The sequence below is a fragment of the Aeromonas sp. R5-4 genome, from assembly GCF_040908215.1.
Lineage (GTDB): Bacteria > Pseudomonadota > Gammaproteobacteria > Enterobacterales > Aeromonadaceae > Aeromonas > Aeromonas veronii.
This window is the reverse complement of sequence record NZ_JBFODG010000003.1, coordinates 1-57,671: the sequence shown is the minus strand read 5'-3', so window position 1 is coordinate 57,671 and position 57,671 is coordinate 1. Positions and strand designations below refer to the sequence as shown.

Sequence of the window (57,671 nt, the reverse complement as noted above, 5' to 3'; positions counted from 1 at the left end):
TGAATGAAGAGCTGCTGCGCCACCATCTGGCGATAATCGAACAGCGTTGGCCACGGCTAGCAGCCCACCTCACGGTGGCACAGCTGGGCGATCTGCAGGTGGAGTTGTGTGAAGGCCTCAGCAGCACACTGCTGGTCAATGGCATCCAGCTCACCAGCCGGCACGACCGGGTGAAAGAGGCCGAACTGCAAGCGGCAACTCTTCCCGATGTACCCGTGCTGCACCTTTATGGCACCGGACTCGGCGATCTGCAGAAGGTGTTGCTGACACGCCCCCGGTTAGAAACCCTCCATGTCCATATCATGCACCACAATCTCTTCACTCTGGTGCTGGCCTTGCTCGAGCACGACGAGTGGCTGCAAGACCCCCGGGTAGAGCTGAGCCTCGCGGCCGATGAACAGGAGATTGTCCTCCCCTTCTTCGCCCTCCCCAGCGAACTGGAGCTGGCCGAAGATGCGGCCTGCCGCATTCGTGGTCGACTGGTGAGCGAAGTGATGGCGACTTACACCAAGCAACGCTTCGTCCCCGACTTGCCACGCATTACCGGGCGACTGACCGAGAATCTGCCACTTGTGGGTGAAGATGGCGATGTTGCCACACTTTTTGGCTCACACCCGGATGCTATTGCACTGGTCATCGCCAGCGGTCCCAGCCTGCAACACCATCTCCCTCGCCTTGCTGGCTTGTTGCAGCAACATCCAGAGTGGAAGGTACTCTGTGTCGATACTGCGCTCGCCCCTCTGCGACAATACGGCATCAGTGTGGATCTGGTCGTAACTATCGACGACGCTCTGACTCCGGATCGACTGGCCAGCCAGGGGCTGACTTCGGTTCCTCTGGTATATGCCCCCATGGTACCCCATGAGACGCTCGCAAGTTGGCAAGGACCGCGTTTTACCGCCTACTCCATCAGCCCCGTGTATGAACAACTTCGTCACACTCATCCCAAAGGGTTACTCCATCAAGGAGGCAGCGTGATCCATCCCACCGTCGATCTCGCCGTCAAGATGGGTTGTCGAGAGATCATTCTGCTCGGCTGTGACTTCGCCTTCCCCGGTGGCCAGACCCATACCGGCTGGGATGATGGTGCTTTGGGTCCTGTTGCCAGCCAAGCCCTCAGCTGGGTACTGGATGGCCATGGTCAGCGCGTCAGCACCAACCCCAATTTCACCACCTATCAGATCGAGCTTGAGCGCTATATGGCAAGCCACCCAGAAGTCAAATTCTGGAACAGCAGCCGCGACGGTGCGGCCCTGCTCGGTTGTGACTATCATCCGGAGCTGATGCCATGACCATCACAGAGCAGTGCATTGCACTGGCACACCATTTTCGCCTTGGCCTTCATGTTGAAAGTGCGCTGCAGCTACCGGCTCTGGTAGAGCAGGCATTGCATGCTCTACCTCCGGAGCACCAAGGCGATGCCGTGACCATAGTGAGTGCCCTGCTGGCTTGCCAGGAGCGCCATGACTGGCTGGGATTGGCAGACTGGCTTGAAGTTGAGTTTGCAACTCTTCTTACAACGCCAGAGAAATAATAATGCTGAGCGGGTGAAACGAAGGGAATCTCATATGCGAGCATGATAAACAAGCTTGCTCGCAATAACACCCCAAACGCATGTCACGTTTGGGGCTAAGGTTTCTAAATAATGACTGATAATTTCTTTAGAACACAACGTGTATAACGTGACAATAGATACACGTTATAATAGGCTGCTACTTAAATATATTGAGGCCTATAAAATAGGCAGTGTCATGTCTTTCCAATGCGCTAGCATAAATATGTTTGGCATCAGTAAAAAACTGTTCCAATATAGTGATTATAGCATTCAAATTTTCTGTCAGCGCATCATCAGAATCATTGATATGAGCCATCATCAAACTGATGATATTGGCATAGAAATAATTTATTGATCCTATCAATACACGGTAAAGATGGCTATCACGACTCATGAACAAATACAGCAGATAATCATGATGGCGTTGCATCATCGATTGAATTGCGTTGCGTTCACGAGGAACTGCTTTCCAATCATCAAGCAGTTTATTAACTACATCATTAAAAAACGGCACATTAATGGCAGATTGGAAATCAATACTGGCTACATTAAATGGTTTGAAACAACGTGATAGCAAATCATCAATGAAGGCTCGCTTATTAAAATCTGGCCAAGTGGGGTTGAGATGCTCAACCCGACGAGGTTCGGCACCAGCAACATAAGCACCATCACTACTATTGACACAACGTATTTCAGGATTATTTTCCAAAACCTGAACCATATTGTGAATAGAGAGACCAAATAAATGATTGATACGGACTTCACCACCAAAGTTACCACGAGCTGGAAATGTCTCGTTCAGATCCTGATGGTATTTTGCCTCCTGCTTTTCATTATAATAAAGGCTCAAACTAGAATGATGCTTATCAGCAAACTTATACCCATTGTCAATCCCAAACAGATAGATATCCTTAAAGCCAAGCAACGCTGCGTAATTAAGACCGGTATTTCCAACAAATGGATTTGAATACTCGATTGATTCAAACTCAAACTGTTCACCAAAATTAGTAGTCAGCAGTTTATACATAGGTTCATTTGGTTTGAATGCCAACCCGGTTTTACGGAAAAACGTCTTACACTCAGGATGAATCACATCCACGCTTAAAAAAACACTATCCTTGAGAAACTCCCCTGCATCCAGAATATGCAAAAAATCTGCTGAACTTTTGGTACGCTCAACAGCAACATAAATATCTGGCTTGATCCCAGCTTTATAAAGTGCACTGACTGCAGTGCCACAGGCAATGATAATAGCCTGACGTTGATGATCTCGAATAAAATCAATGCTCTGATCTAACGATGGCCCATTGCCAACAACAAATACAGGTATAGCCTCAGATGAAGACGTATCACGTTGGCGCAGAAGAAATGGTGTGCCATCTTGCAGATGAGTATGGCTATGAGCTAGAGCAAAGACATTATCATCAAAAAAACCCCACCCCGTACGCAGCAGATAGAACTCATTTTCAACCTGGTTAATAAGCGAATGCAACTTTGGCGAATGATAATGGCAGAATGAGAAATATGCTGCAGACCAGAATGCACCTTTACGATGAAGCGCTTCCATCATATCGGCTGCTAATAATTTTTCGTCAACCCCTATAAATAAATGTAAGCTTAATGACTCTTGCTCCATATAATCCAGCAAAGAGCACCAGTCAAAACAATATAAAGATGCATAAAACATATCAAGATCTGGTTCGAAAGCGAACAGATTCTTTACTTTGCATCGCTCGTATAAATAGCCAAGTTGATAACCCAAACCTATTCCATACATCAAGGATAATGGGATATCCATTGATAGTGCACTCTTGAGTGATAACCCTTCGAGCGTTGATTGTTGTTTAAGCTTGGATATTTCGTTGTTATATTTTATATGTATTTGATCATCAAAATACCATTGTGGTGCAAAATCAATACATTGCAAAATACTTTGTTCAATTACTTCATCAATTTGTGATTCAGTATCTGCGAATGGATTGTCACCGTATAACGAAACTTGCTCATCAAGCCACAATATATTAGGGATGCCATTTTCATTGCAAAAAAAACGGAATGGCCGTACTGGTTGATATGATTCAAAAAAATCATATATACTTGGCATGAATTTTTTAAAGGCATCCATGTTCATTGCAAAACGAACAGGCAATACCTCCAACATAGCAATTTCCTGTTGCTTTTGCCTCTCAAGGCGAACAAGTTCACTCTCGATATTTGTAATTTCTTGTTTAATATCCATGTATGCCTAACCTGCGTTCAGCTTGTACATATCAGATGCTCGACCTGCTTTTGAAAATTTCCACAAAGCTGCTTCTGTCTGATTCTTTGCATGTTCTATCAGCTCATGTAGCGTTTGAAACTGCACCAATGCTTGTTGGTGATCCATGTCAAGAACCACATGTGGAGGGATATTCTGGAAAACAGCATCAAGGAGAATGAGATAATGGTCGATCAACTGTTCAGCCGTTTGCACATCCTCCTGTTCGAACAAGGTCAGTAACTCTTGACCTACTGCGATTAATTCTGGCAAACGGTTATTGCTCATTCGGTTCCGCCCACTTTTTGTTGAGCCAACGCCTTATCTCGCTCCTCGACAGGAATAGCATCCCAACCGCTTTTAACTGTCAGCATCAGATTCATAACCTCATCGACAGCTGTGATATCCATATCACGGCTGGCATCCATCATCCTAGCTTTCATGTACTCATAAAGCGCAGAAAGGTCTTCGGGAACCTTACCATAAGAGAGATCAAGTGAATCTTGCAGCCCGTTGATAATGGCCATTGCTTTAGAGATAGAGTGGGATTTTTGCTCAAAATCTCGACGTTCGATAGCACCACGAGCCTGAGCCAAGCGCTCCAGGCAACCTTGCATCAAAAGTTGAATCACGCGGTAAGGATCGGCTACTGCCAATTCGGATTGCAGATTCTGGGTGGTATAGGCCTTTATATTTTTATGATACATATGAAACACCACTCATGACTTCACATTAACTATTGTTTGTATTTAGCATACTTAAATATGAGGCAGATTTATTCATCTTGGCCAACATAGCATCCAGACTTCCGTAACGGGCCCGCAAGGTCTCTTCATACTTGGTCAGCTGAGTGGCAACATCTGACTCCTTACGACCCACTTCGCGCAGATCGGAATTCAAAGAGTCTTCCCGTTTCGCCAACAAACCACCGGTCTTGGAGTAGGTTTCCAGCTGGCTGGCCAGCTGACCGGCGATCCCATCCTTACCGCCAAAAACTGCCACTACCTGATCGAAATTCTTGTCGATGGCCTCGTTGAACTTGGTATCGTCGATAGACAATACCCCTTTGTTATCCATCTTTATGCCCATCTGAAAAATCGTTTTATAAGTAGAGGAGTTTTTCGAAGGCTCGGTGATGATGCCATTCATCATATTGACTACAGCACGCGTCGTTGCATCGCCCGCCAGAGCCCCACCATCATTCTTGCTCTTCCCTTCAACGATCGTATTACGCTTGCCGAGCTCATTGCTCTTCTTCACCAGCGCGTTGTAACCATCGACAAAACTTTTGACCATGTCCTTTATGCCAGCCTTGTCGGTGGTCACGTCAACCTTGTTAGAGCTGTAGGTCTTGACCGGATTACCGCTGGCATCGGTAGAGGTTGTGCTATCCGACTCCCGCAACACGGTCAGTTTAAGTCCGACAATGGTGCCATCGAAGGTATTGGATGAACTGGTCAGAGTATTTCCATCAACGGTGATCTTGGCATCTTGAGCATCTTGGCGCTTGGTCAGTTTGGATACGAGATTATCGGTCAGGTCGGTAGTACTGCCAGTGATCTGCAGGTCCTTGCCGCTGCCGCTTACCCCGGAATCGATCATCAGCTTGGATTTACCATCGGAGGTATTGACTATATTGACGCTCAAACCGAAATTGTCGGCGTCATTGTTGATGCGTTTACGGATGGACTGTAGTGAATCCCCTGCTTTCACATCGACATCGAAGGTCTTGTCACCAGCCTTGAAGGTCAGCTTCCCATCCTCAGTGATAAGGGGAGTCGTCGATGAGTCGAAAGTACCGTCAAATTTACTGGTCTTCGCCAATTGTTCGACGCTGATATCATATTGCCCGTTGGAAGCCCCCGCCTTGCTCTCCACCTTGAGAACGGGTTTGTCCTTGTCCTGGGTAATATTAATCGAGCGTTTGTTGAACGCATCATCTTTGGACATGGCCTGAAGTGTCGTCACAAAAGAGGCGATGGCCGACTTCAACTGTCCAACCCCGGAGAGAGTGATCTGGGCATTGGTCTTTTTGGTGGTGATGGGCTGCATCAGTTGCGCCTTCTTGGCATTGACGCTCGCGGCAATGACAGACTCCAAGTCCAGCTGTGAACCCGCACCAGCAGACGTAATCGTGGCCATTCTCACTCTCCTCGTAAAACTTGCGTATTAAATCTCTTTATCAAGCAATAATCCGACTCTTGAGCCACCACCTATAACATCAACTTCACGCAGATCCTTGAGCCGCTTGCTGATAGCCAGCAACTCTTCACTTGGGATCTGACGGATCATTGACTTGGTATTGGCGTCCATCACCTTGATAACAACTTGCTCGAGATCCTTTTCGACGCTGAAGTTGACGGTCCATCCCTGCAACTTGCTGAACTCCTGCAAGTTTTGTACCTCTTTTTCAATATCCTTATCTGAGACATCGGATTTGCGAACCTTCTCTTTGGCTCGCTCCTCTTGTTGTTTTTCCACATCCTGTGTCATCACCCGCTGCTCTTCCGCCATGCCAGATAGCACTTGAGCGGCCGATTGGCCGCTCTTGCTACTTGACTGAAGAGAAGAAGGAGTGACCGATGAGGGAATTCCAATGTCATTGGCCATATCGTCGCTCCTTTTCTATCTCATCACTACCCGTTAACCCAACAGGGACAGCGCAGATTGCGGTCTTTGGTTAGCTTGCGCCAGGATACTTGAAGCAGCCTGCTGCAGGATGTTCTGCTTGGTCAGGTTGGCGGTTTCTGTCGCAAAGTCCGCATCACGGATACGCGAACGTGCTGCACTCAAGTTCTCGGACACGTTGGACTGGTTGCGAATGGTCGAGTCGAAACGGTTTTGGACCGCACCAAGCTCTGCACGTTTGCTATCAACCGCCTTGATCATGTAGTCGAGGTTGGCCATAGCAGACTGGGCACCACTGGCTGTTTTGATACTGTTCATGTTGGCAACAGTTACAGCAGTTGTCGCAGCGGTTACCTTGTACGGCTCTTTACTACCAGTAGAACCGGCGGCGATGGTGGCACTGCCTTTTGATGCGCCAGCAATACCGCTAATGGTAAAGGCACTGGTCATCTTGAAGGTAATGGTCTGGGTAGCATCCGCACCGACCTGGAATGAGCCCTTATATTTACCGTCCAGCAACTTCTGACCACCGAACGTGGTATCACTGGAGATGCGATCGATCTCGGTTGTCAGTTGATCATACTCTTGCTGCAATGCAACGCGGTCATCCGTATTGTTGGAACCGTTGGCTGATTGCTGCGCCAGAGTCCGCATCCGCTGCAACATGGAGGTTATTTCATCCATGGCCCCTTCTGCGGTCTGGGCTACAGAAATACCATCGTTTGCGTTGCGGTTACCCTGGTTCAAGCCGTTAACCTGTGAAGTCAAACGGTTGGAAATCTGCAAGCCAGCAGCATCGTCTTTGGCGGTGTTGATGCGAAGACCGGATGCCAATCTGGTATAGGAGGTATCCAGAGACTTGTTGGTATTCATCAAGTTACGCTGGGCGTTCAATGATGAAATGTTGGTGTTGATATACATGGCCATAAAATATTCTCCCGAAGAACATGCGACTGCAGGTTGCGTCGTCTAAACAACACGACGTCCCACCGTTTGAAGAGCAGGTTGAACATGCCTATCTCTTCTGGCGGGTGTCTGTTTGAACGAACAGGCCACCCGCAGTAGTGCAAACGTTGGATTCCGAACACCCCTCGATTGCTTCACTTTATTTAACGGCAGCGCAGATACAAGCTTTAGGAAAATTGTTGCCTAAAGCGGCAAGTTTTCTCCGGCAAGCGGCAACAGAACATCAATTGAGCAGCATCACCATGCAAATCACCGCTGATGATGACCTCGTTTACGGGATAAGATGCGTTGGCACGGTTCATGCTTTGAACTGATAGAGTGGCGTCAATTTGGCGACACAATAAAAAGAGGCCGGTAAACCGGCCTAAAGATGAGCATATGCTCAGGAGAATATGACCAAGCGTGACAGAACTGAACAGCTGGACAACACTTGGCATTACTAGTAGAGATTATATCTCTCCCGATAGAACAGAGTGCGACCCGAACACCCCTTTGTTCCATCTCTTGACCAGGGCGGCCTGAACAACCGCCCTGATTTCTTTTGTTAGCCTTGCAACAGTGACAGTGCAGACTGCGGGCGCTGGTTTGCCTGAGACAGAATGGTCGATGCGGCTTGCTGCAGAATGTTCTGCTTGGTCAAGTTGGCGGTCTCGGTCGCGAAATCTGCATCGCGGATCCGTGAACGCGCGGCACTGACGTTTTCTGAGACGTTCGCCTGGTTGCGAATGGTTGAATCAAACCGGTTCTGCACTGCACCCAATTCAGCTCGCTTGCTGTCTACAACTTTAATCATGTAGTCGAGGTTGGCCATAGCAGACTGGGCCGAACTCGCCAACTTGATGCTATTCATGTTTGCCACAGTCACTGCGCTGGTTGAGGCCGTTACTTTGAAAGGCTCTTTGCTACCAGTTGAACCGGCAGAGATTGTTGCATTGCCCTTGGCTGCCGAAGCCATACCTGCAATGGTAAACGCAGTGGTCATTCTGAAAGTAATGGTTTGAGCAGCATCAGCACCAACCTGGAAAGAGCCGACATAACCACCGTTAAGCAATTGCTTACCACCGAATGTGGTATCTTTTGCAACACGATCAATTTCGGTCATCAGCTGGTCATACTCTTGCTGCAACGCGGTACGGTCATCAGTGTTGTTGGAGCCGTTGGCTGATTGCTGAGCCAGGGTACGCATACGCTGCAGCATGGAGGTCACCTCATCCATTGCACCTTCCGCAGTTTGCGCTACCGAAATACCATCGTTGGCGTTGCGGTTACCCTGATTCAAACCGTTCACCTGAGACGTCAAACGGTTGGCGATTTGCAGACCCGCAGCATCATCTTTAGCGCTGTTGATACGCAAGCCAGATGCCAGTCGAGTGTAGGAAGTATCCAGTGATTTGGTCGTATTCATCAGGTTACGCTGCGCGTTGAGTGATGAAACGTTAGTGTTGATATAAAGGCCCATGACTATTCTCCTAAGCTATTAAATTTACTCTTCTATTTGCTCAGGCTTTATTATTTTCCGTGCCCGATGCGTCTTATTTAACGGCCCGTTTTTGGATGTCTTTAGCATTTTTTTCAACGCTTCATCGCATTAACGCCGCTTACCTTATATATCGGCGGGTCGGGGGGAAACTTAAGGAAAAAATCGGGCAACCAGAGACGACTGGAACAAGCTCCTGCCCCCCCCCCGCCAACGGCTGGGGCCAGCGCGCATCCACCAGACTCACCCGGTTCATGCCGCAAGAAAAAACCGCTGTAGACTCTCATTTTTGTCGAGCACAGTTGGCGATTGGGCTCACCAGCCCCTAAAATCGCGGCCCCATCAACAATTTGGCGTGAGTTGTTCTCCATGCAGACACTGGTTGAGCAGATTGTTTACATCAGCGACATGTTTGGTACTGCGGTATTCGCGTTTTCAGGGGTATTGGTGGCTGGCCGACTCAGAATGGACGGGTTTGGCGTCATGGTTTTGGCGGCGGTCACTGCCATCGGCGGCGGCACCATCCGTGACATGATCCTGGGAGCCACCCCCGTGTTCTGGGTGCGCGATCCCCTCTATATCTGGGTCGTCATTGCGACGGCGCTGATCGGTATGTGGATGGTCAAACTGCCCCGCAGAATGCCTTGGTATGTACTGCCGGTGGCGGATGCCTTCGGACTGGCCCTCTTTACCGTGATCGGTGCCCAGAAGGCCCTCAATTTCGGCACCCCAGGGCTGATTGCCGTGATCATGGGCACCATGACCGGAGTAGCCGGTGGCATGATCCGCGATGTACTGGCGCGGGAGGTCCCCATGGTGCTGCAAAAAGAGATCTATGCCACCGCCTGTATCCTTGGCGGCATTCTCTATACCCTGGCGCTGGAGGCCAACATGGACAGGGTAACGGCCATGCTCATCTGCATGACGGCCGTGTTTGGCCTGCGAGTAGCTGCTATCTACTGGCATCTGTCGCTGCCCACCTTCTCCCTGCAACGCAATTGAGAGCAGGCCCACAGCGTCATCATGTCGCTGTGGGCCGCGCGTTGAACCAAATAGGCTTTTCTGTTGTCATAGAAGCAGTCGTTGTTAGCCGGAACTTCTCATGCGCAAAATCGGTATGCTTACCACCCTTCTCCTGGCGAACGTGACGGCAGCCCACGCCGAAGCACAAGTGGTATTTGGACGACTGGCCTCGGCGCCGGTGCAGCAGTTCAACCAGCAGATACGCCAGGCAAGCCATCAACAGCAAAACTGGGTTAATGACTACCGTGAGGTAGCTCTGCGATTCGTCGGTCATGGTGACATACCCAGCCGCATCCATGCCCAGCAGCTGGACAATGATCTGGTGCTCTCGGTCGCCCTCGACGGCAGCAAGAGCGACATGATCTACATTCTGACCCTATATCGCAGCAACAACCTGTGGCAGATGCGGGAGGCGGAAATGGGCTGGCGTTGTCAGGGGCAGGACTCCTTTACCCCGGTTCCCTGCCCCTGATGGGCATGACAAACTGGTGAAATAAAAAAATCCGGCACATTGGCCGGATTTTTTTATTGAAGGTAAAAAGCACGCTTACGGGCGGTACACCTTGACGTTGTCAAAGCCCTTCTCTTTCAGGTAAAGCGCCTGCAGCTTGCTCATCACACCGCGATCACAGTAGAGCAGGTAGGTCTTCTCCTTGGGCAGATCGCCAAAGGCGGTAGCCAGCTTGAAGAAGGGGATATGCATGACCTCACGCCCTTCCACCAGCAACGGCTTCTCGTCGTGTTCGTCGGTAGAGCGGATATCCAGGATCACCTCGTCAGCGCCCAGCACCTGAGTCGTTTCCACCTCTTGCACTTCTGCAGCAGTCTCTTCACCGATACGGCGGATATCGAGGTAACGGGCCTCGGAGACCACCTTGTCCAGAATGGAGAAGTCAAAATTGGCCTCTTCCTCTTCAATGCGGGAGAGCTCGGCCTTCACGGTCGGCTTTTTGGAGATGACACCGCAATACTCCGGCATGGTCTCGGCGAACTCCAGGGTGCCGATGCGTCGGGCTTCACTGATGATGTCCGGCTTGTCCCAGGTGATAAGCGGGCGCAGGATCACCTTGTCGGTCACCCGGTCGATGACGTTCAGGTTGGTGAGGGTCTGGCTGGAGACCTGGCCCACGCACTCGCCGGTCACCAGCGCCGGGATCTGGAACTCGTCAGCCACCTTGGCGGCGGCGCGCATCATCATCCGCTTGAGCACCACCCCCATCTGACCGTTATCGATCTTCTCGAGGATCTCGGCGACCACCGGCTCGAAGTCGACTGCGGTGAAACGCACCCGATGGGATGAACCGAAGCGGTTCCACAGGTGATAGGCTACCTGCTTGACGCCGATCTCGTGAGCGGCACCACCCAGATTGAAGAAGCAGTAGTGTACCCGGCAGCCACGCTTGATGAACTGGAACGACGCCACACCGGAGTCAAAACCGCCGGAGATGAGGCTCAACACATCTTCCTGGGTAGCGATGGGCATGCCGCTCAGGCCCTGATGAATGGCGCTGACGATGAAGAGCTCTTCGCCGTCGATCTCGAGGTTGATCTTCACATCCGGGTTCTTGAGGCGCACGCCATTGCTTTCGCAGTGCTGGTTCAAACCACCGCCCACGTAGCGCTCAATCTCGAGAGAGGAGAACTCGTGCTTGCCGTGGCGCTTGGCGCGCACGCAGAAGGTTTTGCCCTTGAGCTGGTCGCCCCACACGGCTTTCACCTGCTCGAAGATGTCGTGCAGATCGGTGAACTTGCTGGCCTGAACCTCGAGGAAAGCCTGAATGCCAGGGATGCAAGCCAGGGCTTCGATAGCCTGCTCGCGGAACTGGTCATTGCGGGAGCTCACAATCAGCTTGTCCCAATCCATCCGTACGCGGGCATCGTCGTCGAAGCGGCGCAGGACGTTGCGGATATTGCCCTGCAGGATCTTGATAAAGCGCTGGCGAACCGACTTGCTCTTGATGGTGATTTCCGGGAACAGCTTGATAATGAACTTCATGGTAATGACTCGGGTGACCTTGATTTAAGGGCGCGAATTATATCAGAACTTTGTGGCCAGCGCCTACTGGATGAGCGTTTGCTCACATTACCCTACGCAGTGTTTGCCGTGCAGCGCCAATCTTGCGTATATTCCCGACCCTGCACCCCGGCACCACTTCTGGCGACAGACCGATACGATGAAGACCTATATCTACTACCCCGGCATGGAAGTGCGGGATGAACTGTGGCTCAAGTTTGCCCTGCTCTATCTGGAGCGGCTCGCCTTTGTCTTCACCGTCAGCGAAAAGAGCGGTCTCACCGCCCTGCTCGATACCCTTCAACAGCAGACCGATCTGCTGGCCGAGCGGCCCGATGCAGCCTTCTTTGCCGCCATTACCCCGCAACTGGAGAGCCAGATAAGCGGCCTGGTGGCCCCCGATTTCGTCCGCCACAAGGTGTTTGGCAACAAGGAGCTGATTGGTCGCTGGCGTCAGGAGGCCAACCACGACTGCTTTTGCCCGGATCAGGCGGGACTGGAGCGACTGCACGGCTTTTGCCTGACTCACGGCTTTGCGACCCGGGATGAGGGTGGGATCAGAATGGCGCGGCGCTTTGCCAACCTGATCTCCATGCGCCTTGCCCGTGAGTGGGCACTCGCCAATGACGGGGCGCTCATTACCGATCACGACTATCTGGACCGCCTGCTCCACCTGCTCGAATCCCGCTACCACAATCGCGGTGGTCAGGATTGCTTCCACCTCGAGATCCCGTTGCAAGTGCCCACTCACCTGGCCGACATTCCGTTTGCAGAGCTGATTGCCCTGCGCGGGCGCAGCGGCTTTCGCCAACAGCTGGCCGAATTTCATCTGGCCATCGACAACCTGCTCGCCATGCTGGGTAGCGGCTATGCCGACCCAGCGGCCCTGACCCGCTTTGAGCAGGCTCAGCAAGGGCTCAATCAACTGCTCGGGCCCGAGACCCTCAGCATGCCACTCACCACCCTGGTCAGCACCAGCCTGCCCGCCGTAGCCATGCTCCACCAGTTAAAAGCGAGCCATCCCGAAAGCAACCTCATCTTCCATCCCATCAAAAAGAGCCACTTTCACCAGCGCAAGAGCCAGCACTTCTTCACCCGGCTCGGTCATCTGCGCCAACCGGGCTGAATTGGCGGAATGAAAAAGGGGTTGGCATCTGCCAACCCCTCTCGTTTTCTGCGGCCTACCAATCATCACCCCGGTGATTAGCCCGCTCTTGCGCCTGCCTGCGCGCCTCCATCGCCCTGTCACGGCGGATATTGGCAGGGGTACAGGCAAACTGTTTCTGATAGCAACGCGCAAAACTCTCGGAAGCTGGTTCGAAAGGTGAATAGAACCCGGTACGTTCAGGAGAAACATGGTGATCACCATGATTGGTTGTGGCACAACCCGAACTCATCAGCACCAGCAAGGGACACAGAACACGCAGCAAAAGAGAACTCCCGATTGGATTTGAATGAACTCGTAATTATTCACAAATTAATTCATCCAATCAAATATTGATGCATTTCAAATAGTTAATTACATTCACCTCAATGGCTGTCGGCAAAACGCTCAACGGGTGATGGTGCCGGCATCACTGTCAGGATGCACCACGCGAAACTCGATACGATCGCTGTTGCCCGCTTCATCCACCACCACCAGCTGATAACGACCCGCCACACTCAGCACCTGATCCCCGTCCCAGCGCAGTCGCTGGCCGTTGAGAAACCAGGCCGACTTGCCGACACCGCCCAGCACCTTGGGCTGCAACCGATAGCGCTGGCTGCGGATAAGGTTGCCCTCCCCCAGCGCCACAATGCGAATAGGGGCCTGCAGCTCGGCGCTCTGCCCCTCCCCTGCACAACTGCTGGCGAGCAGCGACTGCCGCCGCTCGCTGGGGGACCGCCAAGGCTCCAACGACAACGGCCAGAGTGCCCGAAAACCGGATTGCGCCGCATCGGGGCAGCGTGCCAGGGTCGGTTTGCCCTCGGCGGTCAGTGCGACTTGGCGCAGCGGCGAGGGCCAATCCATGGGGTCCGGCAAGGTGGGGGGATCGCGCTCTTCCAGCAACCAGGCGCTCTGGCGCTGCAAACAGGCCTCTGGCAAGGTCGCGCTGGCCTTGCGCCCCAGCGGCCAGCAAACTTCGGCCTCGCTCACCGTGTTGGGTTGTACCGGCAAGGGGCTGTTGTCAGCCAGTCGCGAGTAGACAGAGAGCAGCAGCGGCACCGCCGCGCTCTGGCCGTAAAAACCGGGCATAGGGGTACCGTCGGGGCGCCCCAGCCAGACGCCGATGGTCCAGCGACCGGAGACCCCCATCGCCCAGCTGTCGCGATAGCCGTAGCTGGTACCGGTCTTCCAGGCCAGCCTGTTGACCCTGCCGGTCGCCTCGCTGGCAAAAGGCTGATCCGCCCGCCCCTGCGCGCTCAATACTTGCCAGATGATCCAGGCAGCTCCCGGACTCAGCAAGGGGCGCGACACCGCCTGCTGCCCCGCCAGCCAGACCGGCATCGCCACCTGCCCCTGCCGGGTCAGCGCGCTGTAGAGCGCCACCAGCTGCTCCAGCCGGATCCCCGCCGCCCCCAGCGCGATGGCAGGATTGGGTTTGTCGGAGAGCGCCAGCCGCACTCCGGCGTTGTCGAGGCGACTGACCAGTTTGTCGGGCCCGAGCGCCTCCAGCACCTGCACCGCCGGCACGTTGAGGGATTGCTGCAGTGCCTGAGCGAGCGTCACCGGCCCCTGAAAGGCGCCGGAAAAGTTGGCGGGTCTGTAATCCGAGCCCAGCCTCGGTGCATCGGAAAGCAAGGAGGCCGAGTGCACCAGCCCCTCATCCATCGCCAGACCGTAGATAAAGGGCTTGAGGGTCGAGCCGGGGGAGCGGATCGCCTGCACCATGTCGAGGTAACCGTGACGGCGCAAATTGCCATACTCGGCGCTGCCCACATAGGCGCGCACCGCCATGGTTTTGTTATCTACCAAGAGCAACGCCGCTGAGGTCTGCTCAGGGAAGCGACGGATATAGCTCGCCACCCGCCCCTCCAGCCAGCGCTGCAGATCGCCGTCGATGGTGGTGTGCACCAGCGCCCCGGCCTGATTGTCCGCGGCGAGACGGGCAAAGAGCGGCGCCTCCATCGGCGTGAAGTGACCGCGGGCCAGCACCGGCTCGATACGTCCCTCCAACCACACCGCCTCGGGCCAGACGCCCTGCGCCACAAGTCGCTGCATCACCTTGTCACGGGCGGTGCGGGCCCGCTCGGGATGGCGGTCCGGCCGGTTGCGGCTGGGAGCCTGCGGCAACACCGCCAACAGCGCCGCCTCGGCATAGGTCAGCTTGGCGGCGCTCTTGCCAAGGTAGGCAAAACTTGCCGCCTGCACCCCCTCCAGGTTGCCGCCAAACGGCGCCCGGTTGAGGTAGACGGTGAGCAGGGTGCGCTTGTCGTAGTGCCACTCCAGCTGCAGCGCGCGCGCCATCTGGCGCAGCTTGCCGGGCACGCTCCGGTGGTAGGGCTCGATAAGACGCGCCACCTGCATGGTAAGGGTCGAGCCGCCCGATACAGCCCGCCCATAGCGCAGCCACTGCCAGACCCCGCGCACCATGGCCACCGGATTGACCCCCGGATGACGCCAGAAGTAGCGATCCTCGTAACCCAGCAGCGCCTCGATATAGCGGGGGGAGACCTGCTCCAGGGTCACGGGATAGCGCCACACGCCGCTGGTATCGGCAAAGGCGCGCAGCGGTCGCCCCTTCATGTCGAGCACCACCCGTGCGTAGGCAGGGTCGAGCGGTGGCGGCGGGAAGAGTCTATCCAGCGCCAGCAATAACAGGAGTAGTGCTACAACGCCCAGCACCGAGCAACGCAGCCAGCGTGGCAGGCGACCAAGCCAGCGCCAGCAAGCGTGGCCAGTGCGGCCTAATTTCAGCCAGCCACGCTGCCAGAAAGTGAGCGGGCGAACCCGCTCAAGGGAGGGTTTGTTACTCAGAGATGATCACCTCATGGATATCCTCACCCACGGCACGCAGCTCGGGGCGATACATATCCTCCACCTGGGTCGGCGGCACCTGATAGCGACCCGGCGTCACCGCCCGCATCAGGTAGACCAGTTGCTGGTTGCTCCCCTCGCTCAGATCCAGCGCTGCCGTGTAGCGGTCATCGCGAAACTCCTGATGCTTGAGATAGTCGTTCCACTCGCTCTGCCACGCCGGTTTCCCCTCAATGGAGAGCTCTTCCAGCTTGATGCTGTTGCCAAGGGCCGGGTTCTCCAGCTCGAAGCCAGCGGGCACCATCTCCACCAGCAGGGCATCGGGCACCGCCGATTCACTGCTGACATTGAGCCGCACCACCACCAGATCGCCCACCTTCACCTTGGCGGGATCAAATGGCTGACCGTCGCTGTTGAACCAGCTGCGGGTCACGCTCATCCCCTTGCTGATCCGCGCCGGCGCCTGTTCTGGGTAACCTACCAGAGTGCGCTGTACATAGAGGGATCCATTGCCCTCGTTGGTGACGGTGCTGGCGGCCAGTGCCTCGGGGGCACCCTGCCGCAGCGGAGCCGAACCGCTCAGGGATCCACTGCCAAGAGAGGAAGTTACCTTGGCCTGCCAGTCGGCGGCCGGATCGAAGCGGGCGAGTCGCAGCAGGGCGAGCCGCTCCTGAGTGCTGAGCCACTGACGATGTGCCAGGGTATCGGCTACCTTGGCACTGAGGGCTGGCCAGCGCTCCGCAGCCAGCTTGTGCTGGCGCAGCAAGGAGAGCTCAAGGGCGTCATCGCGCAGCGGCGAGCCGTAATCCCCCAGATAGTCATCACCGCGCTCGGTCGCCAATGCCCGGCTGAGGGCCTTGGCGGCGTTCTGCTCATCCCCCATGGCCGAGAGTGCCAGCGAGAGGTGCAAGAGCGGCAAACCGGAGCGGGCGTGATCGGCCTGCTGCTCCCAGATAAGGCGCAGGGTAGCGAGCGGCGCCTTGCCCACCCGGGCCAGCACATAGGCGCTGTAAGCCTGATAGGCCAACCGGCTGTGCTCGGGGGCACTGCTCCAGCGCTCGCCATACTGGCTGTCGGTGAGATAGCTCTGCAGCCGGTTCAGCGCCTGATTGAGCATCGCCTCCGGCACTGCATCGCCCGCCTCCTTGCGCGCCAGCAGGTAGTCGGCGGCATAGGCGGTGAGCCACTGCTCCTCGTCGGAGCGACCATCCCACAGGCCAAAGCCGCCGCTGGGCAGTTGCAACCGCTGCAACCGTTGCAGCAGGGCGCGTTGCACATCCGCCTCACTCGCCGCTTTCTTGCCCTCTGCGGGTTTGCTCCAGGCGGCCCGCTCATCCGCCGTGGTCAGCAAGTAAGGCCAGGCACGGGACAGGGTCTGCTCCAGACAGGCGTAGGGGTAGTCAGCCAGCGCCTGCCACTGGGCTGCCGGATCCCAAGGCGGAGTGCCGGAGAGGCTGAGCAGCCCCTGCAGGTTGGCGCGATCCAGACCGGCCAGCTCAGCTGGCGCAAAGCTCATCTGCTGGCCGGGGGCCAGCATCTGGTAACGCTGGCGAGTCTCGGCCGGCCAAGGGGAGCGCAGCGGCAGAGACCAGTCGCGGCTGATGGCAAAATCCTTGCCGCTAGCCGCCAACTGCAGGCTCGCCACACCGCTCGCTCCGGTCACGGTGAGCGGCAGGGTCAACCACTGCTCCTCGCCATTTTTAAGAGCCAGGGTGCCGGGCAGCTCGCCATTTGCCTTGAGCCCGCCATTGAGGGTCCAGACAAGGGAGAGAGTCTGATCCTCACCGCTCATGTTGCGCAGCTGCACCAACGCCCGGGTCTCATCCCCTCTGGCGCCAAAGCGCGGCCAGCCAATCTCGGCCACCAAGGGCGCCACCACCTTGACGGCGCGCTCGGCCTCCCCGACTTGCTGTTCGTTCCAGGCCAGCGCCATCAGCGCCAGCTCGCCGTTGAAGTTGGGTAGTTCGAGCGGGATCACCGCCTTGCCGCTCTCATCAAAACTCACCTCGCCACTCCAGAGCGCAGCGATCTCGACCCGGCTCTCCAGCGCACCGCCCTTTTTCAGCGGCGCCCGATCGCCGCCGTAGTTGAGGCGGGCCAGCTTGCCATCCTGCGGCGGGATCACTTGCCCGTAGTTGTCGAACAAATCTTGGGCGAAGCGCTTGCGACCAAAGAAGATCTCGAACGGGTCGAGGGGCTGGTAGTCGCTGATATTGAGCACGCCCCGATCCACCGCCGCCAGCACCACACGGCCTTGGCTATTGGGGGTGGAGGTGGCGGTTACTTCCAGTCGGGTGAGCGGCACCGCTTTATCAGGCGCGCTCAGGGTTAGCGGCAGACGGCGCGCTTCCCGATCCAGGGTGAGCGGCACCAGCCCGACCGAGCGCAGGCTCTGCCCCTGCTGGCTGCTGACCGGTTTGGAGGCGCTGTCTGGCGCGGCGATCTGGGCCGAGATATGCAAGTCATGGCGCTGCCACTCGGGACTGACCGGGATCTCGAACTCGCCGCGGGCATCCTTGGCATCGCCAGCGGCGCCCTTGAGCTCGATACGCTGCCACCAGCGCAGGCCGTCGCCATCTTCCACCAGCAGCAACCCCTTGCCGGGGCGCGGCGCCACCAGCGTCACTTTGGCCTTGTCGCCCGCCTGATAGGCGCGCTTGTCGAGAGTGATGGCAATCTTGTCGGGCCTTGCCTGCTCGCCACCTCCACCCCAGGCGTAACTGCCGATCTCCACCCGCAGGCTGGATTGATGGCCCTGACTGTTCTCCACCTCCAACCGATACCAGCCCGCCGCCAGTTGCAGCGTGAGCGGGGTCGGCCCCTTGCCATCCAGCTGCAGGGTCTGCTCCTGCTCCAGATAGGGCTGGCTGTTGAACTCGTACTTCCACCCCTCGCCATCGGCGTAGTGCCAGTAGTAGTCGCGGTACTCGTTGATAAGGCGCACCTTCACCGCCCCCACCACCGGTTGACCTTGCTCATCGAGGTTGAGGATCTGGAAGGGGAGCGGCTTGCCCCCTTCCACCCGATCGGCCACGAAATCGGCCTTGAGTGCCGGCCACTGGCTGCCCGCGGGCCAGCCATACTGGGTGCGGCTGCGATTGACGGCGCGGCCACCGGGCTCGGAGAGCGACACCCGATAAGCTACTTCCAGCGGCCCGAGGGCGCGCACCCCGTCGAGCTCATCAGCAAGCGAAAAAGTCCCCTGCCCCTGCGCATCGAGGGTGAGACTCCGCGCCTCGAGATCCTTGGCCTGCTCGGCGAGCAGCACATCACCCAGCGTGAACTCCTGCCACTGGGTAAAAGGCATGGTGGCGCGGCTGATCTTTACCTCCGCCTTGGCCTTGGTGGCACTGGCCGGCGCGCCGTAGAGATAGTCCCCCTGCAGTGGCAGGCTGAGGGCGGCGTCCAGACTCGTGACTTCCCCATCCGGCCCCTTGCCAAGCTGCAGTTTCAACCGTTCAGGCAGAAATTCCTCCACCAAAAAGGGCCACTCGAAGCGACTGCCGGCGGCGGTCTTGAGGCTGATGGTCCAGCGCCCGAGCGGCGCATCATCCGGCAGACGCAGGCCATAATGGGCGGCGCCCAAATTGTCCGGCAGCAGCCGCTTCTGTTCGAGCAGCTGGCCGTCCGGCTGCTTCACCTCCAGCTCCACCGCCATGCCCGGCAGCAGCTGGCCATCCTGCCCCTTGAGCAAAATCTCGCTGTCGAGCCGCTCGCCGGGGCGATAGAGGTCGCGCCCGCTAAAGAGATACAACTGCTGGGCCTGCCAGGGCTGTGTACCGAGATCGAAGGTGGAGAGATCGAGCGCCGCCCCATCGAGGCGCAGCACCGCCAGATGGTTGCCCTGTTCGGCCAGCAGCAGGCGAGCCCCCTGCACCTGATCGAAACGGCGATGGCCCTGCGGATCTGTGGTTTGCACCTGCAACCGGTTGCCCTTCTCGTCGAGCAGGGAGAGCTGCACATCCTTGAGCGGGTCGGCGCTGGCTAGGGAGCTGACAAACACCTCCAGCTGATCGCGGTAACGGCGGGCACTGAGCCCCATGTCGCTCACCGCAAAATAGGTGGTCTCCTTGCGCCAGTCGTAGTTGCCAAGGGGCGACATCACCGCAAAGTAGACGCCAGCCTCCGCCAGCTGCGGCTCCTTCACATTGATGAGGCGGGTCTCGCGCCGGTTGGCATCGAGCTCCAGCGCATAGCGGCCGCTGAACACCCGCTTGGCCCGTTTGGTGATCTGCTCAAGCTCCCAGTTGCCCATGCCAGCACCGGGGCGATACTCGGCCAGGAAACGGGGCAGATATTCCGCATCGACCCGGAAGAAATCGATATTGACCTCGTCCACGTTGACCGCGCTGATGGGCAGGCGCAGCTCGTCGCGCAGCGGCAATACCATGCCGCTCGCGGTAAACGAAGCCCCCGCCTCCAGCGGCCGGGTCTTGAGGGTCCAGCTCTGTGGGGATGGGCCCAGCCCCGCCTTGAGGCTCACCTCATAGCTTTTGTCGGGCTGCACGTTCGGGAAATAGAGGGTGCGACCATCGTCGGCCAGGATCCACTCCCCCTGCACCTGCTTGCCCCCCTCACTGACCCCGAGCCAGCTCTGCCAATTTGCCTTCGGCGCCAGGGGGCCGGAGAAGACCAGCGCCAGTGCCGGCGCATCGCGATATTGGCGGGCATTGGCCTGCACTACAGAAGTTGGCGCCCCGGCCTCCTGCAGCGCTGTAGATTCTGTGGTCGGTACTTGGCTGGCGGGCTTGTCAGGGCCGCAACCAGACAGCAAACCGACCACCCCGCAAAGCAGCAGGGCCGAGCAGCGGCGGCGCAGAGCGCCGGTTTCAGCGGTAGAGCGGTGAGAAGCAGAGGGAGAGTCGAAGAGGCGCATAGGTTCCATCCCGAGTTGGAGCGCTGCAAACGCAGCGTGGCTGGAAACAGGATAAGGCATCCTGCTCACCCGACACAAAGCTCATTACCCGAATGGGCACAATTCCGCCCCCTGCAGCACGAGAACCCCCTTGCCCACTGATCCAGTGCGGCAAGGGTTGTCATCTAGTCGTGGCTGGTCTCGTTTTTTGCTCCGCCTTTGAACCAGCGAAACAGGATGGCCATGACGGCCGCCAGAAACAGCACCAGCGAGGTAATCAGCAGGGCCCGGGTCAACAGTTCGCTGTGGTGGAGAAAGAAGGGGGTATTCATCGCCAGCTTGCCCACCAAACTGAGGCAGAGCGCCCACATAAAGGCACTGGCAAAGCTGGCCACGCACATGCGCAGCACGCTCAGGCGGCCAATCCCCATCAACATGGGGGTCAGCACCCGCACAAACGGGATAAAACGGGAGGAGAACATCGCCAGAAAACCGTACTTTTTCAGCAGCCGGGTCGCCTTGGGCAGGCTGTCGGGAGGCAACATCCGCTCGATATGATCCATAAAGCGGGTGCGCTGCAGGGCCCGTCCCTGCCAGTAGGCGAGCACGGAACCTATGCCAGCAGCCAACGGCAGATAAATAAGTGTTACTTCAGGGCCAAACACCCCCATGCCAACCAACCCACCGGCCAGCAGTACCAGGCTGTCCCCCGGCAGGGGCAGGAAGACGAATGCAGACTCCAGCAGCAGTACCAGCATCAGGCAACTGATCAGCAGGGGTACCGCCTGCATCTGAACCAGGGCGTCAAAATCCTGATGCCAAATGGCCATCAGCATATCCAGCATGTCACTCTCCCTACTACACGGTTCATCATGAACGAGGCAGGGGTTATAGCACCCATCCCCTGAACAAAACGTTAATTTTGTCCGGCACAGGAAATAAAGTGTGTCGAAATATTGCAGCAACGAGGGGAATGCAAGAAGGGCGAAAAGCAGAAACAAAAAGCCCCTCATCTTGCACGCACAAGGGAGAGGGGCAAACAGGCACAGAAATAAAACGGTTACTCGGCGGTAGCCATCTGCCAGGTTTTGAAGCCGCCGGAGAGATTCTTCACTTTAAAGCCGTGCTGACTCAGCAAGCGGCAGGCGACATGACCGCGCAGCCCGACCTGACAGCTGATCAGCAGCTCTTTCTCTTTGGGCAACTCATGGAGGCGACCACGCAACTCGTCGAGGGGGATATGCAGTGCCCCCGGAATGCGGCCCAGCTTGTCAAGCTCGGGGCCATTGCGCACATCCACCACCAGCTGATGGGGGTTACGAGCCTGCACCTCGGCCACGTGGCAGAGCAGGGTGTCCCCCTTCAGGTGGTTGCTTGCCACGAAGCCGGCCATGTTGATCACATCCTTGGCCGACCCGAACGGCGGCGCATAGGTGAGCTCCAGATCCTGCAGGTCAAACACGGTGAGACCGGCGCGCTGGGCCACTGCCAGCACATCGATGCGCTTGTCGATGCCATCCTTGCCGATGGCCTGGGCGCCATAAATCTTGCCATCCGGGGCAAACAGCAGCTTGAGGCTGACCGGATGTGCGCCCGGGTAGTAACCGGCGTGGCTGCCCGGATGGACATAGACCTTCTCGAACGGCAATCCCAATTGCACCAGTCGCTTCTCGTTGAGGCCAGTGCTGGCCACCGCCAGATCGAACAGCTTGCAGATGGCGGTCCCTTGCGTCTTCTTGTAGGTTTCGCTTCGGCCCAGCATATTGTCGGCGGCGATGCGCCCCTGCCGGTTGGCCGGGCCCGCCAGCGGGATCAGCACAGCTTCGCCTGTGACGAAGTCTATCTCTTCCACCGCATCCCCCACCGCATAGATAAAGGGATCCGAGGTACGCATCCCGGCATCCACCTTGATGCCGCCCCGTGGGCCCAGCTCCAGCCCCGCTTTGGCGGCGAGCAGGGTTTCCGGCTTGACGCCGATGGCGAGGATCAAGAGACCGGTATCAAGATGGGAACCGTCATTGAGGGTCAGGCGCAGGCCACCGCTTTTGGCGGTCGGTACGGCGGAGGTCTTCTCGTCAGGCAGATCCAGACTCTCGATGGCGGTGAGGCCGGTGCGCAGGCGAAGGTCGATCCCCTCTTCCCGGATGCGGGCATGGAGCATGTTGGCCATCTCCTTGTCCACCGGAGCCATCACCTGATCAGCCAGCTCCAGCAGGGTGACATCCAGCTTGCGCTGGTGCAGCGCCTCCATCATCTCCAGCCCGATAAAACCGCCGCCCACCACAGTGACGTGGCGCGGCTGATCGTGGTGCAGGGCCGCCAGAATGCGATCCATGTCCGGGATGTTGCGCAGGGTATAAACATGGGAGCTGTCGATACCGGGGAAGGGAGGACGGATCGGCGCCGCCCCCGGGCTCAGCAGCAGCACATCGTAATGCTCGCGCTGCTCTTCACCGGTTTGCAGGTTGCGCACCAGCAAGGTCTTGCCCGCCTTGTCGATCTCAATCACATCGTGGAAGACCCGCACATCGACGTTGAAACGGCGCTTGAAGCTCTGGGGAGTCTGCAGCAACAAGGCATCCCGGTCGGGGATATCGCCCCCGATGTGATAGGGCAGACCACAGTTGGCGAAGCTGACAAACTCGCCCCGCTCGAACATCACGATCTCTGCCTCTTCACTCAAACGACGAGCACGAGCCGCCGCCGATGCGCCCCCCGCGACACCACCGATAATCAGGATCCGTTTCATCTGCAAGACTCCTCATACATGATAATGGGCAATAAATTAGACTTTTCTAATTTAGAATTCAATGAAATTTTGTTTCACACCATTTTGCAGTATTCTTGCAACCCCGACGGTTGCTTAACAGGATGTTGTTTGTTCATGTCGTCTACCGCACTCAGTCATCTTCCTCCTGCCCTCCAGACGCCACTCTTTTTCCGTCTGGATCTGCGCAGTCAACGGCTGGTCGCCCTGACCGACGTGATGCAAACCCCGCTCTACTGGCTCGATGAGCCGCGCGCCCCCTGGCCTGCCCAGCTGCCCGATGCCCTGCGCCTGCCCATCGAACAACTGCTGGCCAACGGCCATGGCGGCAAGATCACCGTGCGCTTTGCCAGCCAGTTGTGGCATATCGCCCTCGCCCACGAGCAGGATGGCTTCTGGCTCATCTGTCTGCAGAACCTTCGCCAGGAGCCCATCGCCGATCTGGCATTGCAACTGCCGCGCCTCAGCCAGATGGCGAGCCAGCAACAGTATGCCCCCCTGCTCGAGGCCCTTAAAGAGAGTTTGGGGGCCGATCGGCTCATCCTCTGGCACTATCAGGCCAACGGCGATCTCGGCAGCGAGCAACTCACCCCGGTGTTCACCCTGGGGGTCGAGGCGCTCTACCCCATTCGCGGTGACAGCCGCTATATCCGCGCCCTGCGTACCCGCAAATCCTTAAGCTTCTCGGAAGCGGCCCACCAGCCGATGCTGAGCAATCACCTCTATCTGACCAGTGCCGGTGTGCGCTCACGCCTCGATGGTGCCCTGCTGGAGCAGGACAAGCTGTTCGGGGTGCTGAGTCTGGAGTATCTCGATCCCACCCCCCTTAGCGAGGAGATGTTGCAGCTGGTGCGCAGCAGCGCCCAGCTGCTCGGCCACTGGCAACCGCAACCGGAAGAGCACCGCGCCGAGCTGGCCCTCCCGCCCGAGCTGCACCAGCAGACCGGCATCGACTACTGCAAGACGCTGGTAAGCTGGGCCATGAGCGCCAGCGGTGCCCGGGTGGGCTGGATCGGCGAGTTCCAGCCCCGCGGTCAGGATCTCTGGATCATCCCCCGCTGCGTCATCAACGAGGAGATCTGCTCCACCCTCAAGCCCATCCAGCTCGACCCCGGCCCCGCTCAGGAGCTGTTCCAGCACGGTCAGGCCATCTATGTGGAAGATCTGCCCGTGCGCTATCCCAAGGCGACCCGGCTGCTGGCCCTCAATGCCAGCGCTTACATCGGCATTCCGCTCCATGGCCAGAGCGGCGCCCCCATTGGCCAGATCACCCTGCTGCTCGATACCCCTCTTGAGGAGCCCGAGCAACTGCTGGATCTGTTGAGCAGCCAGCACGAGCGGGCCGCCATCGAGCTCAAGCGCCTCGCCACCGACGATGCCCTGCGGCTGGCGGAAGTGGCCTTCAATACCCACGATGGGCTGATCGTGATGGATCACAACGGCATCATCCTCAAGGTCAACCACTCCTTCAGCCGGATCACCGGATTTGGCGAGGTAGAGGTGATCGGTCACTCCATTCGCAAGCTGCGCCCCACCTACTACGGGGATCATCTCAAGGAAGATGTCAGCCGCACCGTCAACGAGCAGGAGTTCTGGCTCGGGGAAGAGCGCTGCCTGCACAAGGATGGTCACCTCTTTCCGGTGCGCTTGATGGTGAACGGCGTCAAGGATGAGCAGGGGGAGCTCAGCCACTTTATCTGCAGCTTCTACGACATCACCCAGGAAAAAGAGGCGGCCAGACACATCGAGCAGCTCGCCTACTACGACGATCTCTGCGGTCTGCACAACCGCCGCAGCCTCAACCATATTTTGCAGCAGACCCTGAGCGCCACCAACGGCCAGTGGGGCGCCCTGCTGCTGGTGGATCTCGACAACTTCAAGTCGATCAACGACTCCCTCGGTCACGCCTGCGGCGATCTGTTGCTGCAGTCCGTGGTGCAGCGTTTCAGGGAGCTGCCCCAGGACAATCTGGTGCAGGCGCGCATCTCGGGGGACGAGTTTGCCCTGCTCTTTACCCAGCTCGGACAAGGCGAGGTCACCGCCAAAATTCTGGCAGAGCACTTCGCCCGCGAGCTGATGGGGCTGTTTCGCACCCCGTTCGACATCGGCGATCACAAACTGCACTGCAGCGCCTCGGTGGGGATCAGCCTCTTCTCCGGCAACGAGACGGATCATCTGGTCCTGATGCAACAGGCCGACACCGCGACCCACATGGCCAAGCGCGCCGGTCAGGGCCACTACGTCTTCTTTACCGAGGCGATGGCCCAGCATGAGAAGAACCGGCTGACCCTCACCAATGAGCTGCGCGATGCCCTGCGTCACCACGAATTGCAACTCCACTATCAACCGCAATACCGGGTCGACAATGGCTCGCTGTCGGGCATCGAGGCGCTGCTGCGCTGGCAGCGCAGCGACGGCACCATGGTGCCGCCCGGGGAGTTTATCCCCATCGCCGAAGAGACCAGCCTGATCCTCGAAATCGGCTACTGGGTGATGAAGACCGCCTGCGCCCAATACAGCTTCTGGCTCAACCGTGGCCTGCAGATCCCCCATCTATCGGTCAACGTCAGTGCCCGCCAGTTCCACACCCAGGGCTTCGTGCAACAGGTGGAGTACATCTTGCGCGATACCGGTGTGCCCCCCTCCCGCCTGCTGCTGGAGGTGACCGAATCGGTAGTATTGGAGAATCGGCAGGAGAGTATCGCCAGAATGCGCCAGCTCAAGGAGCTCGGCATCCTCATCTCCATCGATGACTTCGGTACCGGCTACTCGTCGCTGGCCTATCTGCGGGATCTGCCCGCCGACGAGGTGAAGCTGGACAGAAGCTTCATTCAGACCCTGGTACACAGCGAACAGGACAGAGCCATCGTCAAGGCGATACTCGATCTGGCCCAGGTCTTCCGTTTTACCGTCACCGCCGAAGGGGTGGAAGAGGAGGCGCAGCTGGCCATCCTCAAAGCGCTGGGATGCCAGCATTATCAAGGGTTTCTCACCAGTCGGCCGCTCACCGTCAAGGGGCTGGAGCAGCTGCTTGGCAGCCGGGCGCCGGACTAAAGGTGTAGGATCAATAGGGGTTTATGTAATAAAATAACGGCCTGCTCGAATCGTTGGAGTTGTTTATGTCTGTCATTAATCGGATCCCTGCCGTTGAAATCAGCCAGCCAGCCGGAGCTCACGGCACCGTTGGCCGGATCCATTCCGTCGAAACCTGCGGCACTGTCGATGGCCCGGGAATACGCTTTATCGTATTCATGCAAGGCTGCCTGATGCGCTGCAAGTACTGCCACAACCGCGATACCTGGGATACCGAAGGTGGCCGCGAAGTGACCGTACCGGAGTTGATGAGTGACATCACCAGCTATCGCCACTTCATGAATGCCTCCGGCGGTGGCGTGACAGCGTCCGGCGGTGAAGCCATGCTGCAACCGGCTTTCATTACCGAACTCTTTACCGCCTGCAAAGAGAAAGGGATCCACACCTGTCTCGACACCAACGGCTTCGTCCGTCATCTCGACGAACAGGTGGACAAGCTGCTCGACCAGACCGATCTGGTGCTGCTCGACATCAAACAGATCAATGACGAGAAACACATTCCGCTGACCCACGTCAGCAACAGATACACCCTGGAGTTTGCCCGCTATCTGGCAGCCAAAGGCAAGACCATGTGGATCCGCTACGTGGTGGTGCCGACCTGGAGCGACGACGACGAGAGCGCCGAAGGGCTGGGCCAGTTCATCGCCGAGCTGGGCGAGAGCGTGGAGAAGGTGGAGCTGCTCCCCTACCATGAGCTCGGCAAACACAAGTGGGATGTGCTGGGCGACCCGTACGAGCTGAGCGGGATCAAGCCCCCCAGCAAGGAGACCATGGAACGGGTCAAGGGCATCCTCGGCAAGTACCACAACAACGTCAAATATTGATGGTAAAAGCAGACTGACTCGTCAGCCTGCTCTGCTATGGGGCGGTCGGGAAGGCCGCCCGGACTCTACTGCATGAATGGACGACAAGATGAGTGAAGGACAACTCGCCGCCCTCCTGATCTGGCTGGTACTGCTGGCCTTCAGCCTGCGCCGCTCCCTGTGGCAGACCCTCCATGACAACCCCCTCTATCAGCACCTGCTGCTGGGGAGTGCCATCGCGCTGGTGCCGCTCTGGTATCTAAGAGCCGGTCTGCATGAGGGGCTGGAGGTCCATTTTCTCGGGCTCACCTCCCTCACCCTGCTGCTTGGCTGGCGGCTGGCACTGCTCGCCCCCTGCCTGACCCTGCTGGTGCTCGGTTACTTCGGTGTCACCAATCTGGCCGATTTTGGCTGGCAGGCACTGGTGGGCATCGCCCTGCCGGTAGCCACCAGCTGGCTGCTGTTTCTGGCCAGCTGGGCCTGGCTGCCGCGCCATCTCTTTGTCTATATCTTCGTGGCCGCCTTTCTCGGTGGCGCCATCACCATCTCGGTCAAGGTGGCCGCCAGCGCATTGCTGATGGGGCTAAGTCACAGCTACCCCTGGCACACCATCACGGCGGATTACCTCTCCATCTGGCCACTGCTGCTGTTCCCCGAAGCTCTGCTCAACGGCATGGCGATGACAGTGCTGGCCATCTACCGTCCTCACTGGGTCAATACCTTCTTCGACCGTACCTATCTGGGCAAGTAACGCTCTCTTTCCTGAGCTGCGCCCATAAAAAAGGAGAGGCCATCGCCTCTCCTGTTGGTATTCCGAATTCTGTCAAACCTTGGCTTAGTGCAGCTTCAGGGTCGGGCGCAGTACCCGGTTGATGCGACCCACCAGCATGATGAGGCCTGTCTTGACGTAGCCGTGCAGGGCGATCTGGTGCATCCGGTAGAGAGAGATGTAAACCAGACGGGCGATGTAACCCTCGACCATCATGGAGCCACGCATCAGGTTACCCATCAGGCTGCCCACGGTGGAGAAGCGGCTGAGGGAGACCAGCGAACCGTGGTCGTGGTAGAGGTAGGGCTTCATCTCGCCGCCGTTCATCTTGGCCAGGATGTTCTTGAACGCCTGGCTGGCCATCTGGTGGGCAGACTGGGCGCGCGGCGGCACGAACTTGCCATCCGGCTGCGGGCAGGCTGCGCAGTCACCGATAACGAAGATGTTCTCATCACGGGTAGTCTGCAGGGTCTCTTTCACCACCAGCTGGTTGATGCGGTTGGTCTCAAGACCAGCGATATCCTTCATGAAGTCAGGTGCCTTGATACCGGCCGCCCACACCATCAGGTCAGCTTCAATCAGCTCGCCATCCTTGGTGTGCAGACCGTCGCTGGTCGCTTCGGTGATCATGGTGGCGGTACGCACGTCCACACCCAGCTTTACCAATTCCTGATGAGCGGCGCCGCTGATGCGCTCCGGCAGAGCCGGCAGAATGCGCGGACCCGCTTCCACCAGGGTAACCTTCAGGCTGTCGGTGGTGAGGTTCTTGAAGCCGTAGGCGTAGAGCTGCTCGACAGCATTGTAGAGCTCGGCAGAGAGCTCGACGCCGGTGGCGCCGCCGCCGACGATGGCAATCTTCACCTTGTCGCCCGGCTTATATTCGGTGGCGAACTGCAGGAAGCGGTTCATCATGCTGTTGTGGAAACGGTGCGCCTGGGAGGGGCTATCGAGGAAAATACAGTTATCCTTGATGCCCTTGGTGTTGAAGTCGTTGGAGACAGAACCGATGGCCATCACCAGATAGTCGTAGGGCAGCTCGCGCTCGTTGACCACGATGTCGCCATTGTCGTCGTGGATCGGGGCCAGCACGATGCGTTTATCGTCACGCTTGATGTCGGTCAGGGTGCCGAGCTGGAAGTCGAAACCGTGGTTCTTGGCGTGAGACTGGTAGCTCAGAGCATCGATGCCCGCGTCCATGGAGCCGGTGGCCACTTCGTGCAGCAGGGGTTTCCACAGGTGGGTGCGGTTGCGATCGACCAGAGTGATCTTGGCCTTGTTCTTCTTGCCAAGCTTGCGACCCAGACTGGTGGCCAGCTCCAGGCCACCGGCGCCGCCGCCTACAACGACAATATTCATCATGATGATTTTCCTCGGTTCCTCAAAACGAAAGGGAGCCATTGGCTCCCTAAAACGAAATCGGTCGACGTGATGGATCAGGCTTCTTTGAAGGCCTTCATCCGCTGCAGATGATGCGAGATATTTTTGAACTTATGAGTCTCGCGCTCATCCCACACGATGTCGTAATAGTTCTTCAATTCACGTTCAGTGTCCCGATTATCGCGCACTTCATCCTGAACGGAAAGGATACACAGGCAGTTTCCTGAATTTTTCTTACGAAATTCAGTTACACACTTGGTACCGATATCGTCATATTCTTCCGGCCGGTCGATCTTGCCCTGCATGTTCTCTTCCGGATGGAGGTTGGGGTTGAAGATCACTTGGCGAATGCCGCACAGAAAGCCGATCCGCTCGCTCCAGTAGCCACCAAGACCCACGCCGCAGATCAGCGGTTTAGGATCGGTACTCATATCGAGCTGTTTTTTCACTTCCTTGAGCAGATGGCTCATATCATGACGGGGGTGAACCGTGCTGTAGTGCACGAAACGCACATCATCATCAATAAACTGCAACTGCAGCACTTTCTCGTGATTGCCTGGGCTGGTGGCATCAAAGCCATGCAGATAGATGATCATGGATAAGACCTCAGGATCTGTGTCGGTTCTATCGAAACTACCCCAGCGGCGGCCCCGTGCGCCACCAAAACATCCAACTTTCTTGCTTTGGATCACGCCCCCGCCCCCGATTGCGCCCTGCGGCCCGCGAGCGCCGTCACATGCAGAGGGGCGCATTGCGAGCAACGCTCTGGTGCCTGGCTATCAAAGTGAGATCGCCAGACCGATAATGATAAACCCCTTACCAATCTGAGATGCCCTCACCTCCTTCCCCTGCCAGCAGCCGGACACTTATCTGGCCGGTATGTGACTCATCCCGCAAAAACAAGGCGTTATCGCCAAACGTTTTCTCTCGTGAGTGGCGTTGTGCATGTTTTGTGCACTGACCCGTGCTGCACAGGATCCCTCTCACTACTGCCGAGGGATCTGGCACTTCTGTCAATACACGAGATCAATGACCGGGAAAGCTGCGGCTTTCACTATCTTGCCTGTAGCAGTTGCGCGGGCTTCAAGGAGTGATCTGTTCATGAACGAGACCAATCCCCCCTCCCCCCGACCGGGTGCGCGCAAGCGCCCGGTGGATGAAGTGGAGCGCATGCTCCCCATGGGCCAACTCTTTACCCTGGGCCTGCAACATGTGCTGGTGATGTACGCCGGCGCCGTGGCGGTGCCGCTGGTGATTGGCGGCAGTCTGGGGCTGCCCAAGGATCAAATCTCCTACCTTATCAGTTCGGATCTCTTCTGCTGCGGCATCGTCACCCTGCTGCAATGTGTCGGGATTGGCCGCTTTGCCGGGATCCGGCTGCCGGTCATCATGTCGGTCACCTTTGCCGCCGTGATGCCCATGCTGGCCATCGGAGCCAACCCGGATCTGGGGCTGACGGGCATCTTCGGTGCCACCATCGCTGCCGGTATCATTTCGACCCTGCTGGTGCCGCTGATAGGTCGGCTGATGCCACTCTTCCCCACCGTCGTCACCGGGGTGGTTATCACCTCCATCGGGATCAGCATCATGCAGGTGGGGATCGACTGGATGGCGGGGGGCAAGGGTAATCCGGAATATGGCAGCCTGCGCTATATCGGCACCAGCTTTCTGGTGCTCGTCTTTATCCTGCTGGTGACCCGCTTCACCAAGGGCTTTTTCAGCAATATCTCGGTGCTGCTCGGGATCATCTTCGGTTTCGTGGTGGCCATCGCCATGGGCGAAGTGAGCCTCGATGGCCTCGGCGAGGCAGCCTGGTTTGCCCCCATAGTGCCCTTCGCCTTCGGCTGGCCCACCTTCGATCCCATCTCCATCGCCACCCTGACGGTGATCATGCTCATCACCTTTATCGAATCCATGGGGATGTTTCTGGCCCTTGGCGACATCGTCGGCCATCCGGCCAGGCGCGGTGATATCGTACGCGGGCTGCGGGTGGATGGCATCGGCACCATTATTGGTGGGATATTCAACAGCTTCCCCCACACCTCGTTCTCCCAGAATATCGGTCTGGTGAGCGTGACCGGGGTATCGAGTCGCTGGGTCTGCGTGATGTCGGGGGGGATCCTGCTCGCCTTTGGCCTCATCCCCAAGATGTCGGTGCTGGTCGCCTCCATCCCGCCCTTCGTACTGGGGGGCGCTGGCATCGTGATGTTCGGCATGGTGCTGGCCACCGGGATCCGCATCCTGGCGCGCACCGATTACAACAGCAACCGTCACAACCTCTATATCGTCGCCATCAGTCTCGGAATTGGCATGATCCCGACGGTCTCCGGAAATTTTTTCCAACAACTTCCGGCGCAGCTACAACCGCTTTTTCATAGCGGTATTCTGTTGGCCACCATCAGTTCAGTGCTGCTCAACCTCTTCTTCAACGGCTATCAGCCTGATCTGACTCACCAGACCCGTCCTCTGTTCGTTGGTCCCATCAAACCGCAACAAAAGCAGGCATAACAAACAGGCCCCCGGACAGCGAGACTGTCCGGGGGCCTGTTGTTCATATCACCGCTGACCCAATCAGGCAGGCAACTGTGCGAAGCGTTCTATCGCCTGCGCTACTTGTGCCAGACTCCCCTGCCAGAAGGCGGCCTCACGGATATCCTGCCCCAGATGCTTGGCTACCAGATCTTCGGCGCTCATCCGGCCGGTATCGCGCAACAAGGCGCGATACGCCTCAGCGACACCCTCTTCCCCCGCCGCCTTGCGGCTCATCAACTGCTGATAGACCCCGAGGCTGAACAGATAACCGAACAGATAGGGGTAGTTGTAAAAGCCCAGCCCCGCGATGGAGAAGTGCGCCTTGGCCGCCCAGAACATGGGGTGATAGCGGGTCAGGCTCCCCTCATACCAGCGTCCCCACGCCTCGTCAGTCAACGCCTTGAGCCGCTCTGCCGACACATAACCCTGCGCCCGCTCGGCCACCAAGGCCTGCTCGAAATCGAAGCGGGCCGGGATATTGACCAGGAAGGTGGCTGCGCCGTCGGCCTCGGCCCAGGCGATGGCCAGCTGCTCTTCCGGGCTTTGCGCCTGCTCGAACAGGGCGCTGCGCACCAGGGTTTCGGCGAAGATGGAGGCGGTCTCCGCCAGCGTCATGGGGTAGCTGCGCTGACTCATCGGCAGATCGCGGATCACCCAGTTGTGCCAGGCGTGACCCAGCTCATGGGCCAGCGTAATGACATTGTCCATGGTGCCGGCATAGGTAACGAAGACCCGCGGTTCGACCGGTTCGGCAAACTTGGTGCAGTAGGCGCCGGTGCGGCGATTTGGCGTGGGCGCCGCATCAATCCACCCCTTCTCGGCCATCATGCGGGCAAACGCCCCCATCTCGGGATCGAATCGGCTAAAGGCATCGGCAATCAACTCGATCGCCTCCTCGAACGGGATCTCGCGGCTGCTGACGGCCGGAGGCGGCGCAAAGAGATCCTCCGGCCCCAAATCGTCGAGACCAAGGCGCTCGGCCATCAGCTCCAGCGCCCGCTGGCCCAACCCACGGGCTCGCCAGGTTTCGCTCATCAGGGCATCGAGGGTGGCACGCTCGATATGGCTCTGGTGGCAGGAGAGATCCAGCGCATCAAGCACACGGGTTTTGCCGCGCTGACGGGCCAGCTCCAGCCGCCAGCCGTTAAGGGCATTGAGGATGGCGGCCACCGTCTCCTGCTCCCCTTCCCAACCGGCGCTGATGGCATCAAAGGCTTCTAAACGCAGCGCACGCACCGGACTGGAGAGCAGGTTGCTCGCCTCGGCCAGCCCCATCTCGCGGCCATCAATGGTTAACCGGATCTTGCCCACCAGATCGTTGTAGAGGTTGCCCCAGGCGTGCAGGCCATCGGTACCCAGACCGATCACCAGTTGCTCCGCCTCCACCGGCAGGCGCTGATCCTGCAAACGACGCTCGTGGCGCAGGCGGTACGCCTCTTCACCGAGCAGCGGATCCGCCATCAGCGCGGCGAATTCCTCTTCCGGCAACGCCAGCATCAGATCTTCCACCGGCGCAAGCGTCTTGAACAGATCGGCATTAAGGGCGCGGGCACGGGAAGCCAGCTGTTTGGCCTGCGGATCCCGCGCATCCTGACTGCCGCGGCACGCGGCCAGAATGGCGACGTTCCAGCCGATATGGCGAATATCACGGGCGCGCAGCCGCACTTCCCGCAAAAAATCCTGCAGCGCTGCGTCAGCGTCGCGCACCCCGTCCAGACCCGCCATATAGCTGGCCAGCTCCTCCAGCGCGTGGCGGGCTGCGCGCATGTCCGCTTCCAGCTCTGGGCTGTCGAGGCCCGGGTAGATATGGTCGTTATTCCACTGTTGTTGATACATAGCTTCTCGCAAAGGCCTTTATCGGGAGGCGCAACAGACCTGCGGGCAGCAAGTCAGAGACCGGGCAACCCGAAGGCCAAAAAATGAAGAGAGGAAAAAAGAGACAATGGCCCGCAAGCTCGCTTATCCCTTGGCCGGGGCAAGACGGCTCACCAGCGTCATCACGGCAACCAGCAGCAGACCCGCCACCACACCGGCCACGGCGTTGAGCAGCGTCGGCGTCACCGCCGCCAGTACGGCCCCCACTGTGGGCAGGGTGGCGACAACAGCGGCTGCACCTTCAATCAGGTGATGGGCAAAAGGCCAGCCATGCACCAGAATGCCGCCGCCCACCATAAACATGGCGATGGTGCCGACCAGTGCCAGCAGGTGCATCAGACGGGGCGCCGTCACCAGCAGACCCTGCCCCACCGCGCGGCGCAGGGCGCTGCCATCGTGCTTTTGCAGCAGATGCAGACCGATGTCATCGAGCTTGACGATCAGCCCCACCAACCCGTAGACCCCGATGGTCATCAGCAGGGCGATGCCCGCCACTACCGAGAGCTGCAGCGTGAGGCTTGCTCCCTGTACCGTGCCAAGAGCGATGACGATGATCTCGGCAGAGAGAATAAAATCGGTGCGGATCGCCCCCTTCACCTTCTGCTGCTCAAACGCCACCAGATCATCAGGAATAGGAGCAGTGGGTGCCTCACCTTCACTCGCCTCATGGGGCAGGAACTTGTGGGCCAGCTTCTCGGCCCCCTCAAAGCAGAGGTAGGCGCCTCCCAGCATCAAGAGTGGCGTGATAAGCCAGGGCACCAGGGCACTGATGGCGATGGCGGCAGGCACCAGAATCAGCTTGTTGCGAAATGAGCCCTTGGCCACCGCCCACACCACCGGCAGCTCCCGCTCGGCACGCACCCCGGAAACCTGCTCCGCGTTGAGGGCCAGATCATCCCCCAACACCCCGGCAGTCTTCTTCGCCGCCATCTTGGTCATCAGTGCCACGTCATCAAGCACGCTGGCGATATCATCGAGCAGGGCCAACAAACTGGTTCCAGCCATATCAAAGATCCCTTATATCAGTGAGAAACGTCTTCCCGAAAAATGTCTCGTGCTTGTTCACCACGACCTTGGTCATCAGCGCCACGTCATCAAGCACGCTGGCGATATCGTCGAGCAGGGCCAACAAACTGGTTCCAGCCATATCAAAGATCCCTTATATCAGTGAGAAACGTCTTCCCGAAAAATGTCTCGCGCTTGTTCACCACGACCTTGGTCATCAGCGCCACGTCATCAAGCACGCTGGCGATATCATCGAGCAGGGCCAACAAACTGGTTCCGGCCATATCAAAGATCCCTTATATCAGTGAGAACAACCCCGGGAGAGAGGTGTACGTCCCGATAACCACCAAGGTCAACAGGACCACCTCATGGCGATCGCAGGCCATCATCGGCCGAGCCAAGAATCCGGTGCTCACCATCGGGGGTTACGTCTTTCGGGCAAAAGATGGCACAGTGTAACGAGAAGCCGCCGTTTCGGCAGCACCCCTGAGCCATTTGTTCCTGGTTCCCTCTGAATCACCTCAAGGAGTTCCCATGCAACCCTGGCAACCTCTGCTCGATCTCTGGTTTGGCGACGAAGCCGATGACGTCCTGCGGGCCACACGGCAAGCCCCGCTCTGGTGGGGAAAAAGCAGCGAAACGGATGCCCTGCTGGCCAGCCGCTTTGGCGAGCTGGCACAGGCCGCAGCCAAGGGCAGCCTCGCCCACTGGGCCGATCTCCCCAGCGGTCGGCTGGCGCTGATCCTGCTGCTTGACCAGCTGCCCCGCAATATCCATCGCGGCACGCCTGCGGCCTTTGCCCAGGATCCGCTGGCCAGGGATCTCTGCCTGAAAGGGCTATCCATCGGGGCGGACAAATCCCTCTCGCCACTGGAGCGGGTCTTCTTCTATCTGCCGCTGGAGCATGCCGAATCCCGCGAACAACAAGCCCGAAGTGTGGCCCTGTTCGAGGCACTGGCTGCCGAGCAGGCTGGCACACCGGCGCAAGCGACCTTCGCCGGATTTGCCGACTTTGCCCGCCGCCATCAGGTGATCATCGAACGCTTTGGCCGCTTCCCCCACCGCAACGACATTCTGGGTCGCACCAGCACACCGGAAGAGGCGGCATTTTTGCAGCAACCGGGCTCAGGCTTCTAAGCAGGTCATATAAAAAATCCCCGCCAGCTGGCTGGCGGGGATAGAGATGGATAACAACCGTCAGCATTACTGAATGCGGTAACGGGATATCTGCTGGTGGATGCTCTCGGTAGTGACATTGAGCTCCTCGGCGGCGGCTGAGGTCTCTTCCGCTGTGCTGCTGGTTTGCTGCACGACCTGAGCAATCTGCTCCACCTGATGAGCGATCGACTCGGCGGCCGAACTCTGCTCGCGGATGGCATTGGTGATCTCGCCCACCTGATCCATCACCCGGTGCGACGCACTGCGGATCTCGGCAATAATGGCGCCACTCTCGGTCGCCATGGTGACCCCCTGACTCACCTTCTCCTCCACCAGATGCATGCGGGAGACCGTATTGTTTGACTCCTGCTGGATCGCCTCTACCGTGGCGGAGATCTCCTGGGTGGATTGGGCTGTGCGCTCTGCCAGTTTGCGCACCTCATCCGCCACCACCGCAAAACCACGGCCGGACTCCCCGGCCCTCGCCGCTTCAATGGCCGCGTTCAAGGCCAGCAAGTTGGTCTGCCCTGCCACATCACGGATCACGTTGACCACACCGCCAATGCGCGAAATGCCCTCACCCAGCGCAATGACCTCGGCCGAGGCCTGCCGAATGGAGTCGGCTATCTCGTTGATGGCATGAACGGTGCGCTCGATGGTCCGGCCCCCTTCGGTCGCCAGCTGCCCCGACTCGTTGGTAATGCGGCTCGTCTCCTGAGTGCGCTGGGAGATATCTGTGATGCTGACCGTCATCTCTTCGACACCGGCGGCTATCAGACTGGTGGCATCATTGGCCTGATTAGCCGAGCTGGCCAAGTGTTGCGCTGCCTGAGAGAGGGATTCGGCAGTGCTCTTGATCTGCAAGCTGCCGACGGAAAATTCGGTAAATGTCTGTTGCAGCGTATCGAGCAGCCGGTTGACCGCATTGAGGGTCAGGCCAATCTCATCCTGCTGTTTCACATCAGCTCTCAGGGTAAAGTTGAGGTCGCGCTGGATCCGGGTCAGGGTATCCATGGCGGTGCGAAGGGGATTGGCCACCTGATTGAACAACCAGACAAACAGCCCCATCGTCAGTACGGTGGCACCACCGGCGATAAACAACAGGGTTTGCAGGCTGCTGTCGTAGTTCTCCTGGCCCTGCTTCTTGAGCGCCAGTCCCAAATCCATATTGAAGTTGACGTGAAGCTCGATTGCCTTGGCAAACTGCTGGAACAATCCGTATGCCTCTCCCGCCAGCATGTCTCTGGCTTCATCGTTCTTGTTTTGGCGGGAGAGCTGCAGAACCTTGTCTATCTCCTGATAATATTGCGCGACAATACGTTGATCATCGTCGGTCAGGCGCCGATCTTCATCATTGGAGAGCATCTCTGCCTTATATTTGTCGAGCAGCGAATTGATCTGTCCCCGTATCTCGGTGATACCCGTTTCAATCTGCTGCATCTTGCTTGAGTCGGTATTGAGCACATGTGTTTGCACCAGCGAGTGCAATTCATAGAAATCGGCCTGCACTTCCTTAATCAGCGCAATACTGGGCACCGTATTGTCCGTCACATAGCTCAAATCACGGTTGCCTGCCCCAAGGCGATTGATACTGAACCAACTGAGAAAAATGAGCGTCAGCATCACCAGCAGCGCTATCAGTTGCAGTCGACGAGCAATATTCATAACCGTACACTCCAGATGGAAACTATCTAGCAGTGTAGACGAGCCATAAACAACAACGGCCCGCATTGGCGGGCCGTTGTTGTTTATTTTTCATGGCGTTGTGATCAGGCTTTGGCTGGCTCACTCTCGCCCAGCGCGACGGTTTCACCCAAGCTGTCTTCGGTCTTGGCAACCACGCTGGCGGCGATGGCGTTGCCCAGCACGTTGGTGGCAGAGCGGCCCATGTCGAGGAAGTGATCGATCCCCAGCAGCAGCAGGATGCCAGCTTCCGGAATATGGAACTGGTTCAGGGTGGCGGCAATCACAACCAGAGAGGCGCGCGGTACCCCGGCCATCCCCTTGGAGGTGACCATCAGCAGCAGCAGCATGGTGATCTGCTGGGCCATGGAGAGCTCGATGCCATACGCCTGGGCAATGAACATCACCGCGAAGGTGCAGTACATCATGGAGCCGTCGAGGTTGAAGGAGTAACCCATCGGCAGCACGAAGCTGGCGATGCGCTTGTCACAACCGAACTTCTCCAGACGATCCAGGGTCTTCGGATAAGCCGCTTCGGAGCTGGCGGTCGAGAAGGCGAGCAGGATGGGTTCGCGGATCATCGCCAGCAGCTTGATGACGCGACCACGCAGGAAGACGCTGCCCATGGCGATCAGCAGCAGCCAGAGGCAGGCCAGCGCGATATAGAACTGGGCCATAAAACTGCCGTAGGTAACCAGAATACCCAGCCCCTCTTTGGCCACCATGGCGGCGATGGCGCCAAACACCGCGAACGGCGCAAAGTTCATCACATAACCGGTCACTTTCAGCATGATCTCGGCAGCGCTGGCCATCAGCACCACTACCGGCTTGGCCAGATCGCCGAGCGCGGCGGCAGCCAGACCGAAGAAGAGGGAGAAGACCACGATCTGCAGGATCTCGTTGGTGGCCATCGCCTCGACCACACTCTTGGGAATGGCGTGGGTCACAAAATCTTTCAGAGTAATGGCACCGGCAGCAATGCCCGAGCTGGCGGTGTCATTGGGCAGGGAGAGCGAGAGACCCACACCCGGCTGCATCAGGGTCACCATCACCAGACCCAGGCTCAGGGACATCAGGGAGGCAAGCATGAACCAGCCGAGGGTCTTGGCACCGATACGCCCCACGGTGCGGGTGTCACCCATCTTGGCGATACCGACCACCAGGGTAGTGAAGACCAGGGGAGCGATGATCATCTTGATCAGGCGCAGGAAGATATCGGTCAGGATCGTGATGTTATTGGCGAAATCCGCAGCCTGATCTGCGGCAAACATCCGATAGCCCTGGCCGGTGAGGATGCCAAACATCATGGAGATGAGGATGGCGACCGTCAGTTTATTCATTTTCATGGGGGAGTCCCGGTTTTGATTGGTGCAAGCCGTAAACAGTGGCGTGGGAGCCACTACAGTCCGTTTTTGTGATCCGAGCCGTTGATTCCTGGCGGCTGGTATGCTGGGAGAATGCCTAAAAGCAGGGGGTAAATCTAGAGGCTTTATCCAGAATTTTATCCTGCCATTAGGTGTATGTGATATAGATCTTGCAAACCACCAATATTAATCACTGTTTATTTTGATTTCGGCGAGATATTTCGCATTCAGAGTTCGCTCATCGAGTGCCCGTGACAACAGGCGAAAAGTGAGCAGCGCCGAGATGGTATGCTGCACCTGCATCTGGGCCATAAAGAGATCCGGTTCATCTTCGTCAAAGCCGAAGATCGGCCGTGATGGGGTCACCCTGACGGCATCGCGGTTAATGGTCAGCTCATCGACCTTGAGCCAGGAGTAACCCTCTGCCAGTGCCAGCTCCCCTGCCCGCTTGAGCACATATTTGCGGGCGGTCTCCCTGTCCACCAGATCGTTGCCGACAAACTCCAGCTGCCACTTGTCAGGGCCAAGCCGGGTCTGGGAGAAACCGGTCTGGCCGTTCCAGAATGACTTTTCACTCTCGTAAGGGGTGGCGCAGCCCACCAGCAGCAGGGTGAGCATCAGCAGACAACAGGGTTTAGATACGGATGCAGACACGAGAGGCCTCGCCAGGCAAATGAGCAACAGAGTCGTTACTACACCATAAAGCGCGGTGGCTGCACAATCGACTCACGCCAGCAGCGACCTGCACGCATCACCACTGCACGCCTGTGCGGCAAATCGCAGGCAAAAGAAAAGGCCTTGTCGTTTGACAAGGCCTTTACCGGTGAATTTGGTCGGTGTGAGAGGATTCGAACCTCCGACCCTCTACACCCCATGCAGATGCGCTACCTGGCTGCGCTACACACCGACGGAGTCAGCTCGGCTGACGGGGGCAGAGTTTATGGAGATGACCCTGCCCTGTCAACAGGGAAACGCCGCCAATTCCTAAGCCACGGTGCGTTCGCCTGCTTTGCGAACAATCAGCGGTTAAAGGTCAGCCGCTTGCCCAGGATCTGGTCAGTCACCTGCCCGTTTTGCCAGGCGATCTGGCCGTTCACCAGCGTCATCTCCACCGTGCTGTGGAAGCGGTAGCCGTTGAAAGGCGACCAGCCACAGTGGTAGAGGATGTTGTCATCGTTGACCACATAGGGCTTGCCCAGATCCAGCAGCACCAGATCGGCGAAATACCCCTCGCGGATATAACCGCGATCCTGCACCTGGAAGCGCTCGGCCACCGCATGGGAGGTCTTCTTGACGATAGTCTCCAGGGTAAACACGCCGTTGTGGTAGAGCTCCAGCAGCGCCTGCAAAGAGTGCTGCACCAACGGCACGCCGGACGGCGCCTTGAAGTAACTGTTCTGCTTCTCTTCCCAGGTGTGGGGCGCGTGGTCGGTGGCGATGATGTCGAGCACATCGTTGCGTACCGCATCCAGCAGCGCCTGCTGGTCGGCGGCACTCTTCACCGCAGGGTTGCACTTGATCAGGCTGCCCTGGGTCTCGTAATCGGCTTCATTGAAGAAGAGGTGGTGAACGCACACCTCGGCGGTGATGTTCTTGTCCTTCAGCTCGCTCAGGTCGTGGCTGGCGGTAAACAGCGACAGCTCCTTGGCCGAGGTCAGATGCAGCACGTGCAGCTTGGCACCGTATTTTTTCGCCAGCGCCACCGCCATGCTGGAGGATTTGTAGCACGCCTCGTCACTGCGAATGCGGCCGTGCTCCCCCATCGGCACATTCTCGCCCCACTTGGCCCGCGCCGCCTCTTCGGCCTTGGCGATGGTCGGGGTGTCTTCGCAGTGGGTGACAATCATCACCGGACTTTCGCGGAAGATGGCCGCCAGGGTCTCCTGATTGTCCACCAGCATGTTGCCGGTCGAGGAGCCCATAAACACTTTGACCCCGCAGGACTGCTTGGGGTCGAGACGCTTGATCTCTTCAAGGTTGTCGTTGGTGGCGCCGAGATAGAAGCTGTAGTTGGCGACGGAGGAGTTGGCGGCGATCTGGTATTTGGCTTCGAGAGCGTCGAGGGTGGTGGTCTGGGGATTGACGTTGGGCATTTCCATGAAACTGGTGGTGCCACCGGCGACGGCGGCGCGGGATTCGCTGGCGATAGTCCCCTTGTGGGTCAATCCCGGCTCCCGGAAGTGGACCTGATCATCGATCATTCCGGGGATGAGATGGCGACCTGCGGCATCGATAACCAGCGCATCGGGCGCCTCGATATCCGGGGCGATGCGGGCAATCCGTTCCCCCTCGATCAACACATCGGAGGCATAGATACGGCCTTCGTTGACCAGGGTGGCATTCTTGATAAGCAGTTTGTTCATGGGGGGTTCCAGTTCCTTTGCCGATAATCGCGGGTCATAATAGCGCAAAACTGCCCTTTCTCTGTAGCAAGGCCTGACTGATGAAGTTATTTGTAAGAGATTTGACCGTGATCGACTCCAGCTACCTGTGCGAACGCCGCGGCATGGTGGGCGAGAGCTGGCTGGTAGATATCGAAATGAGCGGTGAGCTCAACGAAATGAGCATGCTGCTGGACTTTGGCCGGGTAAAGAAGCTGATCAAATCGATCATCGATGACGAGGTGGACCACAAGCTGCTGGTGCCGACCGAGTGCCCGCTGATCCACGTCGAGACACTGGATGGTGACGAAAGCACAGTGGATCTGCTGCGCCCGGGTCGCTCCATCCATCTGCGCTGCCCATCCCAGGGCTTCGCCTTTATCCCGGCTCCGCAAGTTGATAAAGAGTCGGTGACCCGCTATCTGCTGGCGGTACTGGCCAAACGGCTGCCGGGCAATATCAAGGATCTCTCCCTGACCCTGCGTCAGGAGGCGATCACCGGCGCCTTCTACCACTACAGCCACGGCCTGAAAAAGCACGATGGCAACTGCCAGCGCATCGCCCACGGCCACCGCTCTCCCATCGAGATCCACGTCGATGGCGAGCGCGACCAGGAGCTTGAGCTCAACTGGGCCGAACGCTGGGGCGATATCTACCTCGGCACCGAGGAGGACAAGGTGGCGCTGACCGAGCTCGCTTTGAGCCCCCGCGCCAATGCCCAGCTTGGCGAGCATCACTGCGGCTTCAAATATGTGGCGCCGCAAGGGCTGTTCCAGCTGGCCATCCCCACCGCCGAGGTGGAGATGATCGACATCGACACCACGGTCGAGCTGCTGGCCTGCTACATCGCCCGCGAAGTGAAGAAGATGGTGGGCGACAAGTTCGTCAAGATTGTCGCCTATGAAGGGGTCGGCAAGGGCGCGATTGCCTACGCCTGATCCCCTTGTCACGGCCGCAATCAATAAAGAGAAGGCCCCGCATCTGCGGGGCCTTGTTGTTTCAATTCTCGACCATCAGGCGCTCAGGCGGAAGCGCTTGACCAGGCTCTCCTGCTGCTCGGCGAGGGAGTCCAGCTGCTGGCTGGTCTGGGCTACCCGCTCAATCCCCTGATAGTTGAGATCCGAGATATCGGAGATGCGGTTGAGGTTGGTGGCGATATCGGCGCTGGTGGCCTGCTGCTGCTCGGCGGCAGAAGCGATCTGGCTCGACATGTCGCTGATCAGCACCACAATCCCCTGCACTTCCTCCATGGCGTTGTTGGCATGAGAGCTCTGATCCACGCAGCTGTCCATCTCGCGAGAGCACTCCTGCATTACGGTCACTGCCTTGGCAACCCCCTGCTGCAGGTTCTCGATCATGGTCTGGATCTCGCTGGTGGACTGAGCGGTACGACCCGCCAAACTGCGCACCTCATCCGCCACCACCGCAAAGCCACGACCCTGCTCGCCGGCCCGCGCCGCTTCGATGGCAGCGTTGAGGGCCAGCAGGTTGGTCTGCTCAGCGATGCCGCGAATGACATCGAGGATGTTGCCAATCTGGCTGCTCATGGCACTCACATCACCAATCACCTTGCCGGTCTGTTGCAGCTTGCCCGCCAGTTGATGAGTGGTGGTGATATTGCCTGCCATCACCTTGCGTCCCATCTCGGAGGCCTTCTCCACATCCTGCACCCGCTCCAGGGTCTGGTTGGCAGCCTGCGCCACCTCCCGCACCGAGGCCTCCATCTGGGTCATGGCGGCGGCGACCGAGGCGGTCTCCTGGCGCTGTTTCTCCAGATCCGCCCGCACCGATTCGGTGGTGTGGCGGTTGCCGTGAGCAGCATCGTTAAGCTGAGCCGACGCTTGTGAAAGCTGCGCCAGCACCTCCCCCATCTGGGCAATCAGCAGGTTGATCTGGCTGCCCAGCTGGCCGAATTCGTTCTTGCTCTGAAAACCGATGCGCTGGGTCATGTCGCCCTGGGTCACTTCGGTCAGCACCCGCAGCAACTCCCTGAGCGGACGGCGAATGGCCTTGCCCAGGGTATAAGCCACCAGCATGGCGATCAGGATGGCGACGACGATGCTGGTTCCCTGTGTCAGGGTGCTCTGGCTCTGTGTGGCTTTGGCGTGCTGAATGCTCTGACTCATCAGTTGCTGACTCTGGCCGGTGATCCGCTCAAGCCGGTTCTGGATCTCGACGATCAGGGCGCTCGCCTGCTTGCTCTTCTCCCGCATCTGTTCCTGCTGCTTCATCAGCGCCAGATACTGGGAGAGCACGCCTTCGCTTGCGGTGGTGTCGCGCACGAAGCCGTGAACATAGTGGCCCATGTCGTTCTCGAAGTTCTTGAGCTCCCCCTGCAGATCCTTGATGGTGCTGTTGAACCCCTCGATCTGCATCTTGTTGCGCTTGAGCGCCCCTTCGATGGGAGCCGGAATAGTCTGATTGAGGGCGTCCATGGTGGAGAGTTCGATGGCGGAAAGCTTGGTGGTCAGGGTCTCGGAGAGCATCTTGATAAAGCTGTCGTCGATGGTGACCATCATGTCACCCAGACTCTTCTTGAACTGGGGCAGACTGACCTGAAACTGCCCCTTGGCCAGATTGACCTTGTGCAGTCGGGTGAGCAGCGCCTCGTGTTCGCCGGGCAGGGTATCGGTCAGTTGCAGGTAGCTGTCGACCTGCTGGCTGAGGCTGCTCATCTCCCCTTGCAGTTCGGGGTGGTGGGCCACCTGCTGGCGCAAGACGTCAAGGCTCTTGCCCACCGCGGCCTTGGCCTGTTTCAGTTCGGCCACTTCGGCCGGCAGCTGTTTGGGATCCTGCTCGGTGAGCACATCCCCCAGCCACTTGTTGGCGCTGAGCAGGGTGATCTGGGTCTGACTGCTGGCAATCACCAGCGGCATAGACTGCTGGGTCACCTGCTCCAGTGCGTTCCCCAGGGTCTCCTGACTACGAAATGTGAGCAGTGAACTGGCCACCATCACGGCCACCAGGATCGCGAAGCCAAGGTAGACTCGCTGCAAGATGGAGAGATCCGACATTGTTTGTTTCATTATTGTCCCGCTGTATATGCAAAAGTCCCTTGCCTGAGTACCCCGTCCTTTTGATACCCTGCAGACCACCCTGAACAGGCGCTGCAGATGACGTCCCTCTGGCTATCGGTATTTTTAACAATAACTGAAGGGAATGGGACATCAGCTGTGTCAAATGTCGGCTTGTGTCACACTTGGCGTGCTGCTCGCCCCCCTTTCGGGAGCCGCTTGGGGTTCTAGTTCAATTTTCTGTTTCATATAAGGGAGTTAGCCATGGCGCAAGAAACCATTTTCAGCAAAATCATCCGTAAAGAGATCCCCGCCGACATCCTTTATCAAGACGATCTGGTCACCGCATTCCGGGATATCCAGCCCAAGGCCAAGACCCATATTCTGATCATCCCCAATGTGCTGATCCCCACCGTCAATGACGTGGAAGCCGAACATGAACTGGCCCTTGGCCGGATGTTCACCGTGGCCCGCAAGCTGGCCAGCGAGGCGGGCATCGCCGAAGATGGCTACCGTCTCATCATGAACTGCAACCGCCACGGCGGGCAGGAGGTCTACCACATCCACATGCATCTGGTCGGTGGCCAGCCGCTGGGACCGCTGCTCAGCCTGTAATGAATCGCAACGCCTCAACCTGCCGCAGCGCCCTGTTGCTCTGCGGCGCCCTGCTGTTGCTGGGAGGCTGTGCCTCCCGCTGGCAGGATATGTTCGTCTCCTACTCCGATCAGATGGTGCCCCTGCGCAACCAGCTGCTGCTGGGCCATGCCGCCGAGGCGTTGCCCGAGGTGCGCGACTCCACCCTTGGGGATGACACCTTTGTGCTGGATCGGCTCGAACAGGGGCGCATTGCCTGGCTGGCAGGTCAGGATGCGGGCAGCAAGCAGGCGTTCACCGCCGCCGACAGCCGCCTTCAGTGGGAAGACAATCAGGCCGAATACCGGCTGAGCCATGGTCTGGATCAGGTGGGCAGTCTGCTCACCAACGATCAGTCGATGGCCTATCGTACTCCCGATTACGAACGCACCATGCTGCACCACTATCTGGCCCTCAACTATCTGCAACGGGGTGATGCCGATGGCGCCCTGGTGGAGGTGCGCCGGGCCAATCAGGTGCAGGAGCAGGCCCTGAAACGGCGAGCCGATGAGGTGCGCAAAGCGAAGGATGAGAGCGAAGAGGCCGAAGCAGAAGGCGAGATGCGCCAGCTGATGTCGCGCGGCGCACCGGATCTCGACCGGTTGATCGGCCGGGTCAAAAACGGTTTTCAGAACGCCTACACCTTCTATTTTTCCGCCGTGCTCTATGAGGCGGCCGGGGATCTCAACGATGCCTGGGTCGACTATCAGCGCGGCTACCAGATAGCGCCGGACAACCGCAGCCTGCAAGATGCCTTGTTGCGTCTGGCGCGGCTGCGTGGCTCACCGGACGAGATCCGCGAGACCGAGAAAAAGATAGGCCGCAAAGCACCGCCGCTTGCAAAAGATCAAGGCCAACTGGTGGTGCTGTTTGAAGATGGTTTGATCCCGGCACGGCGCGAACTGTTCCTGCCACTCCCCATCTCCACCTCCCGCGGCGATTTTCGCACCTTTACCGTCGCCATCCCCTATTACGATAATCGGGCCAGCGACACCGGCCCGCTGACGGTGGAAGTCGGCAAGCGGGTCGAGCAGACCAGCGAGCTGGTCAGGCTGGAAGCGCTGGCCGCCAAAGATCTGCAGGAGCGGCTGCCCGGCATGCTGACCCGCCAGGCGCTGCGACTGGTGGCCAAGGAGCAGATGCGCCGCACCGCCGCCAAAGAGGGAGGGGATGTGGGCAATATTCTGGTGGGGATCTTCAACACCCTCTCGGAGCGGGCCGATACCCGCAGTTGGCTGACGCTGCCAGCTCAGGCATCGAGCTGGCAGGGGATGGTGCCGGCAGGTGACATCAATCTCACCCTGGGCGCGGGGGCTGCGCAGCGGCAATTGCCGCTCACCATCCACAAGGGCCGCACCACCCTGGTCTGGGTACAGCGCCTCGGCGCCGGTCTGACCACCCGGGTGATGCCGCTCTGAGCAGATGGCGAAGAGATATGAGCAAGACCATTAACGGGCAGCCCCTCAGTGCTGCCCAAATCCCTCCAATCAAGGAGAGCAAGATGAAATCATACGGGTTGGCCCTCGGGCTCGCGCTGCTGACCGGCTGCGCCACCAACACCTCCGGCGTGGCGCTCTATGGCCCGGCGGGCGGTGCACCCACGCTGGAGCAGCATCAAAACGTCAACGTCACCCTGACCGAGCTGAGCCGCCGCCAGCAAAATGGCCTGCTGCAGGTCAATGTGGCCGCCGCCAGCACCCAGCGCGGCGATAACAAGCTGCAATATATCTTCTATTGGTATGATGAGGCCGGTCAGGAGGTCGCCAGCGATGGCCGCGGCTGGACCCCCATCAAGCTGCATGGCTATCAGACCCGCACCCTCTCGGCCCTGGCGCCCAGCCCGGCGGCGCAGGGTTACCGGATTTACGTACGCGAAGTGATTGAGGAATCCTACTGATGAAAATGAATCATGCCCTGCTGATATTGACCGGCGCCTTGCTCTTGGGCGGCTGCTCCAGCACCACCGTCAGCTATGGCGATCCCACTGAAACCGAAACCGTTACCGTCGATTACGGCTCAAGCGATCTGCAGGCCATCGCCGACAAGATGGCGGACTCCATGCTGGCCTCCCCCGCCACCAGCGAGATCACCGCAGGCGGTCGTCCGGTGATGTTTATGGACTCTATCCGCAACAAGACCTCCGAGCACATCGATACTGAAGCCATCACCGATACCATCCGCACCAAGTTGCTGCGGGCCGGCAAGTTCCGCTTCGTCGACATGAGCAAGGTGGCCGCCGTCAAGCAGCAGCTCGAATACCAGCAGAGCAGCGGCATGGTGGATCCTGCCTCCATGGTGCGTCTGGGCAAGCAGACCGGTGCCCGCTACATGGTCTATGGCAACCTCGCCAGCATCGTCAAGGACAATGGCAAGGTGAAAGATGTCTACTACCAGATGACCATGAACCTGATGGATCTGCAAAACGGCGAACTGCTCTGGGCCGATCAGAAAGAGATCCGCAAACAGGCGAAGAAATCCACCTTTGGCTGGTAACAAGCTCCCGGTGACAGGCAACCGTGATCCGCTACTGGCCAGCCTGCCCGCCCCCTGGCGGGAGGGGCAGCTGGAACCACTCGGGTTAGGTCTGACCAACTGCAACTATCGACTGCGCCTCCCCTCGGGGCGCAGTTACTTTTTGCGTCAGGGCCACTCCGACCCGGTGCGCCTTGGCATCGACCGTCCCACCGAGTGGCAGCTTTATCAGGGGGCGATGGCAGAAGGGTTGGCGCTGCCCTGCCACTATGGCGATCCCGCCAGCGGTCTGATGCTGCTCGAATGGTGCGATGAGCCAAACTGGGTACACGCGGCGCCACCAGAAGCCGATCAGCCCCGCTTGCTGGCGGAGGTGCTGCGCAAGCTCCATCGCCTGCCGCTACCTGCGGTGGTGATGGCGGTGCGGGCTCACGCCGCAGGCTATCGCGCCAGACTGGCCCGCATCCCCTCCTGGCTGCCCGCCCTGGAGCGGGGCTTGCTCGCCAGCAGTGAGCCAAATGATTGCTGGCGCCCTTGCCACCATGATCTCAATCCGGCTAACTTGTTGGGAAGCAAACCCTGGGTCATCGACTGGGAATATGGCGCGGCAGGTCACCCCGGCTTTGAGCTCGCCAGCATCCAGCGCACCCATGAGTGGCCCGCCGAGCGGCGCGACGAGCTGGAAGCGCACTATTTGCAGGCCGTGCCGCGCCACCAGTGGCCCGATTTTCAGAGCGAGGCATTTTTACCCTGGGTCGACTATATAGGCCTGCTCTGGGCCCTGCTGATGGCAGAGCAACAGCCCTCACTCGACTATGACACCCTGATCGCCATCAACCGGCAACGACTGGAGTAACAGATGATAAACAAGTTGCGCTGGCACAAGCCGAAAACCTGGGGTCTGCTGCTGATCGGCCTGCTGCTGACCGGCTGCTCCACCCGGGTGATCTACTACTGGCTCGATACCGCCATCATCTGGCAGCTGGATGACTACTTTGCCCTCTCCTATTCGCAGAAGGATCTGCTCAGCCGCGAAGTGAAGGGGCTGATGGCCTGGCACCGCCAGCACGAGCTGCCGCGCTACGCCAAGGATCTCGATGCACTGGCCAAGGCGGTGGCCAGCCCCATGACGCCGGAGCAGATCTCGACCAACCTAGATGCGGTGCAGCAGAGCCTGACCCGCACGCTGGAAAATACTATCCCCCGCGCGGTCAGGCTGGCGCGCACCCTGACCGACGAGCAGGTGGCCCGCTTTATGACCGATCGGGTCAAGCGGCAACAGGAGCGGCAAAAGGACTTTGCCACTGAGCCCAAAGAGCAGATGCTGGCGGAGTTTCGCGACAAGATGAACCAGCGGCTCGAGTTCTGGATTGGCGAGGTGAAACCGGCACAGGCGCCACTGGTGGCCCAGTGGGCCGAATGGCAATACGAGCTGATGCCCCCCTGGCTCGAGTTTCAGGAGTCCTGGACCCAGGAGCTGGACAGGCTGATGAAGCAGCGCCAGAGTCCCGACTTTACCCGCGAGCTGACTGACCTGCTGGCCGAGGGGGATGGGCTGATGGATGGCCGCTTTACCGGCTATACCGAGCAGTCGCGCCAGCGTACCGTCAACTGGCTGAGCGCCATGAGCCAGTCGCTGGATATCTCCCAGCGGGCCCATCTCTACTCCCTGCTCAAGGGCTACGCCCGCGACTTCAAGCAGATGAGCGGCAGCTGATAGAAGGCACCGAATGGAGCCGCACGCCCGAGGCAACCTTGTTCAAACCGGGCGCTTATGGTAGTTTGCCCTTTCTATTTATCGGGAATTAACTTTTTGCGCCTTATCGACAAAGTAAAACTGGTGCTGGTAACTCTGGTTATCGCCCTCACCCTGCTTTGTTCCATCGCCCGAATGGAAGGCCCGCTGCTACCCGCATCTCCCCACAGTGAACAGCAGCAGACTCAGGTGTTCAATCAGCTTAGCGACAGCGACGATGGCATCATCAAGTTTGTTGGCAGCCATCAGAATCACCTGCTGCGTCTCGAACAATCCCTGCGCAGTGACAACCAGCCCAAGAATGTGGTCTACGAGCTGATCCAGAGCTGGTCGGCCCAGGCCATCCTGCTGTTGCTGCTCGGCTGGCTGATGCTGGCCCCCGAGCTCTATCACAAACAGAGTTTTCGCGATCGCTTCGGTGCGATCCATCGGCGCCATCTACAGCGCCAACATCTGCAGTACCGCTTCACCCAGAGCTATCTGAACGCCTGACCCCGGAGGGGCTGGCACATCCACTGTTTGCTCATCTCCTCTTCCTGACGGATCCGGCAACTGCCTGATCCGCATCTGATGCATCCCATTTTTTGCGCCTTGCCGAGCCTTGTTGCAATCGGCCTAGGTACCATTCTCCTGACAGAGGCTTGTTTGCCATGAGAAAGAGCAATCGCACCGTTCTCAACCGCATGAGCAAGTGGCAGTACGCACTACTGCTGTTGATGCTGTTGACCTTTACCTTTTACTCCCTGCCCACCTTTTTCGGTGAGCAGCCCTCCCTCGGCCTGCACGGACAGCAGCGCCTGACCGCTCAACAACAGATGCTGCTGAGTGACAAACACCTGACCCCGCTCAAGGTCCTTGAGCAACCTGAGCGGGTCGAGCTGGTCTTTGCCAGTCAGGGCGATCAGCAGCGCGCCAAGCAGTTGCTGGAGCTGCAAGGGGTCGACAGTGCCGCCCTGACCCTGGAGTTTCACTCCAACGCGCCGGCCTGGATCACTCGCCTCGGCGCCGATCCCATCAAGCTGGGGCTCGACCTGCGTGGCGGCTCCCAGCTGCTTATCGGGGTGGACGTGGACTTTGTCATCGACAATCAGACCAAGAATCTGGTCGACACCCTGCGCACCCGTTTCCGTGAAGCCAATCTGCGCGGCGCCAGCGTCACGCGCAGCGCACAGGGCGCCGTAGCCGTCACCCTGCCGGAGGTCGCCGAACAGGAGAGCTGGCTCTCTATCATCAAGGAGAGTGCCGGTACCCGTCAGGATCAGTGGAAGCTGACCCGCTCCGGCAATGATCTGAAACTGGTGCTGAGCGAGGCGGAGCGTACCCTGCTGGTCAACAACGCCGTGACCCAGAACCTGTCGATCCTGAAAAAACGGATCAACGAGCTCGGCATCGTCGAAGCCTCGGTGGTGCGTCAGGGGCAGGATGGCATCCGTATCGAACTGCCCGGGGTACACAACCCCAAGCAGGCGAAAGAGGTGATCGGGGCCACCGCCTCGCTGGCCTTCTACGAGGCCAAAGCCGACAGCCACTTCTATATCGCCGATCGCAACGGTCAGGCCGTCGGCATGGCACGCAAGCCGGTACTGACCGGCGAGCACATCGTCGATGCCCGCGCCAATATGGGCGAGATGGGTCAACCCCAGGTCAATATCGTGCTCGACACCCTGGGTGGCAGCAAGATGAACCAGTTCAGCCGCCAGCATGTGGGCAAGCCGATGGCGACCGTCTTCACCGAGTACAAGACCAACGCTCAGGGCAAACTGCGCGCCCAGAGCGAGGTGATCAACGTCGCCACCATCCAGACCGCCCTTGGCAACCAGTTCCGCATCACCGGTATTGGCAGTCTGCCGGAGGCGCAAGAGCTGGCCATGCTGTTGCGTGCCGGCGCCCTCACCGCCCCTCTCAAGATCCTGGAAGAACGCAGTATTGGCCCGACGCTGGGGATGCAGAATATCGAGGCGGGCTTCACCGCGCTGGCCTTCGGCATGGCAGGCATGATGCTGTTCATGATGGCCTGGTACCGCAAATTCGGCTGGGTTGCCATCACGGCGCTGGTCGCCAACCTGTTGATGCAGGTCGGCATGCTGGCAGTGCTGCCGGGCGCCGTGCTGACCCTGCCGGGGATCGCCGGTCTGGTGCTGACGGTGGGCATGGCTGTGGATACCCATGTGCTGATCTTCGAGCGGATCAGGGACCGGCTGCGAGAAGGGGGCTCACTGGCCAACGCCATCGACTTTGGCTATCGCTCGGCCTTCCACACCATTTTCGATGCCAACATCACTACGCTCATCTGCGCTGTGGTGCTCTACTCCATCGGCTCCGGGCCGCTGCAGGGCTTCTCCATCACCCTCATTCTGGGTCTGCTCTCCAGCATGATCACCGGGATCTGGGGGACGCGCGCCATCATCAACCCCCTGTGGGGACGCAGCAGCGAGCGCACGCTGAAGGTGTAACGGGACAGAGACAGTTGTCCCTCTGATGAGCGGCTTTGGCTGCGCCATCGGCCATGGACATGGCCGGAGCGGCCAAAGCAGAACACTATTTCCCGGCGTGTCGCGACACGTCGTGATGGGCCAACAGCCTGGTGCTGGCTGGCCAAGGAGAGAATTATGTTGAGAATGATCGTTGCCATGGGGCTGACCCGTTGGCGTTATATCGGCCTGTGGGCTTCCATCCTGCTGACCGTGGCCAGCGTCGCCATCTTGCTGGTGAACGGCCTCACTCTGGGGCTCGATTTTACCGGCGGGATCCTGCTGGAGTTTCATATCCAGACCCTGAAAGAGGCCCATGAGCTCAATGCCATGCTGGCCTCCCCGCTGGCGGGAGCCGTTGAGCTGAGTTCGGCCGGTATTCCCGGCGAGTGGCTGATCAAGCTGCCCCCCCACGAACTGCCCTGGCCCGCGGCAGATCTCGCCACCATGCTGACCCAGCAGTTGGGGATGCCGGTCGAGTTGCTGCGCACCACCATCGTCGGCCCTCAGGTGGGTGCCGAGCTGTTCCAGCAGGGGATGCTGGCGGTGCTGGTCGCTTCGCTGGCGATGTCGGCCTATCTGGCGTTTCGTTTCGAGTGGCGTCAGGCCATCGGAATCCTGCTCTCGGTAGTCCATGACGCCATCGTGGCACTGGGACTGCTGTCACTCTTTCAGATCGAATTCGATCTGAACATCATCGCCGGTTTGATGGCGGTAATCGGCTACTCCCTCAACGACAGCATCGTCATCTCGGACAGGCTGCGGGATCTGCTGAGCTCGCGTACCCAGATGGGCATCCACGAGTGCTCCGATGTGGCCATCAAGGCGACCTTCAGTCGCACCATGATAACCTCGGGCACCACCCTGTTTACCGTGGGCGCTCTGTTGCTGTTTGGCGGTGACGCTCTCTACGGCTTCTCCTTCACCCTGTTTGCCGGGATCCTGGTGGGCACCGTCTCCTCCATTACCGTCGCCTCGACCGTGCAGGAGCTGCTTGGGCTCACCCCGCAGGCCTACCAGAAGAAGAGCGAGGAGCCACTGGCCAACGCAGCCTGAACCTTGTTAATCAGACCCGGCTCACCGGGTCTCAACAAACCGGGCCCCTGCCAACCATTGGCAGGGGCTTTTTCATCCCTCCTCTCTCGCCGCCCATTTTGTCGTTCGGCTCGCCTCAATTGACAACTGACCATATTGAAAGCAATGACGGATCAACCCGTCATTTTTAATAACAAAAAGGTCATTTTATTACGTCGCAAACCATAAAATGTGACTGAAAGCACTTTCTTGAGGGCTCAAAGGAGGCAACATTGTAGTGATTTATCTACAAAGGGATATGAGATGTTGTTACAACCTGCCAATACAGCAAAATCCAGACAGTTGCTGAACGAGACCATGGCTTTGGTACTCGCAGGAGGGCGGGGTAGTCGCCTCAAACAGTTAACCGACAACCGTGCAAAACCTGCCGTTCATTTCGGCGGAAAATTCCGCATCATCGATTTCGTGCTCTCCAACTGCATCAACTCCGGCATTCGTCGGGTCGGTGTCGTGACCCAGTACAAATCCCACAGCCTGTTGCGCCATCTCCAATCGGGCTGGTCTTTCCTGCGCTACCAGATGAACGAGTTTATCGATCTGCTCCCTGCCCAGCAGCGGGTGGATGAGGTGAACTGGTATCGGGGTACCGCCGATGCGGTCTACCAGAATCTGGATATCATCCGCGATCACGCCCCCAAATATGTGGTGGTGCTGGCAGGCGATCACATCTACAAGATGGATTACGCCGCCATGCTGCTCGACCACGTCAATATGGGTGCCAAGGTGACCGTTGCCTGCATCGAGGTGCCACGCAGTGAAGCAAGCGCCTTCGGGGTAATGGCGGTGGATGATGATCGCAAGATCAATGCCTTCGTCGAAAAGCCTGCTAACCCGCCCGCCATGCCGGGCAAGGCCGACACCGCGCTGGCCTCCATGGGCGTCTATATCTTCGATGCCGAGTATCTCTATCAGTTGCTGGAAGAGGACATTGCCAACGAGCAGTCCCATCACGATTTCGGCATGGATGTGATCCCCCGCGTGGTGAAAGAGGGCACCGCATTCGCTCACCCGTTTGGCATGTCCTGTGTCGGCTGCTGTCCGGATCGCCGCCCCTACTGGCGCGATGTGGGCACCGTGGACTCCTTCTGGGAGGCCAATATGGATCTCGCTTCCGTCACGCCTGAGCTGGATATCTACGATCAGGACTGGCCCATCTGGACCAGTCAGAACATGACTCCTCCCGCCAAGTTCGTGCAGGACCGAAACGGCCAGCACGGCATGACCATCAACTCCATGTTTGCCGGGGGAACCATCGTCAGTGGCTCTTTCATCCTGAGTTCGGTGCTCTTTACCAATGTGCGGGTCGACTCCTTCTGCACCCTGGATCAGGCCGTGATCTTCCCGGGTGTGGAGATAGGTGCCGGTTGCCGACTGCGCCGGGTGGTGATCGACAAGGGGTGCAAACTGCCGGAAGGCACAGTGATCGGTGAAAACGCCGATGAAGATGCACGTCGCTTCCACCGCTCCGAGCAGGGCATAGTGCTGGTCACCCAGGGGATGCTCACTCGCCTGAACAAAGAGCTGCAGGGAAAACAAAAGCGCTGATCCGCAGCCAGACGGGATCCCCCTTCCTACCGCAAAGGGAGCCACTATGGCTCCCTCTTTCTATGGCTGACCAGATAGCCACCTCACACCATCATTGCCATCGCGTTGCAGTCTCCCAGAGATACCATTTACTGTGGGTAAACAGCTGGGCAACGCAGCCTTCACGCCCTCAAGCCGTAAACATTAAATTACATAAAAACCATTAACCCTCCGAAAAATTCTCTGTATTATTCCTGTTTGCGCTATATAGCAGCTCTTTTATCTGACTTTTTAGCGGTAAACCCACTAGTTTCACTTGATTGTTTGTTTTTCCTTGGTAAGGTGATGGCGGTTGCGTAACAAAGCAGGTACCAGTGTAAATATATAGGTACAACCGCTTTTGGCTTAATACAGTAGAGAGAATGAAATCATGCAAAGAGACCCCCTGAACAACATCCATATCCAGTCCGAACAAGTGATGATCACGCCTGCCCAGCTCAAGGAGAAGTTACCCATCTCCGACAAGGCGCTGGCATTCGTGCAAGGGGCCCGTAATACCATCGCCGATATCATTCACCGCCGCGATCACCGGCTGCTGGTGATCTGTGGTCCCTGCTCCATCCACGACATGGACGCCGCCAAAGAGTACGCAACCAGACTCAAAGCGCTGCATGATGCCTATCAGGACTCTCTCTACATTGTCATGCGGGTCTACTTTGAGAAGCCGCGCACCACGGTCGGCTGGAAAGGCTTTATCAACGACCCCAATCTGGATGGCACCTTCGATGTGGAGCTGGGGCTGCACCGTGCCCGCGAGCTGCTCTGCTGGCTGGCGGAGCTGGAGTTGCCGCTGGCCACCGAAGCGCTCGACCCCATCAGCCCGCAATACCTGGCCGAGCTCTTCTCCTGGTCAGCCATCGGCGCCCGCACCACCGAATCCCAGACCCACAGGGAGATGGCGTCCGGCCTCTCCATGCCGGTCGGCTTCAAGAACGGCACCGACGGCAACCTGGGGACCGCCATCAATGCGCTGCAGGCGGCCTCCTCCCCTCACGCCTTTATGGGGATCAACCAGCAGGGCCAGGTTGCGTTGTTGCAGACCCAGGGCAACCCGGATGGCCACGTGATCCTGCGCGGCGGCAAACATCCCAACTATGACTCGGTCAACGTGTCGCTGGCGGAAGAGGCTCTGGAGAAAGCGGGCCTGCTGCCGAGCCTTGTGGTGGATTGCAGCCACGGCAACTCCAGCAAGGATCACCGTTTGCAGCCCAAGGTGGCCGACAACGTCATCCACCAGATCCAGGAGGGCAACCGCTCCATCATCGGGGTGATGCTCGAATCCAACCTGTTCGAGGGAAACCAGTCCAGCGAGCAGCCCAAGGAGCAGATGCGCTACGGGGTCTCCATCACAGATGCCTGCATCGACTGGGACACCACCGCTACCCTGCTGGCCCGCTGCCACAACCAGCTGGCTGACCCTCTCAAGGGCAGAACTGCACGGTAAGCCGTGGTATCTTGTCGTAACCTATTGAACAATCGAGGTATCACCGCTGGTAGCATCAAACCGCTCATGCCGTGATACCTTGTTGCATCTTGATTTTCAGGGCGTCGCCGCTGCGGCGCCAGCAGGGACTGGATATGGCTGAAGAGTTGAATGTACTCAGGGACAAGATAGATGCGGTGGACAAGCAGCTTATCGATCTGCTGGCCGCCCGTCTGGCCCTGGTGGGAGAAGTGGGTGAGGTAAAGAGCCGCCACGGCCTGCCCATCTATGCACCGGATCGGGAAGCGAGCATGCTGGCCCGCCGCCGCGCCGAGGCCGAGCAGTTGGGAGTGCCCGGCGATCTCATCGAAGACGTACTGCGCCGGGTGATGCGCGAATCTTACGCCAGCGAGAAAGATACCGGCTTCAAATGCATAAAGCCGGACCTTGGCAAAGTGGTCATCATCGGTGGTCAGGGCCAGCTTGGCCGCTTGTTCGGCCATATGTTCAGCCTCTCAGGCTATCGGGTCGAGACGCTGGAACAAGCCGACTGGCCGCGTGCTGACGAGATCCTCGCCGGAGCCGGTCTGGTGATGGTGGCGGTGCCCATCGATATCACCTGCCAGATCATCGACCACCTCGGCAACCTGCCCGCCCACTGCCTGCTGGTCGATGTCACCAGCGTGAAAGCGGCGCCGCTCGAACATATGCTGGCGGTGCACCAAGGGCCGGTACTGGGACTGCACCCCATGTTCGGGCCGGATGTGGCGAGTCTCGCCAAGCAGGTGATCGTCTGCTGCCAGGGCCGTGACCCCGCCGCCAGCCAATGGCTGCTGGATCAGATGACCATCTGGGGCGCCCGCTTGCAACAGGTGGAAGCCAAGGCCCACGATGAGGCGATGACCCTCATTCAGGCACTGCGTCACTTCGCCACCTTTGCCTATGGCTGGCACCTCTCCCGGGAGCAGGCCAATCTGGATCGCCTGCTGAGTTTGAGCTCCCCCATCTACCGGCTGGAGCTCGCCATGGTGGGGCGGCTGTTCGCTCAGGATCCCCACCTCTATGCCGACATCATTTTGTCGTCACCGCAGAATCTGGCGATGATCCGTCGCTACTACCAAAACTTCGGCGAAGCGCTGGGGCTGCTGGAACGGGGGGACAGGGACGGTTTCATCGAGGCCTTCTCGCAAGTCTCCGGTTTCTTCGGCGAACATGCCGACCAGTTCCTGCGCGAAAGCCGCATGCTACTGGCCCAGGCCAACGACCGCCGCCAACACGGCTGATCCTGCAACAGCAGTAACGCTCATATCACCAAAAAGGGAAGATACTCAGGCATCTTCCCTTTTTTTGTTTATTACCGATTTCAACGCTAACTTAGTCGCGAGCGGCGACACATCAAGTACCTACCGCTGATTGGCCTCACAATCCCCTCCCCCTGTGCTGCATCACATCCCAAGTATGCCCCCTCAATATCCGCGCAAATAGCACCGCCCCTTGCAAGGGCTGCCAGATACTCACGGTCAAACCAAGCTGCTGCGAGCAAGGCTGTACGAGGCAAAAGAAAACAAGCGCCTCCCATCAAAGAGATAAGCAGGAAGCAGGAAGCAGGAAGCAGGAAGCAGGAAGCAGGAAGCAGGAAGCAGGAAGCAGGAAGCAGGAAGCAGGAAGCAGGAAGCAGGAAGC

At 58.5% G+C, this 57,671-nt stretch carries 47 protein-coding genes and 1 tRNA gene (2 of these 48 only partly in view); 24 read left to right on the top strand and 24 right to left on the bottom strand.

Annotated features, from left to right (window positions below):
• Positions 1-7, top strand: partial view of a pseudaminic acid synthase gene (gene pseI / locus AB5Y83_RS02020; RefSeq protein ID WP_021230847.1) — the end only. It extends 1,040 nt beyond the left edge of the window; 7 of the gene's 1,047 nt are visible here — the last part of the coding sequence; the start codon falls outside the window, past its left edge; its stop codon occupies positions 5-7.
• A protein-coding gene (locus tag AB5Y83_RS02015) for a motility associated factor glycosyltransferase family protein (RefSeq protein WP_021230846.1) crosses the window boundary here: on the top strand, positions 1-1,292 show its 3' portion. Its footprint begins 1 nt before the window's first position; the window shows 1,292 of its 1,293 coding nt (coding positions 2-1,293); only part of the start codon is in view: it crosses the left edge, with 2 bases visible at positions 1-2; it ends in the stop codon at positions 1,290-1,292. The genes pseI and AB5Y83_RS02015 overlap by 8 nt, the downstream gene beginning before the upstream one ends.
• Positions 1,289-1,534: a hypothetical protein gene (locus AB5Y83_RS02010; protein WP_021230845.1), complete on the top strand. Its 246-nt coding sequence runs from the start codon at positions 1,289-1,291 to the stop codon at positions 1,532-1,534. The genes AB5Y83_RS02015 and AB5Y83_RS02010 overlap by 4 nt, the downstream gene beginning before the upstream one ends.
• Positions 1,535-1,712: 178 nt before the next feature.
• Here the strand turns inward: AB5Y83_RS02010 and AB5Y83_RS02005 are convergent, their stop codons facing one another.
• From AB5Y83_RS02005 to flaA, 7 genes are all read right to left on the bottom strand, one after another.
• Positions 1,713-3,794 carry a 6-hydroxymethylpterin diphosphokinase MptE-like protein gene (locus AB5Y83_RS02005; RefSeq protein ID WP_368174609.1) on the bottom strand — a complete coding sequence of 694 codons (2,082 nt, stop codon included), beginning with the start codon at positions 3,792-3,794 and terminating at the stop codon, positions 1,713-1,715.
• A gap of 6 nt (positions 3,795-3,800) precedes the next feature.
• Positions 3,801-4,100, bottom strand: coding sequence for a hypothetical protein (locus tag AB5Y83_RS02000; protein ID WP_368174608.1), 300 nt, complete (start codon positions 4,098-4,100; stop codon positions 3,801-3,803).
• On the bottom strand, positions 4,097-4,519 hold the full coding sequence (fliS, locus tag AB5Y83_RS01995) for a flagellar export chaperone FliS (protein ID WP_368174607.1): 423 nt from the start codon (positions 4,517-4,519) through the stop codon (positions 4,097-4,099). Before fliS ends, AB5Y83_RS02000 begins: the two co-directional genes overlap by 4 nt.
• Before the next feature lie 25 nt (positions 4,520-4,544).
• The gene (gene fliD, locus AB5Y83_RS01990) at positions 4,545-5,954 is read right to left on the bottom strand and encodes a flagellar filament capping protein FliD (RefSeq protein ID WP_019446040.1); all 1,410 of its coding nucleotides are present in this window, start codon (positions 5,952-5,954) and stop codon (positions 4,545-4,547) included.
• A gap of 27 nt (positions 5,955-5,981) precedes the next feature.
• Positions 5,982-6,422: a flagellar protein FlaG gene (locus tag AB5Y83_RS01985; protein ID WP_019446041.1), complete on the bottom strand. Its 441-nt coding sequence runs from the start codon at positions 6,420-6,422 to the stop codon at positions 5,982-5,984.
• A 33-nt stretch (positions 6,423-6,455) separates the two neighbouring features.
• Positions 6,456-7,367 carry a flagellin B gene (flaB, locus tag AB5Y83_RS01980; RefSeq protein WP_019446042.1) on the bottom strand — a complete coding sequence of 304 codons (912 nt, stop codon included), beginning with the start codon at positions 7,365-7,367 and terminating at the stop codon, positions 6,456-6,458.
• A 583-nt stretch (positions 7,368-7,950) separates the two neighbouring features.
• Positions 7,951-8,865, bottom strand: a complete 915-nt coding sequence (gene flaA / locus AB5Y83_RS01975; protein WP_019446043.1) for a flagellin A — start codon at positions 8,863-8,865, stop codon at positions 7,951-7,953.
• Positions 8,866-9,252: 387 nt separating this feature from the next.
• Between flaA and AB5Y83_RS01970 the strand changes: the two genes are divergently transcribed.
• Both AB5Y83_RS01970 and AB5Y83_RS01965 read left to right on the top strand, forming a co-directional pair.
• On the top strand, positions 9,253-9,885 hold the full coding sequence (locus tag AB5Y83_RS01970; RefSeq protein WP_005333975.1) for a trimeric intracellular cation channel family protein: 633 nt from the start codon (positions 9,253-9,255) through the stop codon (positions 9,883-9,885).
• A gap of 100 nt (positions 9,886-9,985) precedes the next feature.
• Positions 9,986-10,378: a hypothetical protein gene (locus tag AB5Y83_RS01965; RefSeq protein WP_150996485.1), complete on the top strand. Its 393-nt coding sequence runs from the start codon at positions 9,986-9,988 to the stop codon at positions 10,376-10,378.
• Between the two features lie 75 nt (positions 10,379-10,453).
• Here AB5Y83_RS01965 and thiI read toward each other — a convergent pair whose 3' ends face one another.
• Complete coding sequence (gene thiI / locus AB5Y83_RS01960; protein WP_368174606.1) at positions 10,454-11,902, bottom strand: tRNA uracil 4-sulfurtransferase ThiI; 1,449 nt, start codon at positions 11,900-11,902, stop codon at positions 10,454-10,456.
• A 178-nt stretch (positions 11,903-12,080) separates the two neighbouring features.
• On the opposite strand from thiI, the gene AB5Y83_RS01955 reads away from it, so the two are divergent.
• Positions 12,081-13,046 (top strand): hypothetical protein, encoded by a 966-nt coding sequence (locus AB5Y83_RS01955; protein WP_368174605.1) that lies wholly within the window; start codon positions 12,081-12,083, stop codon positions 13,044-13,046.
• A gap of 426 nt (positions 13,047-13,472) precedes the next feature.
• Here the strand turns inward: AB5Y83_RS01955 and pbpC are convergent, their stop codons facing one another.
• From pbpC to AB5Y83_RS01935, 4 genes are all read right to left on the bottom strand, one after another.
• Positions 13,473-15,818: a penicillin-binding protein 1C gene (pbpC, locus tag AB5Y83_RS01950; protein WP_368174659.1), complete on the bottom strand. Its 2,346-nt coding sequence runs from the start codon at positions 15,816-15,818 to the stop codon at positions 13,473-13,475.
• Between the two features lie 52 nt (positions 15,819-15,870).
• Positions 15,871-20,754, bottom strand: coding sequence for an alpha-2-macroglobulin (locus AB5Y83_RS01945; RefSeq protein ID WP_368174604.1), 4,884 nt, complete (start codon positions 20,752-20,754; stop codon positions 15,871-15,873).
• A 164-nt stretch (positions 20,755-20,918) separates the two neighbouring features.
• On the bottom strand, positions 20,919-21,578 hold the full coding sequence (locus AB5Y83_RS01940; RefSeq protein WP_005333990.1) for a DedA family protein: 660 nt from the start codon (positions 21,576-21,578) through the stop codon (positions 20,919-20,921).
• Between the two features lie 215 nt (positions 21,579-21,793).
• The gene (locus AB5Y83_RS01935) at positions 21,794-23,482 is read right to left on the bottom strand and encodes an FAD-dependent oxidoreductase (protein WP_368174603.1); all 1,689 of its coding nucleotides are present in this window, start codon (positions 23,480-23,482) and stop codon (positions 21,794-21,796) included.
• A gap of 135 nt (positions 23,483-23,617) precedes the next feature.
• On the opposite strand from AB5Y83_RS01935, the gene AB5Y83_RS01930 reads away from it, so the two are divergent.
• From AB5Y83_RS01930 to AB5Y83_RS01920, 3 genes are all read left to right on the top strand, one after another.
• Positions 23,618-26,554: an EAL domain-containing protein gene (locus AB5Y83_RS01930; RefSeq protein ID WP_043819421.1), complete on the top strand. Its 2,937-nt coding sequence runs from the start codon at positions 23,618-23,620 to the stop codon at positions 26,552-26,554.
• Positions 26,555-26,619: 65 nt separating this feature from the next.
• Positions 26,620-27,417, top strand: a complete 798-nt coding sequence (pflA, locus tag AB5Y83_RS01925) for a pyruvate formate lyase 1-activating protein (RefSeq protein ID WP_005333994.1) — start codon at positions 26,620-26,622, stop codon at positions 27,415-27,417.
• An 88-nt stretch (positions 27,418-27,505) separates the two neighbouring features.
• Positions 27,506-28,147: an energy-coupling factor ABC transporter permease gene (locus AB5Y83_RS01920; protein ID WP_043819419.1), complete on the top strand. Its 642-nt coding sequence runs from the start codon at positions 27,506-27,508 to the stop codon at positions 28,145-28,147.
• 84 nt (positions 28,148-28,231) lie between these two features.
• On the opposite strand, the gene AB5Y83_RS01915 is transcribed toward AB5Y83_RS01920, so the two are convergent.
• Positions 28,232-29,524: an NAD(P)/FAD-dependent oxidoreductase gene (locus AB5Y83_RS01915; protein WP_005333998.1), complete on the bottom strand. Its 1,293-nt coding sequence runs from the start codon at positions 29,522-29,524 to the stop codon at positions 28,232-28,234.
• A gap of 74 nt (positions 29,525-29,598) precedes the next feature.
• Entirely contained in the window at positions 29,599-30,138 is a 540-nt protein-coding gene (gene ycfP, locus AB5Y83_RS01910; protein ID WP_005334000.1) for an alpha/beta hydrolase YcfP, read from the bottom strand.
• Between the two features lie 505 nt (positions 30,139-30,643).
• Here ycfP and AB5Y83_RS01905 point away from each other — a divergent pair.
• Positions 30,644-32,050 (top strand): nucleobase:cation symporter-2 family protein, encoded by a 1,407-nt coding sequence (locus tag AB5Y83_RS01905; protein WP_069527695.1) that lies wholly within the window; start codon positions 30,644-30,646, stop codon positions 32,048-32,050.
• Between the two features lie 63 nt (positions 32,051-32,113).
• Here the strand turns inward: AB5Y83_RS01905 and AB5Y83_RS01900 are convergent, their stop codons facing one another.
• From AB5Y83_RS01900 to AB5Y83_RS01885, 4 genes are all read right to left on the bottom strand, one after another.
• The gene (locus AB5Y83_RS01900; protein WP_368174602.1) at positions 32,114-33,910 is read right to left on the bottom strand and encodes a M3 family oligoendopeptidase; all 1,797 of its coding nucleotides are present in this window, start codon (positions 33,908-33,910) and stop codon (positions 32,114-32,116) included.
• A gap of 123 nt (positions 33,911-34,033) precedes the next feature.
• The gene (locus AB5Y83_RS01895) at positions 34,034-34,954 is read right to left on the bottom strand and encodes a DUF808 domain-containing protein (protein ID WP_368174601.1); all 921 of its coding nucleotides are present in this window, start codon (positions 34,952-34,954) and stop codon (positions 34,034-34,036) included.
• Between the two features lies 1 nt (position 34,955).
• A complete protein-coding gene (locus AB5Y83_RS01890; RefSeq protein ID WP_368174600.1) occupies positions 34,956-35,096 on the bottom strand; it encodes a hypothetical protein in 141 nt (46 codons plus the stop codon).
• Position 35,097: 1 nt separating this feature from the next.
• Positions 35,098-35,238 carry a hypothetical protein gene (locus AB5Y83_RS01885; protein WP_021231002.1) on the bottom strand — a complete coding sequence of 47 codons (141 nt, stop codon included), beginning with the start codon at positions 35,236-35,238 and terminating at the stop codon, positions 35,098-35,100.
• 250 nt (positions 35,239-35,488) lie between these two features.
• Between AB5Y83_RS01885 and AB5Y83_RS01880 the strand changes: the two genes are divergently transcribed.
• Entirely contained in the window at positions 35,489-36,091 is a 603-nt protein-coding gene (locus tag AB5Y83_RS01880; RefSeq protein WP_368174599.1) for a DUF924 family protein, read from the top strand.
• 66 nt (positions 36,092-36,157) lie between these two features.
• Here AB5Y83_RS01880 and AB5Y83_RS01875 read toward each other — a convergent pair whose 3' ends face one another.
• From AB5Y83_RS01875 to AB5Y83_RS01855, 5 genes are all read right to left on the bottom strand, one after another.
• On the bottom strand, positions 36,158-37,777 hold the full coding sequence (locus AB5Y83_RS01875) for a methyl-accepting chemotaxis protein (RefSeq protein ID WP_279487451.1): 1,620 nt from the start codon (positions 37,775-37,777) through the stop codon (positions 36,158-36,160).
• Positions 37,778-37,881: 104 nt separating this feature from the next.
• A complete protein-coding gene (locus AB5Y83_RS01870) occupies positions 37,882-39,141 on the bottom strand; it encodes a dicarboxylate/amino acid:cation symporter (RefSeq protein ID WP_005334018.1) in 1,260 nt (419 codons plus the stop codon).
• Between the two features lie 204 nt (positions 39,142-39,345).
• Positions 39,346-39,777: a hypothetical protein gene (locus AB5Y83_RS01865; protein ID WP_201991605.1), complete on the bottom strand. Its 432-nt coding sequence runs from the start codon at positions 39,775-39,777 to the stop codon at positions 39,346-39,348.
• Between the two features lie 212 nt (positions 39,778-39,989).
• A tRNA-Pro gene (locus AB5Y83_RS01860) sits at positions 39,990-40,066 on the bottom strand.
• A gap of 112 nt (positions 40,067-40,178) precedes the next feature.
• Positions 40,179-41,522 carry a dihydroorotase gene (locus tag AB5Y83_RS01855; RefSeq protein WP_005334027.1) on the bottom strand — a complete coding sequence of 448 codons (1,344 nt, stop codon included), beginning with the start codon at positions 41,520-41,522 and terminating at the stop codon, positions 40,179-40,181.
• A gap of 80 nt (positions 41,523-41,602) precedes the next feature.
• Here AB5Y83_RS01855 and AB5Y83_RS01850 point away from each other — a divergent pair, with 80 nt between their 5' ends.
• On the top strand, positions 41,603-42,478 hold the full coding sequence (locus AB5Y83_RS01850) for a 6-pyruvoyl tetrahydropterin synthase family protein (RefSeq protein ID WP_368174598.1): 876 nt from the start codon (positions 41,603-41,605) through the stop codon (positions 42,476-42,478).
• Between the two features lie 75 nt (positions 42,479-42,553).
• On the opposite strand, the gene AB5Y83_RS01845 is transcribed toward AB5Y83_RS01850, so the two are convergent.
• Positions 42,554-44,566: a methyl-accepting chemotaxis protein gene (locus AB5Y83_RS01845; RefSeq protein ID WP_236293957.1), complete on the bottom strand. Its 2,013-nt coding sequence runs from the start codon at positions 44,564-44,566 to the stop codon at positions 42,554-42,556.
• A gap of 252 nt (positions 44,567-44,818) precedes the next feature.
• On the opposite strand from AB5Y83_RS01845, the gene hinT reads away from it, so the two are divergent.
• From hinT to tyrA, 12 genes are all read left to right on the top strand, one after another.
• Positions 44,819-45,169 carry a purine nucleoside phosphoramidase gene (hinT, locus tag AB5Y83_RS01840; RefSeq protein WP_021231009.1) on the top strand — a complete coding sequence of 117 codons (351 nt, stop codon included), beginning with the start codon at positions 44,819-44,821 and terminating at the stop codon, positions 45,167-45,169.
• The gene (locus AB5Y83_RS01835) at positions 45,169-46,605 is read left to right on the top strand and encodes a COG3014 family protein (RefSeq protein WP_368174597.1); all 1,437 of its coding nucleotides are present in this window, start codon (positions 45,169-45,171) and stop codon (positions 46,603-46,605) included. Before hinT ends, AB5Y83_RS01835 begins: the two co-directional genes overlap by 1 nt.
• Positions 46,606-46,688: 83 nt before the next feature.
• Positions 46,689-47,084, top strand: coding sequence for a YcfL family protein (locus AB5Y83_RS01830; RefSeq protein ID WP_123172790.1), 396 nt, complete (start codon positions 46,689-46,691; stop codon positions 47,082-47,084).
• Complete coding sequence (gene lpoB / locus AB5Y83_RS01825) at positions 47,084-47,680, top strand: penicillin-binding protein activator LpoB (protein WP_005302153.1); 597 nt, start codon at positions 47,084-47,086, stop codon at positions 47,678-47,680. The genes AB5Y83_RS01830 and lpoB overlap by 1 nt, the downstream gene beginning before the upstream one ends.
• Positions 47,681-47,690: 10 nt before the next feature.
• Positions 47,691-48,515, top strand: a complete 825-nt coding sequence (locus AB5Y83_RS01820; RefSeq protein WP_236293961.1) for a phosphotransferase — start codon at positions 47,691-47,693, stop codon at positions 48,513-48,515.
• A gap of 3 nt (positions 48,516-48,518) precedes the next feature.
• The gene (locus tag AB5Y83_RS01815; protein ID WP_368174596.1) at positions 48,519-49,376 is read left to right on the top strand and encodes a DUF6279 family lipoprotein; all 858 of its coding nucleotides are present in this window, start codon (positions 48,519-48,521) and stop codon (positions 49,374-49,376) included.
• Between the two features lie 96 nt (positions 49,377-49,472).
• Positions 49,473-49,907, top strand: a complete 435-nt coding sequence (locus AB5Y83_RS01810) for a hypothetical protein (RefSeq protein ID WP_181224342.1) — start codon at positions 49,473-49,475, stop codon at positions 49,905-49,907.
• A 158-nt stretch (positions 49,908-50,065) separates the two neighbouring features.
• Positions 50,066-51,868 carry a protein translocase subunit SecD gene (secD, locus tag AB5Y83_RS01805; protein WP_368174595.1) on the top strand — a complete coding sequence of 601 codons (1,803 nt, stop codon included), beginning with the start codon at positions 50,066-50,068 and terminating at the stop codon, positions 51,866-51,868.
• 156 nt (positions 51,869-52,024) lie between these two features.
• On the top strand, positions 52,025-52,942 hold the full coding sequence (gene secF, locus AB5Y83_RS01800) for a protein translocase subunit SecF (RefSeq protein ID WP_236302434.1): 918 nt from the start codon (positions 52,025-52,027) through the stop codon (positions 52,940-52,942).
• 282 nt (positions 52,943-53,224) lie between these two features.
• Positions 53,225-54,526: a glucose-1-phosphate adenylyltransferase gene (gene glgC, locus AB5Y83_RS01795; protein ID WP_005334047.1), complete on the top strand. Its 1,302-nt coding sequence runs from the start codon at positions 53,225-53,227 to the stop codon at positions 54,524-54,526.
• A gap of 409 nt (positions 54,527-54,935) precedes the next feature.
• Entirely contained in the window at positions 54,936-56,009 is a 1,074-nt protein-coding gene (locus tag AB5Y83_RS01790) for a 3-deoxy-7-phosphoheptulonate synthase (RefSeq protein WP_021231016.1), read from the top strand.
• Positions 56,010-56,143: 134 nt separating this feature from the next.
• Positions 56,144-57,271, top strand: coding sequence for a bifunctional chorismate mutase/prephenate dehydrogenase (gene tyrA, locus AB5Y83_RS01785; RefSeq protein WP_309506375.1), 1,128 nt, complete (start codon positions 56,144-56,146; stop codon positions 57,269-57,271).
• Positions 57,272-57,671 lie beyond the last annotated feature (400 nt).

Coding starts and splice junctions, on each gene's coding strand:
- AB5Y83_RS02010 (WP_021230845.1), top strand. CDS start 1,289: ATGACCATCACAGAGCAGTGCATTGCACTGGCACACCATTTTCGCCTT.
- AB5Y83_RS02005 (WP_368174609.1), bottom strand. CDS start 3,794: ATGGATATTAAACAAGAAATTACAAATATCGAGAGTGAACTTGTTCGC.
- AB5Y83_RS02000 (WP_368174608.1), bottom strand. CDS start 4,100: ATGAGCAATAACCGTTTGCCAGAATTAATCGCAGTAGGTCAAGAGTTA.
- fliS (WP_368174607.1), bottom strand. CDS start 4,519: ATGTATCATAAAAATATAAAGGCCTATACCACCCAGAATCTGCAATCC.
- fliD (WP_019446040.1), bottom strand. CDS start 5,954: ATGGCCACGATTACGTCTGCTGGTGCGGGTTCACAGCTGGACTTGGAG.
- AB5Y83_RS01985 (WP_019446041.1), bottom strand. CDS start 6,422: ATGGCCAATGACATTGGAATTCCCTCATCGGTCACTCCTTCTTCTCTT.
- flaB (WP_019446042.1), bottom strand. CDS start 7,367: ATGGCCATGTATATCAACACCAACATTTCATCATTGAACGCCCAGCGT.
- flaA (WP_019446043.1), bottom strand. CDS start 8,865: ATGGGCCTTTATATCAACACTAACGTTTCATCACTCAACGCGCAGCGT.
- AB5Y83_RS01970 (WP_005333975.1), top strand. CDS start 9,253: ATGCAGACACTGGTTGAGCAGATTGTTTACATCAGCGACATGTTTGGT.
- AB5Y83_RS01965 (WP_150996485.1), top strand. CDS start 9,986: ATGCGCAAAATCGGTATGCTTACCACCCTTCTCCTGGCGAACGTGACG.
- thiI (WP_368174606.1), bottom strand. CDS start 11,902: ATGAAGTTCATTATCAAGCTGTTCCCGGAAATCACCATCAAGAGCAAG.
- AB5Y83_RS01955 (WP_368174605.1), top strand. CDS start 12,081: ATGAAGACCTATATCTACTACCCCGGCATGGAAGTGCGGGATGAACTG.
- AB5Y83_RS01945 (WP_368174604.1), bottom strand. CDS start 20,754: ATGCGCCTCTTCGACTCTCCCTCTGCTTCTCACCGCTCTACCGCTGAA.
- AB5Y83_RS01940 (WP_005333990.1), bottom strand. CDS start 21,578: ATGCTGGATATGCTGATGGCCATTTGGCATCAGGATTTTGACGCCCTG.
- AB5Y83_RS01935 (WP_368174603.1), bottom strand. CDS start 23,482: ATGAAACGGATCCTGATTATCGGTGGTGTCGCGGGGGGCGCATCGGCG.
- AB5Y83_RS01930 (WP_043819421.1), top strand. CDS start 23,618: ATGTCGTCTACCGCACTCAGTCATCTTCCTCCTGCCCTCCAGACGCCA.
- pflA (WP_005333994.1), top strand. CDS start 26,620: ATGTCTGTCATTAATCGGATCCCTGCCGTTGAAATCAGCCAGCCAGCC.
- AB5Y83_RS01920 (WP_043819419.1), top strand. CDS start 27,506: ATGAGTGAAGGACAACTCGCCGCCCTCCTGATCTGGCTGGTACTGCTG.
- AB5Y83_RS01915 (WP_005333998.1), bottom strand. CDS start 29,524: ATGATGAATATTGTCGTTGTAGGCGGCGGCGCCGGTGGCCTGGAGCTG.
- ycfP (WP_005334000.1), bottom strand. CDS start 30,138: ATGATCATCTATCTGCATGGCTTTGATGCCACCAGCCCAGGCAATCAC.
- AB5Y83_RS01905 (WP_069527695.1), top strand. CDS start 30,644: ATGAACGAGACCAATCCCCCCTCCCCCCGACCGGGTGCGCGCAAGCGC.
- AB5Y83_RS01900 (WP_368174602.1), bottom strand. CDS start 33,910: ATGTATCAACAACAGTGGAATAACGACCATATCTACCCGGGCCTCGAC.
- AB5Y83_RS01895 (WP_368174601.1), bottom strand. CDS start 34,954: ATGGCTGGAACCAGTTTGTTGGCCCTGCTCGATGATATCGCCAGCGTG.
- AB5Y83_RS01890 (WP_368174600.1), bottom strand. CDS start 35,096: ATGGCTGGAACCAGTTTGTTGGCCCTGCTCGACGATATCGCCAGCGTG.
- AB5Y83_RS01885 (WP_021231002.1), bottom strand. CDS start 35,238: ATGGCCGGAACCAGTTTGTTGGCCCTGCTCGATGATATCGCCAGCGTG.
- AB5Y83_RS01880 (WP_368174599.1), top strand. CDS start 35,489: ATGCAACCCTGGCAACCTCTGCTCGATCTCTGGTTTGGCGACGAAGCC.
- AB5Y83_RS01875 (WP_279487451.1), bottom strand. CDS start 37,777: ATGAATATTGCTCGTCGACTGCAACTGATAGCGCTGCTGGTGATGCTG.
- AB5Y83_RS01870 (WP_005334018.1), bottom strand. CDS start 39,141: ATGAAAATGAATAAACTGACGGTCGCCATCCTCATCTCCATGATGTTT.
- AB5Y83_RS01865 (WP_201991605.1), bottom strand. CDS start 39,777: ATGCTCACCCTGCTGCTGGTGGGCTGCGCCACCCCTTACGAGAGTGAA.
- AB5Y83_RS01855 (WP_005334027.1), bottom strand. CDS start 41,522: ATGAACAAACTGCTTATCAAGAATGCCACCCTGGTCAACGAAGGCCGT.
- AB5Y83_RS01850 (WP_368174598.1), top strand. CDS start 41,603: ATGAAGTTATTTGTAAGAGATTTGACCGTGATCGACTCCAGCTACCTG.
- AB5Y83_RS01845 (WP_236293957.1), bottom strand. CDS start 44,566: ATGAAACAAACAATGTCGGATCTCTCCATCTTGCAGCGAGTCTACCTT.
- hinT (WP_021231009.1), top strand. CDS start 44,819: ATGGCGCAAGAAACCATTTTCAGCAAAATCATCCGTAAAGAGATCCCC.
- AB5Y83_RS01835 (WP_368174597.1), top strand. CDS start 45,169: ATGAATCGCAACGCCTCAACCTGCCGCAGCGCCCTGTTGCTCTGCGGC.
- AB5Y83_RS01830 (WP_123172790.1), top strand. CDS start 46,689: ATGAAATCATACGGGTTGGCCCTCGGGCTCGCGCTGCTGACCGGCTGC.
- lpoB (WP_005302153.1), top strand. CDS start 47,084: ATGAAAATGAATCATGCCCTGCTGATATTGACCGGCGCCTTGCTCTTG.
- AB5Y83_RS01815 (WP_368174596.1), top strand. CDS start 48,519: ATGATAAACAAGTTGCGCTGGCACAAGCCGAAAACCTGGGGTCTGCTG.
- secD (WP_368174595.1), top strand. CDS start 50,066: ATGAGAAAGAGCAATCGCACCGTTCTCAACCGCATGAGCAAGTGGCAG.
- secF (WP_236302434.1), top strand. CDS start 52,025: ATGTTGAGAATGATCGTTGCCATGGGGCTGACCCGTTGGCGTTATATC.
- glgC (WP_005334047.1), top strand. CDS start 53,225: ATGTTGTTACAACCTGCCAATACAGCAAAATCCAGACAGTTGCTGAAC.
- AB5Y83_RS01790 (WP_021231016.1), top strand. CDS start 54,936: ATGCAAAGAGACCCCCTGAACAACATCCATATCCAGTCCGAACAAGTG.
- tyrA (WP_309506375.1), top strand. CDS start 56,144: ATGGCTGAAGAGTTGAATGTACTCAGGGACAAGATAGATGCGGTGGAC.